The sequence below is a fragment of the Streptomyces sp. NPDC054794 genome (assembly GCF_053611585.1).
Window position 1 is genome coordinate 132435 of sequence record NZ_JBSHAQ010000002.1, and the last position, 55216, is coordinate 187650.

The following is a 55216-nucleotide window of genomic DNA, read 5'->3' on the forward strand; positions in this document are numbered from 1 at the left end:
CACGCCGCCGGAGGCGGCCGATGAACACAGCCCGGACGGCTGGGAGGCCAACCACGCGGTCCTGGCCCACCTCGCGGAACACCGGGTGGTCTGGCAACCCTGACCGCAGCCGACGGGGCCGTCCTGACACGCTCGGCGAAACACCGGCTGGTGGCGGCGCACGCCAACCGCCGCGCCGCCCACACACCGGACGGAGTCCGGCACGCCGCCGGAGGCGGCCGATGAACACAGCCCGGACGGCTGGGAGGCCAACCACGCGGTCCTGGCCCACCTCGCGAAACACCGGGTGGTCTGGCGACCCTGACCGCGGCCGGCAAAGCCGTCGCAAGGCCGTCCGGTGGTGTGGTCGGTGTGCGGGGCGGGCAGGTCTGGACGGGTCGGGTTGGGGGCCACCGGAGGTTCAGTGGACCGAGGTGGGGTTGTGCGGGCGCGGGACAATGGACCGTGGCCCGGCCTGACGGCGGTGCCCAACGCAGCTATGAGGAGGAGCAGACATGGCGGAGCCCACGCCGCGTCGGAACGAACCGCGGCTACGCCCCGCGCCCCTGATCTTCGAGCCCGTGGAAGCGGCCTCCGACCCTGAGCACTTCTTCGATCTGGAGTCCATCGACGATCCGCGCGCGCTCCTGACCCGGGCCACGGAGCTGACGCAGGCGTTCCGGGCGGCCGCCGACCGGGCGATGGAGTTCCAGGCGATCGCGGCGGCCCAGCTGGCCGACCCGCGGCGGTTCGACCGGCTGACGCCCGCCGACATCGGCGAGCGGGCGGAGTGGACCGAGGACTACGCCAAGAAGATGATCGAGTTCGGGCGGGACCTGATGCGCGGGTCCGGCCCCGAGGGACGGGGACCCGAGGAGTCGCTCTGAGCGACCCACCCGCGGGGCATATGCCAGGCGGGCAAGATACTCCCTCCCACCCCCTCCCGTCCCCGATTTGCACAACCCTCCGGGACGGCCCGCTCACCGGCGGTAGATGTATGCGCCATGAGCAACACACAGAATGTCACCACCGACGGCGCCGCCTGGCTCTCCTCCGCAGGAACGTATCCCCGTAGCACGCTCGCGTTCTGGTGCGAGCGGCCCGACGCCCCGGTGGTCCTGCCCTGCGGCACCGCCTTCGACGTGGTGAACGCACCGGCGCTCTTCGGCCGCCGCATGCTGGACCGGTTATGGGAGGAGGGCCCCGGCTCCGGTCCGGTCGCGGTGTTCCGGGGCCGCATGCTCCTGTTCGCCGCCCCCGGCACGGCCCAGCGGCTCCCCTCGCTGCTGACCTGGGAGGAGTGGGGCCGTACGGGAGGTGTTCCGCCGCTCCTGTGCCACGGCACCGGCGACGCCGTGACCGTCCCCGCCCTCACCGGCGACGACTCCCCCGCCCCCGGCGGCTCCCGCTGGCTGGTCGCCCCCGACACCCGACACCCCTGGCTGCCCGGCCCCGAGATCCTGCTCTGGGCGGCGGTGCGGGCGGCCCGCGCGGGCGTGCGGATATCGATTTTTCCTCCCACCGATCAGGATGCTAAGGTCTACGACGTCAGCAGGCGCCGCTAGCTCAGTTGGTTAGAGCAGCTGACTCTTAATCAGCGGGTCCGGGGTTCGAGTCCCTGGCGGCGCACGCGCATACGAGGGCGGGTCACGTTCGAGAGAACATGGCCCGCCTTCGTCGTTGTGTTCCCGGAGCAGCAAGAAACCGGGCGCTCAGCCCAGTGCCCCCGGCGTGATCTTCACCGTCCAGGCGCCCGACATCGTGCGCCCCTCCACCTCCACCTTCACGCCCTCGCCCGGCACCGTGAAGCTCTCCCCGAGGGCGACCGGCGCGTCGGCCAGCGGCGGGTACACCGAGTTCTCCCAGCAGGCCTCGGTGTCCGGATGGGCGTCCACGACCTCGATCCCCCCGTTCCCGGAGGCCACCTCGCTGCGCACCCGGTACACGAGCACGCCCTGCCGGCAGCCCGCGACGTCGTTCCCCGTCGAGCCGCGCGCCTCGAAGGCCAGCACGCTGTCCGGCCCGGTCCGCACGACGGCCAGCTTCGTGCCCGAGCCCAGGCCGAACGCGACATTGCCGGAGATGCCCGGGACGGAGGTGGCGGGCCCGGCGGAGAGAGGCTCCAGGGTCAGCCGCGTGGGACCGGTCCCCCGTACGCAGGCCACCTGACGGGGGTCGAGCCAGCCCAGCTTCCACTTGTGCCAGGCGAACAGATCCGGGGACAGTCCGAACTGGCTGCCCATCAGGTCCCAGTCGCCGACGTACGTGTCCCAGTCCCCCTTGCCGTCCTCCGGGCGGTGGTAGAGGTCCGGCAGGTCGAAGACGTGCCCCGTCTCGTGCGCGAGGACCAGCCGATCCGGCGGATGTCGCTCGAAGACCGTCACGACCCGCTTCACCTCCGTGCCGTCGACCTCCTGCGGTGTGTCCAGATTGACGACCTTCGTCGCGTCGGAGTCCACACCGGGCGCGTCCGGGTCGGCGACGAAGTAGACGACGTCGTAGCGCGAGAAGTCGACCTCCGGATCGGCCACGGCGAAGGCGTCGCGCAGATAGGCGGCCCGGAGCGCGGGGTTCCAGTCCCGCCGTATGGCGTATGCCGTCGAGGGCCGCGGCATGCTCACCCAGTGGGCCAGGGTGTGCGGGCGCAGCGTGAACCTGCCGTAGGAGGCCTGTTCGAAGAAGCGGCTGGTGGCCGGGAAGTGATCGGCGGCCAGTTCGTCGGGGGTGAGGTGCGGGGTTGCGTCCGGGAAGGAGAGGAACACCATCACCGCGTTGAGCGGGCCGGTCGGCCGGGTGTACGCCGGGTTCCACACGTCCACGCCCTCGGAGTGGTGCGCCTCGGTCCGGTGCAGGGCGCACGGTGCCGTGTCGAACGGCTCGGCGGCCGAGGGGCCCGTCAGGATCGTGGTCGTGGCGAGCGCCGACATCGTGGTGAACACGGCGGCGGCGCTGCGCAGATGGGGCGGCAAGGGAACCTCCGGGTGCGGAACTCGGGACACCGCTCCCAGACTGTGCGACTTTGCCGTACTACGCCCTGTTTGTCTGCACCGGAAGGGTGAGGAGTACCGGATGAGCCCAAGTGGGCGACACCCCGAAACACTCACGGAACGTCACAACCGGTCGGAGGCCCCAAGAACCCGTCCAGGTGCGGGCAGAAACGATCTGTCAGAACTGCCGCCCGGTCGTGGACACTGGACAGTGGCTGGAAGGCCCCAGAGCCAGCCTCTATGATCGGCACACTTTCCTGCACGGACCGAGATCGAGTGCACTGCGGGAGCGAGCGGTGAGCGGAACGTCCGAAGGGCCGACGCCCGCGGCAGACCTCGACCGGTCAGCCGTTACAGAGAGTGACCTCGGTGCGCCTCCTCGTGCCGAGTCGCTTCCCGATCCCTCCAACCCCCTGCCCCGGCCCTCGCCCCCGCCCGGGGCCGCGCCCGCGTCGACGGCCGCGTACCACTCCGCCTTCGCGGCCGCCCCGCTCGCGATGGCCGTGGTCGACCGCGAGGGCCTGGTCGCGGACGCCAACGACGCGTTCGGCGCGCTGCTCGGCACCGAACCGGCCGCGCTGACCGGACGCCTCGCCGCCGATCTGGTGGATCTGGCCTCCGACGCCCGCAGTTGGCACGCCTACCGCGAGGTGCTGCGCGGCCGGCAGGCGAGACTGCGCTGCACGCGCCGTCTGAAGCACCCCGACGGCCGATCGGTGTGGGTCCAGGTCACGGTGGCGCCGCTGGACGGGGCCGAGCCCGGCATCCTGCTCTCGGTCGCCGACATCAGCGCCCGCCGCGAACTCCAGGCCCGTTTGCGGCACTTGCAGATGCACGACCCGGTGACCCGGCTGCCCAACCGCACCCTGTTCTTCGAGCGCCTGTCGGCCGCGCTGGAGGCGGAGTCCTACGAGCAGAGCGGCACCGGCCGGATCGGCCTGTGCTATCTGGACCTGGACGGCTTCAAGGCGGTCAACGACACCCTCGGCCACCGCGTCGGCGACCGCCTGCTGGCGGCCGTGGCCGAGCGGCTGACCCAGGTCGCCGACGAGGCCGGGTACACCAGAACCGGCGTCCCCCTGGTCGCCCGGCTCGGCGGCGACGAATTCGCCCTGCTCGTCGAGGACTCGACCGGCACCGACCAGCTCGCCGACCTCGCGGAGTCCGCCCTCGGCGCCCTGCAGGCCCCCTTCGACCTGGCCGGCCAGCGGCTGTCCCTGACGGCCTCGATCGGCGTGGTCGAGCGCCATGCGGCCGGGACGACCGCGACCGGTCTGATGCAGGCCGCCGACACCACGCTCTACTGGGCGAAGGCCGACGGAAAGGCCCGCTGGACCCTGTTCGACCCGGAGCGCAACGCGCACCGCATGACCCGCCAGGCCCTGTCCTCCACACTCCGGCCCGCCATCGACCGCGGCGAATTCGCCCTCGAATACCAGCCGTTGGTCGGCATGGAGGACGGCAGGCTGCGCGGTGTCGAGGCGTTGGTGCGCTGGCACCACCCGCAGTTCGGCACGCTGACGCCGAATCGGTTCATCGGACTGGCCGAGGAGGACGGCTCGATCGTGCCGCTCGGCCGCTGGGCCCTGGGCACCGCCTGCCGCCAGGCCCGCCGCTGGCAGCTGGACCACCCCGACGAGCCGCCGATCTTCGTGAGCGTCAACGTGGCGGTCCGCCAGGTGTGGGACTCCGACCTGGTGGCGGACGTGGCCGAGACCCTCGCGGAGACGGGCCTGGCCCCGCACCTGCTCCAGCTGGAGCTCACGGAGTCCGCGGTGATGGGCTCGGCGGGCCGCCCGCTGCAGGCCCTGCAGGCCCTCAGCGACATGGGGGTGCGCATCGCCATCGACGACTTCGGCACCGGCTACTCGAACCTGGCCTATCTGAGCCGCCTGCCCGTCTCCGTCCTCAAGCTGGACGGCTCCTTCGTCCGCGGTTTCCAGTACGACGACCCGGGCGACCGGCCCAACCCGGCCGACGAGGTGGTCGTCGAGGCGATGATCCAACTCGCCCACCGGCTGGGCCTGACCGTCACCGCGGAGTGCGTGGAGACCTCCGCCCAGGCGACCCGGCTGCGGCACATCGGCTGCGACACCGGCCAGGGGTGGCTGTACTCCCGCCCGGTGCCGCCGGACCGTATCTCCGAGCTGCTGGAGACCCCGGCCTACGCGGTCGGCAACCCGTAGGCGTCCGCGATCAGTTCGTACGAGCGCAGCCGCAGCTCGCCGCGGTGGGCGTGCGAGGTGAGCATCAACTCGTCGGCGCCTGTGCGCTTGTGCAGGTCGTCGAGGCCCGCGCGCACCTCGTCCGCGGTGCCGTGCACGATGTTGCCGGCCCAGGACCGCGCGAACTCCTCCTCGTACGGGCTGAATTCGTGCTTCGCCGCCTCGCCCGGGTCGGGGAAGAGGCCGGGGCGGCCGGTGCGCAGCCGGACCATGTTCAGGGCGGCGGCCCGCACCTGCCGCCGGGCCTGGGGCTCCTCGTCCGTGGCGAGGGCGGAGACGCCGATGAGGGCGTAGGGCTCGTCGAGGACGGCGGAGGGGCGGAAGGACTCCCGGTACAGGTCGAGCGCCGGGATGGTGTTCTGCGCGGAGAAGTGGTGCGCGAAGGCGAAGGGCAGGCCCAGCAGGGCGGCGAGCCGGGCGCTGAAGCCGGAGGAGCCGAGCAGCCAGATCGGCGGGCGGTGCGGGGACTGGACGCCACCGGGGGCGGTCCCCTGCACGGGTCCCGGGATCGCGTGGATGCGGCGGTAGGGGTGACCGTCCGGGAAGTCGTCGTCCAGGAAGCGGGTGAGCTCGGCGAGTTGCTCGGGGAAGTCGTCGGCGCCCTCGCTCAGCGTGTCGGTCCGCCGCAGCGCGGCCGCGGTGGCGCCGTCCGTGCCCGGCGCGCGGCCCAGGCCGAGGTCGATCCGCCCCGGGGCCATGGCCTCCAGCGTCCCGAACTGCTCGGCGATGACGAGGGGCGCGTGGTTGGGCAGCATGACGCCGCCCGAGCCGAGCCGGATCCGCTGGGTGTGGGCGGCCAGGTGCGCCAGGATCACGGCGGGCGAGGACGAGGCGACCCCCGGCATGGAGTGGTGCTCGGCGACCCAGTACCGGTGGAAGCCCCGCGACTCGGTGAACCGGGCCAGTTCCACGCCGGTGCGCAGCGCGTCGCTCGCGGTGCTTCCCGCGCCGACGGTCACCAGATCCAGTACGGAAAGGGGTACGGGGGCGCTGCCGTGCGCGGTGCCCCGGATCTCGTCTGCCGACACGGTCTGTGCCTCCTGTTTTCGGCCCTTGCGCTGTCCTCCCGGGACGTACGGGAGGCACTACGGATGAACAGGGGACGTAACAGGAGGCAGTCTCCGGTTTATTCCCGGGGACGGGGGCCGGCGCGGGGCCGGGCCCTGGGCCGCGGCCGGTCAGACCTGCACGATCGGCTCACGTGTGAACAGGGAGCCCAGGGTCGGAGCGTTCACTCGCCGGTCCGCCAGCCGCAGCGCCTCCCACACCGTGACCTGGTTCGCCGTGAGCACGGGCTTGGAGAGGGCCTTCTCCAGCAGGGGGATGTGGGCGACCGTGTGCAGGGCGGTGTCGGGGAGCAGGATCGCCTGCGCGTCCGGGCCGTCGGCGGCCCGGGCCAGCGTCAGCACCTCCTCCTCCCCCCACGTGGCGACCTCGGCCGCCGTCACGATTCCGGACGCCCGCACGCCGGTCACCTCGATGCCCCCGGCCCGCAGGAAGTCCGCGAACAGGGACGCCACGTCCTCGGGGTACGTCGCGCCGACGGCCACCCGCTCCGCCTTGATCTCCCGCACGGCGTGCACGAAGGCGAACGCCGTCGAGGAGGCGGGCATGCCCGCGGCCTGGGCCAGGGCGCGCACCTGGTCCTGGGCGCCCTCCCAGCCGTACACGAAGCTCCCGCTGGTGCACGCCCACACCACCGCCTCCGCGCCCGCGAGGCGCAGATCCGCCACTCCCTGCGCCAGCCGCCCGGGCGAGCCCATCTCGCGCAGCGCGTCGACCCGGTGCGCGTCCTCGCCGATGTCGGTGTGGACCACGTCCACCCGGATGTCGCTGCCCAGGAGCTGCTCGATGCGCGGATAGTCGTCCTCGGCGGAGTGGCCCGGGTAGAGGAATCCGAGTCCTGTCATGTCCAGCCTTCCTGCTGTTCTTCGGGCAGTACGGGCCACGCACGCGCCGACTCGTCCAACAGCGCCTGATACGGCCCCACCGCTCGGGTACCCAGCACACGCAGCGCCGCCCACATCGTGACCTGGTTGGCCGACAGGACGGGGATGCGCAGCTCCGCCTCCAGCTGGGGGATCACGTCGTAGGTGGGGAGGTTCGTGCACGAGATGAACAGGGCCTCGGCGCCGCCGTCCCGCACGGCCCGGCGGGCCATCCCGACCACGTCCCGGTACGGCACCTGCCAGATGTGCCGGGTCAGCCCCATGAACGCGCAGCCCGTCACCCGGACGCCCGCCTCGGCCACGTACCGCTGCAGGGCCCGGGTCACCGACACGGTGTACGGGGTCACCAGGGCCACCCGCCGCACCCGCAGCTCGTCCAGTGCCTGCAGCAGCGCCCCGGAGGTCGTCACGGAGGGCAGGGCGCCCGCCCGGGTCATCGCCTCGCACATGGCCCGCTCGCCGGCGATCCCGCCGACGAAGCTGCCGGAGGTGCAGGCGTAGGCGACGACCTGCGGCGCTATCGCGATGAGCGCGCGCACCGCCTCGCCCAGCGTCTCGTGCTCGCTCACCAGCCGGGCCAGGTCGAGGCTCACCTCCACCGGCACGAACGGCGTCCGGGTCAGATGCAGCGAGACGTCGTCGGGCACCCAGCGCCACAGCTCGCGGTCGAGCGCGAAGTCGAAGGGCGCGACCACCGCGACACCGCGCTGGGGACGGGGACCGCCGAGAAAGGAGACGTCCATGGCAGGCACCGGCCTCACACTGGGGGACGACGACGGGCGAGAGCGCGACGATCCGTGGATACGCCCGTGTTGACGAAGGTAGGTTCGGGTGCGAGCGTGGTCAATCCGCGCATGTCAGACACCCGGCCGCCCGTCTCCGCGCCGGCCGCGCCGAGCAGGTGCCCGGCGCGCCGCCCGCCGCGGGAACGCGCGGGAACCGCGCAGGAACTCGGAGGAACGGCTTGCCGATGCCCGTCCCGACCGGCCCCACCGTCCCCACGGTCCTCGTCCTGGACGCCGACCCGCTGCCCCGCCTCGGCCGCCTCACCGGCCGCGCCCGGATCGAGCACACGGACGCGGCCGGCCTCGCCGGGCACCTCCCGGCGGCCGACGTCCTGCTGGTGTGGGACTTCACCTCGCACGCGGTGCGCGAGGCCTGGCCGGGCGGGGGCCCGCGCCCGCGCTGGGTGCACACCGCGAGCGCGGGCGTCGACCACCTGATGTGTCCGGAACTCGCCGCGTCCGACACGGTGGTGACCAACGCGCGGGGAGTCTTCGACCGGCCCATCGCCGAGTACGTGGCCGCTCTGGTCCTCGCGTTCGCCAAGGACCTGCCCCGGACGCTGGACCTGCAGCGGGAGCGGACCTGGCGGCACCGCGAGTCCCGGCGGCTGGCCGGCACGCGCGCGTGCGTGGTGGGCTCAGGGCCCATCGGCCGGACGATCGCCCGCACCCTCAAGGCCCTCGACGTCACCACCGCCGTCGTCGGCCGGGTGCCGCGCACCGGCATCCACGGCCCCGGGGACCTGGACCGGCTGATCGCCCGGGCGGACTGGGTGATCGCGGCAGCGCCGCTGACCGAGGCCACGCACGGCTTGTTCGACGCCCGCCGCTTCGGGGTGATGCAGCCCTCGGCGTACTTCATCAACGTCGGGCGCGGGCAGCTGGTCGTCGAGGACGCGCTCGCCCACGCGCTGACCCGGCGGTGGATCGCGGGCGCGGCCCTGGACGTGTTCACCGACGAACCCCTCGCTCCCGACAGCCCGTTGTGGCGCCTGCCCGGTCTGGTCGTCTCCCCGCACATGAGCGGGGACACCGTCGGCTGGCGCGACGAACTCGGTGCCCAGTTCGTCGAGTTGTACGAGCGCTGGGCGGTGGGCAGACCCCTGGTGAACGTGGTCGACAAGCAGCGCGGATACGTGCCCGGTCACTGACCCCCGGGAGGGTGCATGGAGCTCACCGAACTGACCGCCGTCCAGCTCCTCGACGGCTACCGCAAGGGCGAGTTCGGTCCCGTGGAGGCGACCCGGGCGGCGCTGGAGCGGGCCGCCCGGATCCAGCCGGAGGTGAACGCGTTCGTGCGGCTCACCGAGCGGGACGCGCTCGCGCGGGCGCGGGAGTCCGAGGAGCGGTGGCGGCGCGGTGAGCCGGCCGGACTGCTGGACGGCGTGCCGGTGACGGTGAAGGACATCCTGCTGCTGCGCGGCCATCCGACCCTGCGCGGCTCGAAGACGGTTGATCCGGGCGGCCGTTGGGACGAGGACGCGCCGTCCGTCGCCCGGCTGCGCGAGCACGGCGCCGTGTTCCTCGGCAAGACGACGACACCGGAGTTCGGCTGGAAGGGCGTCACGGACTCACCCCTGTCCGGCATCACCCGCAACCCGCACGACCCCTCCCGCACGGCGGGCGGCTCCAGCGGGGGCGGCGCGGCCGCCGTGGCGCTGGGCGCGGGCCCGCTGTCGCTGGGCACGGACGGCGGCGGCAGTGTGCGCATCCCGGCGGCGTTCTGCGGGATCTTCGGGCTGAAGCCCACGTACGGCAGGGTGCCGCTGTATCCGCCGAGCGCGTTCGGCACGCTGTCGCACGTGGGCCCGATGACCCGGGACGCGGCGGACGCGGCGCTGCTGCTCGACGTCATCGGCGTGCCCGACTCCCGTGACTGGTCGGCGCTGGGCCCGGCGCCCGGCTCGTTCGTCGCGGCGCTGGGCGCGGGGGTGCGGGGGCTGCGGGTGGCGTACTCGCCGTCGCTGGGCGGGCAGGTGGCGGTGCGTCCGGCGGTCGCGGCGGCGGTGCGGCGGGCGGTGGAGGGCCTGGCGGGGCTCGGTGCGTTCGTCGAGGAGACCGACCCGGACCTCACCGACCCGGTGGAGGCGTTCCACACCCTGTGGTTCGGCGGGGCGGCCCGGCTCACCCAGCGGTTCGCGCCGCACCAGCGGGAACTGCTCGATCCCGGGCTGCGCGAGATCTGCGCGCAGGGGGCCCGGTACAGCGCGCTGGACTATCTGGCCGCGGTGGACGTGCGCATGGACCTCGGGCGGCGCATGGGGCTCTTCCACGACACGTACGACCTGTTGGTGACCCCGACCCTGCCGATCACGGCGTTCGAGGCGGGCGCCGAGGTGCCCCGGGGCTCGGGGCACCGGCGCTGGACGGGCTGGACGCCGTTCACCTATCCCTTCAACCTCACCCAGCAGCCCGCCGCGACGGTGCCCGTGGGCGCCGACGAGGACGGTCTGCCCGTCGGCCTGCAGCTCGTGGCGGCCCGGCACCGGGACGACCTGGTGCTGCGCGCCGCCCACGCGCTGTACGAGGCGGGCCTCACGCCCGCCGGAAGCTGAGCGTCTCCCCCGCCGCGCCGGTGCGCCACAGGTCGTTGCAGGCCTCGGCCATTCGGTCGAGGCCGTCGACGACCTGGCCCCAGACGATCCCGGGCACCCAGCCAACGTCCCCGTTCAGCAGCAGATTGTTGCGCTCGTAGAACAGGGCGAGGTCGACGAGGGTGGTCTCGGGGCGGACCTCGCGGTCGTAGCCGTAGGCCTTGGTGCCCAGTTCGGTGCCGGCGAAGGAGAAGTAGCAGAGGTCGCCGGGGATCGGGGTGACGGTCGGGTTTTCCAGTGGGGGTTCCGTGGAGGCGAAGGGTGGGAAGAGGGCGTAGATCTCGTTGCGCGCGTACTTGGCGTGGAAGACGTCTCCCGCGAGCGGCAGGGCCTCCCACACCGCCGTGCAGGTCAGGGGCGCGCGGTCGTCCAACAGTCGAGCCGTGCAGTGGGTGTCGCGCCGTTCCAGCGAGACGGTGACGAATCGATCGGCCATGAAACCCAGGGTGCATACGACGGGACCGTCTGGGTAGCCGCGCCGCCATGGCTCCACCACTTGGGAACGGACTGCACACGATCCGGTCGGAACACAGACACAGCCGGCGCTCGGTGCTCGCGGGTGTCGCGGCGTTGGGTGCGGTGGGCGCGCTGGGTGCCACCGGCTGCACGCGCGTGGCCGCGGCGTCGGGCGAGGACGGCGGCGATCTGCTCGACCGGCTGCGCGCACAGGGTGTCGTACGGCTCGGGATCGCCGGTGAGATCCCCTTCGGGTACATCGACACGGACGGGCATCTCACCGGTGAGGCGCCCGAACTGGCGAAGGTGGTGTTCAAGCGGCTCGGGGTGGACCGGGTGCAGCCGGTGCCGACCGAGTTCGGCTCGCTGATCCCCGGTCTGAACTCGCAGCAGTTCGACGTCGTGGCCGCCGGGATGTACGTGAATCCCGACCGTTGCGAGCAGGTGATATTCGCCGATCCCGACTATCAGATGCTGGACTCCTTCATCGTGCGCAAGGGCAATCCGAAGGGCCTGCACACCTACCAGGACGTCGTGGCGAAGAAGGCGAAGTTCGCCACCGGGACCGGATACGCCGAGATCCAGTACGCGGTCGGGGCGGGCTACAAGGAGAGCGACATCCTGATCGTGCCGGACCAGGTCGCCGGGCTGAACGCGGTGGAGGCCGGGCGCGCCGACGTGTTCGCCGGTACGGCCCTGACCACCCGTGAGGTGGTGAAGAAGTCCGCCAAGGCCGAGGCCACCCGGCCCTTCGCCCCGATCGTCGACGGCGCGCCGCACGTGGACGGCGGCGCGTTCGCGTTCCGGCCGACCGAGACGAAGCTGCGGGACGCCTTCAACTCCGAGCTGCGCAAGCTCAAGAGGAGCGGGGAGCTGTTCCGCATCCTGCGGCCGTTCGGCTTCACGAAGGCCGAGATGACCGACCTCACCGCGAAGGAGCTGTGCGGCGGATGACCCAGGGCCTGTGGGAACTCGTACTGAAAGGCGTCTGGACCACCCTCCAGCTGCTGGTGTTCAGCGCGCTGCTGGCGACGGCGGTGTCCTTCGTCGTGGGGATCGCGCGCACCCACCGGCGCTGGATCGTCCGTTTCCTCGCCGGCTTCTACACCGAGGTGTTCCGCGGCACCTCCGCGCTGGTGATGATCTTCTGGGTGTTCTTCGTGCTGCCGGTCGCCTTCGGCTGGCAGCTGGTGCCGATGTGGGCGGGCACGCTGGCGCTCGGACTGACGTACGGCGCGTACGGCGCGGAGATCGTGCGCGGCGCGCTGAACGCGGTCGACCCGGCGCAGCAGGAGGGCGGCATCGCCCTCAGCTTCACGCCCTGGCAGCGGCTGCGGCTGGTCCTGCTGCCGCAGGCGGTGCCGGAGATGATCCCGTCCTTCTGCAACCTGCTGATCGAGCTGCTCAAGGGCACCGCGCTGGTGTCCATCACGGGCATGGGCGATCTGACCTTCACCGCCAACCTGGTGCGGCTGGCGTTGCAGCAGAGCGCGGAGATCTACGCCTACGTCCTGCTGATCTACTTCGTGATCGCCTTCGCGCTCACACGGCTGATGCGCTCGCTGGAGAAGCGGCTGAAGACAGGGGTCGGCAAGGAGGCCGGCACGGAATCGGCGGCGCGTGAGCTGAAGCGGGCGCAGACGACCGGAGTCGGGGGGCGGGTCGCATGAAGTGGGACTGGAGTGCCGTACGCGAGTTCATGCCGCACTTCTGGGACGGGCTGCTGGTCACCCTGCAGGCCCTGGCCCTGGGGTCGCTGCTCTCCTTCGGACTGGGTCTGGTGTGGGCGCTGCTGATGCGGACGCCGAGCCGGCTGGTGCGCTGGCCGGTCGGGGTGGTCACGGAGTTCGTGCGCAACACCCCGCTGCTGGTGCAGCTGTTCTTCCTGTTCTACGTGCTGCCCGAGTGGGGCCTGACCTTCTCGGCGCTGGCCACCGGCGTCTTCGCGATCGGGCTGCACTACTCGACGTACACGATGCAGGTCTACCGGGCCGGTATCGAGGCGGTGCCCGTCGGCCAGTGGGAGGCCGCCACGGCGCTGAACCTGCCGTGGCGGCGGACCTGGACCGCGGTGATCCTGCCGCAGGCGATCCGCCGGGTGATCCCCGCTCTCGGCAACTACGTGATCGCGATGCTCAAGGACACGCCGATGCTGATGGTGATCACCGTGCTGGAGATGCTCGGGCAGGCGCGGCTGTTCTCGCAGCAGCGCTTCCAGTTCACCGAGCCCCTCACCGTGATCGGCGTGGCCTTCATCCTCATTTCCTATCTGGCCTCCCTTCTTCTGCGAGCCCTGGAGCGACGCCTTGTCCGCTGACACCCCTGCGACGAAACAGACCGACGCGCTCGCCGGCCCGCCCGCGGCCGACGGCGAGCTGATCCGCCTGGCGGGCGTCACCAAGCGCTTCGGGACCAACACCGTGCTGGACCGGCTGGACTTCTCCGTCGAGTCCGGCAAGCACGTGACGCTGATCGGCCCCTCCGGCTCCGGCAAGACCACGATCCTGCGGCTGCTGATGACCCTCACCACGCCGGACGAGGGCACGATCACCGTCGACGGGCAGCCGCTGTTCCCGGCGCCGGACAAGCAGGTCCGGGAGGTGCGCAAGAAGATCGGGATGGTGTTCCAGCAGTTCAACCTGTTCCCGAACATGACCGTGCTGCGGAACATCACCGAGGCGCCCGTCACCGTCCTCGGCCTCTCCCGGGACGAGGCCGAGGCGCGCGCCCGCGAGCTGCTCGACCTGGTGGGGCTCGCCGACAAGCGCGACATGCGCCCGACGCAGCTGTCCGGCGGCCAGCAGCAGCGGGTGGCGATCGCCCGGGCGCTGGCGATGCGGCCCCGGGTGCTGCTGCTGGACGAGGTGACCTCCGCGCTCGACCCCGAGCTGGTCGCGGGCGTCCTCGACCTGCTCCGGGACATCGCCCGCAGCACCGACATCACCATGCTCTGCGTGACCCACGAGATGAATTTCGCCCGGGACATCTCCGACCAGGTGCTGATGTTCGACTCGGGACGGATCATCGAGTCGGGCACGCCGGAGAAGATCTTCAGCGATCCGGAGCGGGAGCGGACCCGGGAATTTCTCAGCGCCGTGCTGTGACTACGGGGTGTGAACGCGCCAACACGGGAGGTCCCCGCATCGGGTCATGACTCGGACATATGCCGGAGTGCCTGAGCCGCAGCTGGGAGGGCCAAGATCTCGCCAACAACCTCTCCACACAGGGCTCTTGCCCGATATCGTGGTATGGATCGACTGACCGGATCGCGGCCCAGAGAGCGAGCGCAGGGGGACCACCGTGGCGCTGAAGCACGAGCCGACCGCCCCGTACCACTCCGCCCAGGACGCCCTGCGCGTGCTGGAGACGGTGGCAGGACACTCCACCGGCGTCACCGACACCGAGCTGGCCCGCGGGACCGGCCTGGACCCCGAGCGTCTGACCGCGCTGCTGCGCATGCTGCGCCGCGAGGGGTACGTCGAGCAGATCACCGACGGCGCCTACGTCACCGGGGAGACCCTCCGACGCCTCGGCTCCGCCCACGACCGCGAGCGGGCCCTGCGCGACAAGCTCCAGCTGACCCTCGACCGGCTGCGCGACTCGGTGGGCGCCGCCGTCTACATCAGCCGGTACGTGGACGGCGAGGTCAAGGTCACCCAGTACGCCGACAGCCCGACGACGCCGGCGGTGAACGAGTGGGTGGACTTCCGCTTCTCCGCCCACGCCACGGCGGTCGGCAAGAGCCTGCTGACCCAGCTCGACCACGACGCCCGCCGCGACCACCTCTCCCGGCACAAGATGGCCCGCCTCACCTCGCGCACCATCACCAGCGACAAGCTGCTGCTCTCCCGCCTGGAGTCGCAGCCGGCGACGGTGCCCGTCCTGGACCTCCAGGAGTACGCGATCGGCACGGTGTGCGCGGCGGTCCCGATCACCGCCGGCGCCGCCGTGGGCTGCCTGGCGCTCTCACTCCCGGTCGAGCACGCGCACCGGCTGCGCCAGGCCGCCGAGGCCCTCAACCGCGAGGTGGGCCCGGTGCTGCTCTCCCTGGCGATCTAGGGCCTGGTCTGCGGGGTGGTCACGAGCACTCCGCGGACCAGGTAGTATTTTCTTCGTCGCCGACCGCGGACAGCGGACGGCGGGAGTCATGCGCCGCTAGCTCAGTTGGTTAGAGCAGCTGACTCTTAATCAGCGGGTCCGGGGTTCGAGTCCCTGGCGGCGCACGATGACGATGGCGAGCCATGTCCGCAAAAAGCGCGGACTCGGCTCGCCATCTCTGTTATTGCGCGGCTGCGCCGCGCGCGGTGGGGGCTCCGCCACCCACACCCCCCACTGACAGGCCTCTCGTGGAAACGAGGGGCCCTTCGGCGTCCTCGGGGGTCAGTCTGCGGTACGCCCGCTCCCCCGGCGGCCGCCACCACACCGGGTCGGCGCACCGGACCCCTTCCTTCCTGAGCCCGGCCCGGTGGATCTTGTTCGTGGCCGTGACCGGCATCCGCTCCACCACCCGCACGAACCGGGGTGCCATCTTCGTCCCCAGGTCGGGCTGGGCGAGCAGGAACTCCGCGAAGGCCGAGGGGTCGAAGCTCCCGGCGATCGTGGCCATCACCTGGTCCCCGGTGACCGGGTCCGGCACCGCGTAGACCGCCACGGCGGCGGCCCCCTCGTACCGGGCGAGGATGTTCTCGATCATCGCGGCGGCCAGGTTCTCGCCGTCGACGCGGAGGCGGTCGTCGGTGCGGCCCGCGAAGTAGAGGTAGCCGTCGGTGTCGCGGTAGAAGAGGTCGCCGGTCCAGTACCAGCCGCCCCAGCGGCGTCGCTCGGCCTCCGCCCCGGGGTTGCGCCAGTACCCCTCGAAGGGGCTCGGCCCGCGGTTGACGAGCTCCCCTATGGCCTCGTCCCCGTTGAGCAGCCGTCCGGCGGGGTCGAAGCGGGCCGGCGGGCACTCCTCGCGGGTGCCGGGGTCGAGCACCACGAGCCCCGGGGTCGCCCGCCCCACCGCACCGGGCGGCGTCCCCGGCGACCACTGCACGGCCGCGCCGCCCTCCGAGGAGCCGTACCCCTCCACCAGCCGCACGCCGAAGCGCCGTTCGAAAGCCGCCGCGTCGACCGTCCCCGCCTCCGTGCCGAAGCCGAGCCGCAACGGGTTGTCCCGGTCGTCCGGCCGCGGCTCGGTGGCCAGGACGTACTGGACCGCCCGGCCGACATAGGTGAAGTACGTGGCCCCGTATCGGCGTACGTCCGTCAGGAACCCGGACGCCGAGAACCGTCGGCGCAGCGCCACCCCGGCCCCGGCCACCAGCGCGGGCGCCCAGTTGGCGATCACCGCGTTGCCGTGGAACATCGGCATGCAGACGTAGTGCACGTCGTCCTGGTGGACACCGAACTGGCCGACGAGGGAGAGTCCGGCGGCGGCCAGCCGGCCCTGGGAGCAGAGGGCGGCCTTGGGGGCGCCGGTGGAGCCGGAGGTGAAGTAGAGCAGGAAGCGGTCGGCCGGCGTGGCGCGGGAGGGGTCGGGCTCGGCGTCCGCGTACGGGGCGAGGAGGGCGTCGTACTCCGCGGTGCCCGTGACCAGGATCCGCACCCCGGGCAGGTCGAGCCCGTCGAGCAGCGGCAGGTGGGCGTGCTCCGTGATCAGGAGCGGGCACTCGGCGTGCAGGATGTCGCGGGCCAGCTCGGGGCCCCGGCGCGTGGGGTTGACCCCGGCGACCGCGGCCCCGGCGAGGGCGGCCGCGCCCAGCCAGAGCGGGAACTCCGGGGTGTTGTCGAGCAGCACCCCGACGTGCGGCTCGGCGCCGGGTGGCAGCAGGTCGACGAGCAGAGCGGCGCGGGCGGCCGCACCGGCGGCCACCTCGTGGTGGGTCAGCGCCCGGTCCTCGAACCACAGCCCCGGCCGGTGGTCGCCCCACCGCGCCGCCACCAGTTCGGCGACCGTGCGCCCCTTGGACTCCATGGGGGCGCACGATAGTTGACGGAGCGTCAGATGTGGAGTCCCGCGACCCGCTACGGCATCAGACCGTCCGACTCCGCGAAGATCACGTGGGCCATGACCATGAAGACGATGCAGAAGGAGATGAACACGCCGAAGAAGACCAGCATGCAGCCGGTGCCGGCGGCGAGCTTGCCGCGGGCCGGCGGGTGGGCGGTGGCCCGCTCGGGCTGTTCGGGCAGGTAGTGCACGGTGACGAAGTCACCCTCGATGACGGTCCCCGGTCCGTTGGACTCCTCGAACCGGACCGTGCGTCCCTCGCGGGTCGTGAACTCGTAGACGTGGTGCAGCGTGGTGCTCACGGACGAGTCGCCACCGCCGCCACTGGTCGTCGTGTACGACCGCAGACAGCGCGCCTCGGCCGTCAGGCCGTGGCTCCACGCCCGGCTGATCTGCCGGGAGCGGCGGATGATCCGGACGGCGGCGAAGGACACACCGGCGATCATGATGAGGGGTATGACGTAGAACAGCGCTTCCATGAGGTTCCCCCGAGGTCAGTGAGCCGACGCGAATGACCGGCGTGGCGGGAACCTACCCCGTCCGCGACGGGGCCTGACTCAAGGGAAGCTCAGAGTTGCGGAGTCGTCACCGCGGGACCCACGTGCGCCGGAACGGGAACAGGGCGCCCCGGCGCACGCGGACCTCGTCCGGTTCGGGGTCAGAACGTGACGTCGGAGCAGGCGTAGAACGCGTTGCCCGTGTCGGCGATCGTCCAGACCGCGAGGATGACGTGGTGACCGCTCAGGCCGGACGGCAGGGTGCCGCTGTGGCTGAGCGTGGCCGGCGGACGCTGGCCGTTGTAGGGGACGGTCAGGAACGGGGTCGTGTTGAGGTCCGAGCGGGCCAGGGCGTGGTTCTGGTTCCAACCCTGCTTGGTGACGTAGTACTTGAAGTCGGTCGTGGCGTGCATGGCGGTGAACTGCCAGCGGAAGGTGTAGCTCTGGCCGCCCGTCACCCTGGTCGTCGGCCAGGCCGCGCCGGACGGGGTCTTCGGCGAGCTGAGCTGGGCGAACCGGCTCAGGCCGCCGTTGCAGAGCTGGCCGTCGGCCGGACCGCCCGCCGGGAAGCCCTTCGGGCCCTCGACGCTCTGCGGCTCCCACTGGATGTCGCCGCAGTTGGTCACCGTGCCGTTCTGGCAGAGCTTCTGCCTGCTGATGGGGAGATCGGTGTAGCCGTGGCCGCTGGCGCCGCCCGTGGAGAGCACGAAGGCTCCGACGGTGGCCATGCCCACCACGGCGGCGGACACCTTGGTCTTTGTGCGCATGCTGCCGCTCCTGGAGAACGTGGGGGAAGTTCAGTGAGCCGTGCAGGTCTAGACCAAGTGTCAGATTATTGCCGTTAGTTGAACGTGTCCATACCAATCAGGGGGCCGTTCGAGGCGCGTTCAAGGCGTCGCCTCCGTGCGCCCGGCGCAGAAGGCCACCGTCAGGTCCCGGACCAGCACCTTGCGCTCGTAGTCGTCGAGTTCGACCAGCCCGCGCATGGTCAGCCGGGTCACCGTGTCCTCCACCGAGTCCACGACCGAGGTGAGCATGCTCGCCCGCTGCTGCGCGTCCAGCGCGGCGATCCGGCGGCGGTGCATGGCGGAGGCGACCTCGGGGGCGTACTCCGTCCGCAGCGGCTGCACCGAGAACACCTCCAGACCGACGGGCGCCGCATCGGCCGCCACCCGCCGGGCCAGCGCCTCCACCGCCGCCTCCATGACGCCGTTCGGCCTGCCCGGCATCTCCACCGGCACCCGGGCCAGCGCCGCCTCGACGCACTCGCGCAGATACCGCTCGTGGTCCTCGACCCCGAGCACGGCACGCGCCGTGTCCCGCACCCGCCACACCACCAGCACCACCACCCGCAGCGCGACCCCGTTGCCGTCGGCCGCGGGCATCGGCTCACTGCGCCAGTGCCGCAGCCGTACGTCGACCCGGCGGCGGCGCAGCAGCGGGTTGACCCACAGCAGGCCGGTGCGGCGCACCGTCCCCCGGTAGCGGCCGAAGGCGCCGAGCACCGCGGCCCGCCCGGTCGCACCCCGGGACAGCCCGCCGAAGCCGAGCAGGCCGAGCGCCCCGGCTCCCGCATAGGCCGCCCACTGGGCCGGGCCGAGACCCGCGCCGACCCATACCGGGAGCCGCAGCGCCTGCGCGGCGAGCGGCGGCAGCACACCCGCCCACCACGACGTGGCCAGGCAGCCGGCCACCCCGACGGTCCCGGCGAACAGCCCTGCCGCCCCCGGCAGCACCCGCGCCGGGGACTCCGCCAGGTCGGGGTCGACCGCCGGCACCGGCCGCGCCTTCACCAGGGCCGGGCGCCTGAGGCGCGGTTGCTCGCCGGTGCCCTGCCTGCGGCCCACCACGGCGGGCTTCAGCGGCACCGGCGACGGGTCGGGGTCGTCACGGAACAACAGATGGACGGGGATCTCGGTGGTCACCTCGTTCTGGATCAGCCGGGCGGGCCGGGGCGGCCCCTCGGCGGGTCCCTCCGACTCGGGCGTCTGGGAAGTGGTCGTGCTCACGCGTGCCTCCAGCCTCCGCGCCAGATGCGTCATGACTATTTGTGTGAGTGTGCGATGAGATGAGTGGAGGAATGGGCGAGCGACATGGCGAGTGCGGCCGGGTGAGTGAGTCGCGAGGGCGAGTCGGGCGGTCGGCGGCCGTCCGGGGGCCGCGCCCCTTCACGCCTGCGCGGCTGCGCGGCTACGCGAAGAGCCGGCGCCAGGTCTCCGGACCCGGGTAGCCGTCCGCCGCGCCGCCCCGCCAGCCCTGGTCGCGCTGGAACGCCTCCACCGCCCGGCGGTCCGAGTCGCCCCAGCTCGATCCGGGCCCGGTGGTGTAGTAGCGGCCGTAGCCCTTCTTGACGAGCTGCTTGCCCAGCTGGGTGACGTACGGGTTGTCCGCGCCCGGGCGGAAGAGGTTCCGGCCGGGATAGCCGGGCACACCGTGCGAGGCGGGTGCGGTGGGTGAGGCGGCCGTGCCGGTCTTCCCCGGCGCTGCGTCGGTCCCGGCCGCGGGTGCGGTGCCGGTGGTTCCGGACGCGCCCGCGCCAGGGATGTCCTTGCCCTTCCCGGTCGCCAGCAGTTCCCAGGTGCCCGGGCCGGGCAGGCCGTCCGCGTTGGCGCCGGTCCAGCCCTGGGCCCGCTGGAAGGCCTGGGTCGCCAGCCGGTCCGCGTCCGACCAGCGCGAGCCGGGGCCCCGGGTGTAGTAGCTCTGGGCACCCCGGCCGACCAGCATCCGGCCGAGCAGGGTGACGTACTTGTTGTCGGCTCCGGGACCGAAGTACGTCGCTCCCGGATACCCCTCCTTCGTGGTCACCTTGGCCGCTTCCGCGCCCGCCGCGTCGGGCGCCAGCCCCTTGTAGCGGTAGGGGACGTACTTGGCGGAGTTGCTCCAGTAGGCGTACGGCGTGGCCAGGCGGCGGGTGTGCGGGGGCGTCTGCTCGTAGGCCGTGTAGTAGGTGTGCGTGTAGTCCGTCCATCCGCCGAAGATCACCACGTGGGAGCCCTTCTCGGGGTTGTCGGGATTGTGGAAGAGCAGGATGTCGCCCGGCTGGAGGTCGTCCTTCTTGATCTTCACCCCGAACTGGTCGAGGCTCCCCGTCCATTCGTTGCTCTGCAGCGCCCAGGCCATCGAGACATAGCCCGAGCAGTCCTGCCGGTAACCGTCGCTCCAGTAGGAGTCCATGCTGTACGGCACCTGGGCGGCCACCCAGACCTTGGCCCGGTTGATGATCTCCGTCCGGGTGGTCGTGGGCGCCTTGCCCGGGGTGCCGGGCTCGACCGGCTTGCCGGCCGGACCGTGCAGCGGGGCCTTGGTGCCCTGCGGGGTGTCGGGCTCGCCGTCCGTGGGATCGCCGGGCCGGTGGGGGGCATGGGAAGCGGTGAGGGCGACGGCCGGGCCGCCCGCGCCGAGGGCGGCGGACGCGGCGGCGGCCACGACCAGGGCCCCGCGCGCGGCCGGATGACCGCCGAACCGGCCGGGCAGGGTCGGCGGGCCCACCCGCCGCCAGTGAACGCAACCCGGGCAGTCGCAGTCGCTCGCGGGATCGAATTCCTCGAATACCGGCGACGTCATGCGATTCCCCTCACATTCCGGGTGGAAATGTCCGCGATTGTGCACGTTGATCAGTTTCCCAACTGTGATCCCGGTGCGCATGCTGACGATCCGAATGATGTACGGACGTACCGCATACGGCCTCCGGCCATCCGGAGGTGGTCCGGAGCACTCCTGGGGGTCGGGTAGAGTTCTCGTTGTCAGCAGGCGCCGCTAGCTCAGTTGGTTAGAGCAGCTGACTCTTAATCAGCGGGTCCGGGGTTCGAGTCCCTGGCGGCGCACCGACCGGAAGGCCCCTCGCGAACAGCGGGGGGCCTTCCGCATGGGCGGGCATCTTTCGTATGACCGGAACGGGGACCTCCCCCCGATTGGCCGGTTACCCTCTGGCCATGGCAGCCCGAGACCTTCAAGAGCGGATCAAGAAGCTCATCGTCGACCGGCGGCTGCCCTCCGGGGCCCCGCTGCCGACCGAGCCCGAACTGATGGGGTTCCTCGGCGCCAGCCGGAACTCGGTACGGGAGGCGCTGAAGGCGCTCCAGGCGATGGGCATCGTGGAGATACGGCACGGCTTCGGCACCTATGTCGGCCCCATGTCCCTCGCACCCATGGTCGAGGGCCTGGCCTTCCGCACGGTGGCCGGGCACTACCGGGGCGAGGACTCCCTGCTCCAGCTGCTCGAACTGCGCGAGGCGGTGGAGAGCGGGCTGGTCTCGCGGCTGGCCGGGCGGCTCCCCGCGGCCGATCTGATTGAACTGGAAGCGCTCGTCGTCCGTATGGAACAGGAGGCCGCGCGCGGAGCCGGCCTCGCCGAGACCGACCGAGCGTTTCACGCCACCCTCTACCGAGGGCTGGACAACGTGTTGCTGAGTGAGGTGCTGGAGGCGTTCTGGGACGCCTTCCACCGGGTTCAGCGGGATCTGGTGGACGTACCGCAGGATCCGCGGGTCACCTGCCGCCAGCACCGGGAAATCCTGGACGCCGTCCGGTCCGGCGACTCCATACGTGCGGAGGAGGCCATAAGAGACCACTTCGGCAACATCCGTGCCCGCCTGTCAACGACCGACACGGCGGATCCACAGGACCCTCACACACGTCACAATGAACGCGTATGACCGGTAAACACCGCGTTTCGCATCTTGCGATCATGCTGAACACCGTAGAACCCTGGTTGTTCAAGCTGCGGCGTATACGCGGCACTTGGGGGGGCAAGTAAGCGGTTGCCGGATGTGCGGGGTGAGGGGCCCGCTCATGAATCGATGCCGAGGGGGGCATCATGCAACCGGAAGGTCGCGGTCCCATGTCTATAGGGTGTGGAGGACCTGTGGCCCACCATTGACGCCCTGCGCCGGTCGAGGGGGACCTGAGCAGGCGATGGAACCGACAGACACGCGGTGACCTGCGTGTGGGGGGATGACTCATGACGTCGACGCCGAAGGGCGCCCGGCGGGAATTCGACCCGTCACAGACGACCCAGCTACGGGTACCTTCGCACCGGACGGGCACGTTCCGCCGGATCAAGAAGACGCTGCCGAGATACGACTACGAGCACTACAGCAGATTGGCCGGCCCCCTCACCCAGCCCGACCCGCACCAGCCGTACAAGGTGCAGTACCGCTCGCTGCTCTCGCAGGAGCCGCACCGGATACGAGCCGCGCTCATGCTGGGCGCGGCCCCGCTGCTTTCCCTGGTCCTGCTGGCCTGGCTGCTGCAGCCCGAGCACTGGACCGAACGCGACTACCCGGCCTACGACTTCCTGCCGGCCCTCGACATCGTGATGCTGGTCTCGATCGGTCTGATCGAGTTCTTCCGCTGCATGAACGTGCTGTCGAACGCGCACGCCACCCTCGTCGCCCGCGACCCGGTCCCGGTCGTGCCCGAGACCGGCACCCGCGTCGCCTTCCTCACCTCCTTCGTGCCCGGCAAGGAGCCGCTGGAGATGGTGACGAAGACCCTGGAGGCGGCCGTGAAGCTGCGTCACCGGGGCCTGCTGCACGTCTGGTTGCTCGACGAGGGCGACGACCCGGCGGTCAAGGAGGTGTGCGCCCGCCTGGGCGTGCACCACTTCACCCGCAAGGGCATCGCCAAGTGGAACCAGCCCAAGGGCCCGCACCGCGCCAAGACCAAGCACGGCAACTACAACGCCTGGCTGGAGGCGCACGGCGACGAGTACGACTTCTTCGCCTCGGTCGACACCGACCACGTGCCGCTGCCCAACTACCTGGAGCGGATGCTCGGTTACTTCCGCGACCCGGACGTCGGCTTCGTCATCGGCCCGCAGGTGTACGGCAACTACGACACCTTCGTCACCAAGGCCGCCGAGTCGCAGCAGTTCCTCTTCCACGCGCTGATCCAGCGGGCCGGCAACCGCTACGGCGCCCCTATGTTCGTGGGCACCTCCAACGCCGTGCGCATCAGGGCGATCAAGCAGATCGGCGGACTGTACGACTCGATCACCGAGGACATGGCCACCGGCTTCGAGATGCACCGGGCCAAGAACCCGGCGACGGGCAGGAAGTGGCGGTCCGTGTACACGCCGGACGTGCTCGCCGTCGGTGAGGGCCCGAACGCCTGGACGGACTTCTTCACCCAGCAGATGCGCTGGTCGCGCGGAACGTACGAGACGATTCTCAAGCAGTACTGGAAGGGCTTCTTCTCGCTGCCGCCCGGCAAGCTCTTCAACTACACGATGATGATCATCTTCTATCCGATGTCCGCCCTCAACTGGATCCTGGCGGCGCTGAGTTGCGCGCTGTTCCTGGGCCTGGGCGCCTCGGGTGTGAACATCGACCCGACCGTGTGGCTGATGCTCTACGGCAACGCCTCCGCCCTCCAGATCGGCCTGTACATCTGGAACCGCCGCCACAACGTCTCGCCGCACGAGCCGGAGGGCTCCGGCGGCGTCGCGGGCATGGTGATGTCGGCGCTGTCCGCGCCGATCTACGCCCGCTCCCTGATGGACGCGGTGCTGCGCCGCAAGAGCAAGTTCGTGGTGACACCCAAGGGCGACTCGGCCAGCCCCGACACGCTGTTCGGAACCTTCCGGATCCACTGGTTCTTCATCGTGGTCTTCGGCGGCTCGCTCGTCGCCGGCTTCGTGTTCGGGCACTCCCACCCCGCGATGATCACCTGGGGCGTCTTCGCCATGCTGATCACCGCCACGCCGATCTTCGCGTGGCGGTACGCGCTGCGGCAGGAGAAGAAGAGGCCCGCCCCGGCTCCGGCGGTGGCCGAACCGCAGGACGCGGTGCCGCCACCGGCACCGGCGCCGTACGCGGGACACGCTCCGCAGCAGCGGCCCACCTGGGCCGCCTCGAACGGAGGCAACGACCAGACCATGCAGATCGCGCTCGGTGGACTTGGGGGACGTAAGGAATGAACGACAGTGCCGGTCGCCGCCGCGCCCGTCGACTCGCGATAGGCACGGCGGTGGTACTCGCGCTGGCCGGGATGAACGGGCCGTGGCTTTATCGCTTCGGGACCGAGAAATACCACGAGTACCAGATCAACAAGCCCGAGTACAAAGCCTCGAACGGCCACTTCGACATCGTCCAGTTCCCCGAGGAGTACCGCCAGGACACCATCCACGCGGCGCTCCTGCACACCGGCAAGGTGCTGCTGATCGCGGGTTCGGGCAACAACCAGGACAACTTCGACGCGAAGAAGTTCGACACCCGTATCTGGGACCCGGTCAAGGGCACCATCAAGAAGGTGCCGACGCCCGCCGACCTGTTCTGCACCGGCCACACCCAACTGGCCAACGGCAACCTGCTGATCGCGGGCGGGACCCGGCGGTACGAGAAGCTCAAGGGTGACGTCACCAAGGCCGGCGGCCTGATGGTCGTGCACAACGAGAACCCGGACAAGCCGATCACGCTGCCCGCGGGCACCAAGTTCACCGGCAAGGAGAACGGCAAGACCTTCGTGTCGAAGGACCCGGTCCTGGTGCCGCGCGCGAAGAAGGTCTTCGACCCGAAGACCGGCGCGTTCCTGCGCAACGACCCGGGTCTCGGCCGTGTCTACGTCGAGGCGAAGCAGAGCGGCTCCAAGTACGAGACCGGCACCCAGGACAACTACCGGGTGCAGGGCCTGACCGGAGCCGACGCGCGCAACACGTACGGCATCGCGCAGAAGCTCGCCCTCGACAAGAAGGACTTCCAAGGCATCCGGGACGCCTACGAGTTCGACCCGGTCGCCGAGAAGTACATCAAGGTCGACCCGATGAACGAGGCCCGCTGGTACCCGACGCTCACCACCCTGAGCGACGGCAAGATCCTCAGCGTCTCCGGCCTCGACGACATCGGCCAGCTGGTCCCGGGCAAGAACGAGATCTTCGACCCGAAGACCAAGAAGTGGACGTACACGCGGAAGATCCGGCAGTTCCCGACCTACCCGGCGCTGTTCCTGATGCAGAACGGGAAGATCTTCTACTCCGGGTCCAACGCGGGCTACGGTCCCGACAACGTGGGCCGCGTCCCCGGCGTCTGGGACGTGGCCACCAACAAGTTCACCAAGCTGCCGGGGCTGAGCGACTCCAACGAGATGGAGACGTCCGGCACGGTGCTGCTGCCCCCGGCGCAGGACGAGAAGTACATGGTGATCGGCGGTGGCGGGGTCGGCGAGTCCAAACTGTCCAGCAACAAGACCCGGCTGATCGACCTGAAGGCGTCGAACCCGACGTTCAAGGACGGGCCGACGCTGGAGAAGGGCACCCGCTATCCGCAGTCCTCGATCCTGCCGGACGACACCGTGCTGGTGTCGGGCGGCTCGGAGGACTACCGCGGGCGCGGCGACTCCAACATCCTGCAGGCGCGGCTCTACCACCCGGACAGCAACAGCTTCACGCGGGTGGCCGATCCGCTGGTGGGCCGGAACTACCACTCCGGATCGATCCTGCTGCCCGACGGGCGGATCATGTTCTTCGGCTCCGACTCGCTGTACGCGGACAAGGCCAACACCAAGCCGGGCAAGTTCGAGCAGCGGATCGAGATCTACACGCCGCCGTATCTGTACCGGGACTCACGGCCGTCGCTGTCGGGGGGTCCGCAGACGATCGCCCGCGGCGCTTCGGGGACGTTCACCTCGCGGCACGCCTCGACGATCAAGAAGGTGCGGCTGATCCGGCCGAGCGCGTCCACGCATGTGACGGACGTCGATCAGCGGTCGATCGCGCTGGACTTCAAGACGTCCGGGGACAAGATCACGGTGACCGTGCCCAAGGGGCGGAACCTGGTGCAGTCCGGGTGGTACATGCTGTTCGTGGACGACGACCAGGGGACGCCGTCGAAGGCGCAGTGGGTCAAGGTTCCCTAGTCGCGGTGCACTTGGGGGCGCCCTCCGGCCGGGAGGACGCCCCCTTGGGTCAACTGACCGCTACTTGCTGGCTTTCGCGAGCTTGAGTGCGTACGACGGCCACCAGACTCCCGCCCTCGGACCTCCCTTGCACTGGCCGTCGGACTCCCCCGGCCGCTTGACCCACAGATACGCGTCCACCAGCGGGTCCGCCGTCTTCGTCGTCGGATCCTCGCCCAGTGCCCGGCCCGGCGGGTTGCACCAGCGCTCGTTCGGGTTGCCCTCCGTGTAGGGGCCGTTGCCGTTGCGGCTGGAGTCGATGACGAAGTGCTTGTTGCCGACCTTCGCCGAGAGCTGCTTGCCGTAGGCCAGTGAGTCCTGGGTGGAGTAGAAGTTGGACACGTTGACGGCGAAGCCGTCCGCCTGGTCGATGCCGGCCCGCTGCAGGGGCTGGAAGATCTGGTCGGGGTGGCCCCAGCCGGCGTTGCCGGCGTCCAGGTACACCTTCGTGTTCTTCAGGGACTTCAGCTTGGCGACGGCGCCCTTGAGGAGGTCGTAGCGCTCCTCGTGGAACTCGGCCGGGGTGCAGCCGTCCACCAGGTGCAGCAGGGCGTCGGGTTCGAGGACGACCGTGGCCGCTCGGTCGCCGATGCCCTGGGCCACGCCGTCGATCCAGGCACGGTAGGCGTTGCCGTCGGCCGCGCCGCCCTGCGAGTACTGGCCGCAGTCGCGGTGCGGGATGTTGTAGAGGACGAGCAGCGCCGTGCGGTCGGCCTTCTCGGCGGCCTCGGTGAAGCCCTGGGCCTCCTGCTCGGGGTTCTCCGGGCCGATCCACTCCCCGGTCGGCTGCTCGGCGATCTTTCTGATCTGCTCGGAGTCGTCCTTCTTGCCGTCCTTGGCGTAGGTGGCGACCTGCTGGGCCGCGTTCCCGTCCGGGTTCACCCAGAACGGGTCGGCCCCCTTGGGCTGTTGGGCGATCTTCGCGCCCTGGCCGGCGTCGTCCCCTCCGTCACCGGAGGAACATCCCGCGATCAGCAGTACCGCCCCCAGCACCACTGCGGCCCCCCTGCTGCCGTACATCCAACTCCCCCTTGGGTGCACCGTTCCAAGGGTCAATCGTGACATACCCGCCGCGCCGGTCACGAGAGCGCCCGTGCCTTGTCGGAGAGCTGTTACAGCCCGGCACGCCGGGGTAGGTGCGCGCCTGGACAGGGGGTCCGGCTCAGGGGAAGGGGCGGGGGCATGCAGCACAGCACCCGGGAGGTCCGGCTGGCGGCGGCACTGGTGGAGGCGGCCGACACCCTCACCGACGGCTTCGACACCGCGCACTACTTACAACGCCTGTGCGACCACTGCGTGGAGCTGTTACCCGCACGGGCGGCCGGGGTGATGCTGATCGACGGCGGCCGGGCGGTGTCGCTGGCCGGCAGCAGCCGACGGCAGGACGTCGCCCTCGACCTGCTGGCGGCCCAGCACGACGGCGGGCCCTGCCCGGACAGCTACGGCTCCGGCAGACCGGTGCCGCCGGTGTCGATCCGGGCGGCCCACGAGGACGCCCGCTGGCCGCGGTTCACCGAGCGGGCGCTGGCCCATGACATCGCGACGACGTTCGCGGTGCCGCTGCGCCGCCGCGAGACACTGCTCGGTGCGCTCAACGTGTTCGTGCCCGCCGGCGCCGGCCCGGACGACGCCGGGCTGCGGCTGGCCCGGGCGCTGGCCGACGCCGCCGCACTCGGCCTGCACAACCAGCGGGCGTACGCGCAGTACCGCACCCTGGCCGGGCAGTTGCAGGAGGCACTGACCAGCAGGGTGCGCGTCGAACAGGCCAAGGGCATGCTCGCCGAGCGCTGGCAGGTGCCCGCCGACGAGGCCTTCGTCGCCCTGCGCCGGTTCGCGCGACGGCGCCGGCTGCCGCTGGACCGGGTCGCGCGGGACGTCCTGGCGGGCACGCCGGAGACCCGGGAGTTGCGCGGGCCGTCCGGCGAATCCGCGTAGCGTCACGGGTCACCTGCGGGGATGACGCAGAGCCACCGGGAGGGGACTTCACGTCGTCTTCCCCTAGGCCGCGGGCGCCCATCCGTTCTACAGTCGTTGCCACGGCCCCAGCCCCCGGCCGGATGTGCACCCACCGAGGTTTCCGAGCCTCCCGCGTCGGTCGCCGGGTTACTCCCGCAGCCCGAGCGTGCGCGGTCGAGGACCGGCCCGGTCGGCGGCCGCGGGGGGAGCCGGTCGTCGGCCGGGCCAGGTGGTGCCCCCAAGGGCCCGGCTACAGGCCCGTACCCGTGAGATACGCCGAGACGACCACATTGGCGGTGTAGCTGTGGCTGGTTCGGTCGAAGGTGCCGCCGCAGGTGATCAGGCGGAGTTCGGCGCGGCCCGACTGGCGGGAACCGTAGGCCTGTTGGGCGTCGAAGCCGGCGCGAGGCAGGACCCGCACGTCGTCCACGGTGAACTCGGCGACCTTGCCGTCGTCACGGATCACCCGGACCGTCTCGCCGGGCCGCATCGTACTGATCTTGTAGAAGACGGCGGGCCGGGTCTCGGTGTCCACGTGCCCCACCATCACGGCGGTGCCCACCGCGCCGGGCTTCACGCCGCCCGCGTACCAGCCCACCGTGCCCGCCTGGTCGAAGGGCGGCGGATCGACCGCGCCCCGCGCGTCGAGGCCGCGGCCGACGACGGGCGCCTGCACGCCCAGTTCGGGTATGTCGATGCGCTGCGGCAGCGCGTCCGTCAGCGGCTTCACCGCGGGTGGCAGGTCCGCCTCGGCGGGCCGCCCCACCGCCGCCACATCGCCGGTGGTGGGGCCGCCGGATATGCCCATCGGCACGTCTGTCACCTCGCGGCCCCACAGCCACAGCCCGAACAGCAGCGCCACCCAGGCCACCACGGTCATCAGCCGGCCGGTGCCGGCGGGACGATCGGGGTCGGACATCGCGGGCGCGCCTCAGTCCGCGCCGCGGCTCCGGCGGGCGCTGCGCAGCCCGACCGTGACCGCGGCGAGACCCGCGAGGACGAGACCGATGACCGCGTGGGCGGTCCCGGGCAGGGGCACCTGGGCGTCCGCGGAGGCGAAGTGCGCGGTGCCGCCGCCGCCCGCCGGGACCGGGGCGACGGGCGAGGCGGGAGAGTCGGGCGAGGTGGCCGACTGCCCGGCCGTGGACACCGTGATCGTGCCGGTCAGCCGCGTGGCACCACAGGTGATCGTCACGTCGTGCGGGCCCGCCGCGGCCGAGGTGCGGACCCGGCTCTCGCCGGTGAGCGTGCCGCCCGAGCCGGAGAGGGTGAGGTCGCCCGCGAAGGCGTCGGAGACCGCGGTGGCCGTCCGCGCGTCGCAGCCGCCGACCCGCAGCGCGACGGTACCGCCGGGGGCGGGGGACGACGGGGTCACCGAGACATCGGCACCGTCCGCCGCGTGGGCCGCGGGGGTGAACGCGACGGCGGCCAGGAGTCCTGTACAGAGAGTGAGGCGAACTGAGCCCATCGTGAAACCTCCAGACAACAGGAGGCTCCCCCGCGAGCCGGGGCCCCGCATCCTCGACGGGGCCCCTACTGCTCCATCCGGGTCAGAAACGGTTTCAGACGCGGTCGACGAGGTCCGCGATCGAGTCCACGACGTGGGAGGGCCGGAACGGGTAGCGGTCGATGTCGTCGGGCTGGGTGACCCCGGTCAGCACCAGGAAGGTCCGCATCCCGGCCTCCAGGCCCGCGAGGACGTCGGTGTCCATCCGGTCGCCGATCATCGCGGAGGTCTCCGAGTGGGCGCCGATCGCGTTGAGCCCGGCCCGCATCATCAGCGGGTTGGGCTTGCCGACGAAGTACGGCTTCTTGCCGGTCGCGGCGGTGATGAGGGCGGCGACCGAGCCGGTGGCGGGCAGGTCGCCCTCGGTGGAGGGGCCGACGTTGTCGGGGTTGGTGGCGATGAACCGGGCGCCGTCGTTGATCAGACGCACGGCCTTGGTCAGGGCCTCGAAGGAGTAGGTGCGGGTCTCGCCGAGGACCACGAAGTCCGGCTCGTGGTCGGTGAGGATGTAGCCGACGTCGTGCAGGGCGGTGGTCAGGCCCGCCTCGCCGATGACGTACGCGGAGCCGCCGGGCCGCTGGTCGTCCAGGAACTCTGCGGTGGCGAGCGCGGAGGTCCAGATGTTCTCCTCCGGCACGTCCAGGCCCATGCGGCGCAGGCGGGCCTGGAGGTCGCGCGGGGTGTAGATGGAGTTGTTGGTGAGCACCAGGAACGGCCGGCCGGACTCACGCAGCTTCTTCAGGAAGGCGTCGGCACCGGGGATCGGTACCCCCTCATGGATCAGGACACCGTCCATGTCGGTGAGCCACGACTCGATGGGCTTGCGGTCTGCCATGTGCTGCGTCTCCTGGCGTACGTACGGTCATGAGCTGGGGCGCCGGAACCACGCCGTGCCGACGCCCCAGCCTAATCACGACTGCGCGATACGAACCCCGTCGATCACCCAGTACCAGTTGTTGCCGCCGGTGTAGCGGAAACGGACGCGGGCCGTGGTGGCTCCGGCGGGGATCCGGAGGGTGACGTTCGGGCGGTGTAGGTGCGCACGGAGACGGGGGCGGCGGAGACGAGGAACGTACGGCGGGACAGGCTGGGCACGGAGTCCTCCGAGGGAGAGGGGCGGACGTGCATGCGGGCGTGACACCGCCCCCGGTGGTTCCAGGGGCGGTTGGTGCGCTGTCGACGGCCGGACAGCGCCCCAGGGGCGCGGGGCTGTCCTTGATGTGGGGCTACCGCCGCGCGGGCGCGACCGGTCACGACGGCGCGGCACGTACGTACGGCGGGACGGGACCTTCGGGGCGGACGTGCATGCGGGCGTGACACCGCCCCCGGTGGTTCCAGGGGCGGTTGGTGCGCTGTCGACGGCCGGACAGCGTCCCAGGGGCGCGGGGCTGTCCTTGATGTGGGGCTACCGCCGCGCGGGCGCGACCGGTCACGACGGCGCGGCACGTACGTACGGCGGGGCGGAAGGTTGGGCGGCTGAACCCCCGGAGGGCTCAGCTGCCGGTGGCGGACTTCCAGTCCTCGACGTACGTCGTGAGGTTCTTGTCGATGTCGTTCCAGTCCGGCGCGAAGATGTCCACGCCGTCCATCAGCTTGGTCAGCGCGATGGCGTTGGCGTCGACGGCCTTGACGTCCGTACGGGCGCTGAAGCCGCCGCCGATCTCGCTGACCTGCTTCTGGGCCTTCTGGCTGAGCATGTAGTCGAGGAGCTTCTTGCCGTTCTCGCTGTGCGGGGCACCGGTGACCAGGCCACCCGCGTAGGGCAGCGCGAACGTGGTGGGCTTGCCGCCCTCCTTCGCCGGGAACCAGATGCCGAGGCCCGGCATGTCCTTGGACTGGGCGTAGTTCATCTGCACATCGCCGTTGGCGACGAGCAGTTCGCCCTTGTCGACCTTGGGGGCGAGCTTGCCGGTGGAGGCGGACGGGCCGACGTTGTTGGCCTGAAGCTTCTTCAGGTAGGCGAGGGCCGCGTCCTTGCCGCCGAAGTCGTTCATCGCCTTGATCAGGACGGCCGTGCCGTCACCGGCGACACCCGGGGTGGAGTACTGGAGCTTGTTCTTGTACTTGCCGTCCAGCAGCTCCTCCCAGGTCTTCGGCGCCTGCTTCAGCTCCTTCTTGTTGTAGACGAACCCGAAGTAGTTGTTGACGACCGAGGTCCAGGTGCCGTCGACGGCCTTGTCGGCGCCGCTGACCAGCTCGGCGTCCTTCGGCTCGTACTTCTGGAGCAGGCCCTTGCTGTCGGCCTGCTGGATGAACGGCGGGAGGGTGACCAGCACGTCTGCCTGCGGGTTGTTCTTCTCGCGGAGGGCGCGCTGCACCATCTCGCCGGAGCCGCCCTCGACGTACTTGACCTTGATCCCGGTGTCCTTCTGGAAGTCCTTGAAGACCTGGTCGTACCAGCCGTCGCCGTTCTCGCCCTTGAGGCCGTCGGCGCTGTAGACGGTGACGACCTTGTCGTCGGAGGCCGCCGAGGAACCGCCGCAGGCGGACAGCAGCGGGGTGGCCAGGAGGGAGACGGCGATGGCGAGCTTGAGGGTGTTTCTGGGCATGGCGGGATGAACTCCTTGCGGCGAAAGGGGTTTCGAGGCGGGGCGCTTACGGGGTCAGCGGTATGAGGCCTTGGTGCGGACGCGGGAGACAGCGAACAGGGCGATCAGGGTCGCCGCCATCAGGACCACGGCGACGGCGGAGCCGATGAACAGGGCGCCGCGGTCGGTGGCCGCGTAGATCAGGACCGGAAGCGGGGTCCAGTCGGGCGGATAGAGCATCATCGTGGCGCTCAGCTCGCCCATGGACAGGGCGAAGCAGAGGCCGGCGGCGGCGGTGAGCGAGGGCAGCAGGAGCGGCAGCCGCACCCGCCACAGGACGTACGCGGGCCGGGCGCCGAGGGAGGCGGCGGCCTGCTCGTAGGCCGGGTCGAGGCGGACGAGCGCCGCCGACACCGACTGGTGGGCGAAGGCGGTCACCAGGACCGTGTGGGCGAGGATCACGATCCAGCGGGTGCCGTTGAGCAGGATCGGCGGCTGGGAGAAGGCCACCAGCACCGACAGTCCGACCACCACCGAGGGGACGGCGACCGGCAGCACGAACAGGGCGTCGAGGATCCGGCGGTGGCGCTTCTTCAGGGCCGCCGCGGCGAGCGCGGCCCAGGTTCCGACGGCCAGCGCGAACAGGCTCGCGGTGACGGCGGTGACCAGGCTGGTGGTCAGGGCCTGGAGGGCCTCGCCGCGGGTGGCGGCACGGTAGTTGGCCGTCGTCAGGCCCGAGGGCAGGACGCCGGACCAGTGGGTGGCGAAGGAGGCGCCGAGGACGACGAGGAGGGGAAGGGCGAACAGGGGCAGGAACAGGAGGAGGAACACCGCCCAGACGGCCCACTTGGCCTTGCGGTCATGCACCAGCACGACGGCTCACCACCCGGTAGAGGCCGTACAGCCCCACGGAGATCAGGACGTTGACGACGGCGACCACGCAGGCGCCCGGGTAGTCGGACTCCAGGATCGCCTTGCTGTAGACGAGCATCGGCAGGGTCGTGACCCCTTTCGCGCCGGTGAAGAGCACGATCCCGAACTCGTTGAGGCACAGCACCAGGACGAGACTTCCGCCGGCCGCGAGCGCGGGCAGCGCCTCCGGCAGGATCACCTGCCGGATGATGCGGGGCGCGCGGGCGCCGAGCGAACTCGCCGCCTCCAACTGCGCGGTGTCCAGCTGCGAGAACGCGGCGAGCAGCGGCCGCATCACGAACGGCGTGAAGTAGGTGACCTCCGCCAGCAGCACTCCCCAGGGCGTGGTGAGGAACTGGAAGGAACCGATGATGCCGGTGGTGCCGTAGATGAACAGCAGCGCCAGCGTGATGAGGAAGGAGGGGAAGGACAGGTACACGTCGATGAACCGCGCCACCGCCTTCGCCCCGGGAAACGGCACGAACGCGATGACCAGGGCCAGCAGGAACCCGAGCACCAGACATCCGGCGGTGGAGGCCAGGGCCAGCCAGACGGTGGTCCACAGCGCGTGCCGGAACGCTTCGGAGGCGAAGACGTCGGCGTACGGCTGGAAGGCGGTACCGCCGGTGCCGGGCTGGAAGGACTGCTGGACGACCAGAGCGAGGGGGTAGAGGAAGAAGAGGGCGAGGGCGGCTATTGGAGGAAGGGCCCACAGCAGCGCCCCAAAGGGGCGCGGGGAACTGCGCGACCAGCCCCGGACGGCCCGCGCGTTCTGTACGGCCTCAGCCATGGCTCACTCCAGCGGGCAGCAACACCGCATCGTCGGGCGCGAAGTGCAACCTCACCGTGTCCCCGTGAGCAGGGGGGTGCTTGAGTTCACGCAGATCTGCCATGACGCTGTGCCCGTCGACCTCTACGTACAGCCGATGGGTGGCTCCCCGCCACTGGATCTCCCTTACCGTGCCTGCGAGTTGATTGGGACCATCCCCCAGCCCCACAAGATGCGGCCGTACACACAGCGTGGCCCGCGCCCCCGCGACCACCTCCGTCGTGTCGACCTTCAGCTCGGTCCCCGCGAAGGAGACGCCTCCGGCCCCGACGGTCACCGGCAACAGATTCGCCCCGCCCACAAAGGAAGCCGTGAACTCACTCTTCGGCGCCCGATACAGCTCGCGAGGAGTCCCGCACTGCTGAAGCCGCGCCGCGTCCATCACCGCGATCCGGTCGGCCAGCGTCAACGCCTCGACCTGGTCATGGGTGACGTACAGGATGGACACGTCGGGCAACTCCCGGTGCAGCCGCGCAAGTTCGGCCAGCATCCCCGACCGCAGCTGCGCGTCCAGCGCGGACAGCGGCTCGTCCAGCAGCAGCACGTCCGGCCGGATGGCCAGCGCGCGGGCGATCGCCACGCGCTGCTGCTGGCCGCCGGACAGCTCCCGCGGGAACCGGCGTGCGTAGGCCCCCATACCGGTCATCTCCAGCGCCTCGGCGACCCGCCGGCGGATCTCGGACTTGGCGGTCCTGCGGGCCTTGAGCCCGAAGGCCACGTTGTCCTCGACCCGCATGTGCGGGAAGAGCGCGTACTGCTGGACGACCATTCCGATGCCGCGCCGATGGGGCGGCAGGTCCGTCACGTCCCGGTCACCGAGGAACACCCGGCCCGAGGAGGGCCGGACGAACCCGGCGACCGCCCGCAGCGCGGTGGTCTTGCCGGAACCGGACGGTCCGAGCAGGGCCATCACCTCGCCTGGCTCGACGGTGAGGTCGAGGGAGTCGAGGACGACGTTGCCGTCGTAGGCGACCGTGACGGAGTCGAAGCGGATGCCCATCAGCCGCCTCCGTTGAGGAGGGCGGGCAGGTCGGCGACCGAGTCGAGCACGTGGGTGGCGCCGGCGGCACGGAACTCCGTGTCCCCGTGGGCTCCGGTGCGCACACCGGCGACGAGGCCCGCCCCGGCGCGTACGCCGGTCAGCACGTCGTACGACGTGTCGCCGACGACGGCGATCTGCCGTACGTCGTCCGCCGCCCGGGTCTGGAGGAACGCCTCCAGCACCATGTCGGGGAAGGGGCGGCCACGCCCGCCGGCGTCGGCCGGGCACAGGGTCAGCGGCACGAGGTCCCGCCAGCCGAGCGCGTCGAGGATCGCGTTCTGGGTGACGCGGGCGAATCCGGTGGTCAGGACGACGGTACGGCCGCCGGCGGCGAGTTCCTCGATGGCCTCGCGGGCACCCGGGATGGGGGCGACGAGGCCGCCCGCGACGAGGCCGCCGTACGCCTTCTCGAAGGCGGAGTTGGCGCGTCGGGCGAGGTCGTCGTCCCCGAACAGGTGCCGGAAGACGGAGATCTTGGACTCGCCCATGGTGGCGCGGACGTAGTCCAGCTTCTCGGCGTGGTCGGCCGATCCGGCCCGGACGCCGAGTTCGGCGGCGGCCGCCTCGAAGGCTCGCTCGACCAGGCCGCCGTCGGCGACGGTGGTGCCGGCCATGTCGAGGACGACGAGCCGGATGTCGCGGGGGTCGTGGATGTCGTGGGGGTCGCGGGTGTCGCGCATGTCCGTGGTCAACTTCCTCACCAGCCCAGTTCGTTCGCGGTGGTCTCGGCTATCGCGGGCGAGCAGGTCATGCCGCGCCCACCGGGCCCGGTGACCAGCCACACCCCGTCGCTCACCTGCTGGCGGTGCACCACCCGGCTGGTGTCGGTGCACTGTGCGTACACGCCGGCCCAGCGGCGGCGGATCTTCGGCAGCGGGCGGCCGAGGAGGGACTCGACGACCTCGGTGAGGTGGTCGTAGGGGTCCTCGACGGTGTCGAAGGCGAACGGGTGCTCGTACTCGTGGGTGTCGCCGATGGTCAGGCCGCCGTCGGCGCGCTGCACCATGAGCAGCTGCATCTTGTGCTCGGCGGCGGTCCGCGGCTGCGGCTGCCGTGCGTTGAGCTCGTCCAGGGCCGCGGAGCCGTACGCCGGGTAGTACCGGAAGCTGTCCGCGTCCGCGACGGAGGTGGTGAGCGGCTCGCCCAGCGGGGCCGTCTGCATCATCTGCAGCCGTACGCGGCGCACGGGCAGGTCGGGTCCGGCCAGTTCGCGCACCAGACCGCCGAGCCAGGCGCCGGTGCAGAGCACGACCGCGTCGGCGTGGTGCACGTCGCCGTGGTCGTCGCGGACGGCCCCGGCGCCGACCACCTCGCGCACCTCACGGCCGGGCAGGAAGGTGTAGTTCGGGGACTTCAGCAGCTCTTCGCGCAGGGCGAGCTGCGCGGTGCGCGGCTCGACGGCGGCGTCGCGCTCGCAGTACAGGGCGGCGGTGAAGTCGCCGCGCAGCGCGGGGTTGAGGGCGCGCGCCTCGCCGGGGGTCAGCAGCTTGTAACCACGGGCGGCGGCATCCGCACGTGCCACGGCGGCCTCGGCGACGGCGAGTTCGAGGGGGCCGCGCACGGGGGTCAGGGATCCGTTGGCGCGGAACCCGAGGCCGGGCACGCGCCCGCCGATCCCCTCCCAGAGCTCCCGGGCCCGAAGCGCGGTGCCGAGCTCTTCCCCGCCCGCGCGTCCACTGACCCAGATCTGCCCGAAGTTGCGCAGCGAGGCGCCGCGCGCCTCCGCTTCCCGCTCGATCTGCACGACCTGATGGCCGCGTTCCACTGCTTGCCAGGCGTGCATGGTGCCCACCACGCCTGCTCCCACGACTGTCACTCTCACGACGGCAACGCTCCTCGGGATCGGGGAACCGGAAAGGTCCGGATGCCAACGAGAGCGTGAACGAGCCGTCACGTTTGGGCTAGACCCGTTATCTCTTCGTGATATTCGGAGGAGGTGTCGTGCGGGTCGTTCTCAGCCGGTGAGGTGGGCGGGGTCAGCCCGTGAGGTGCACGGTGAAGGAGAAGCGGTCGCCCCGGTACAGGCTTCGCACCCGCTCCAGCGGCTGTCCCTCGGTGTCCCGGGAGACGCGGTGGATCAGCAGCATCGGCAGGGCGGGCGGGGTGCCGATCAGGAGGGCCTCGCGCGGGGTGGCGAGCACGGTCTCGATGCGCTCGTCGGCGTCGCCGAAGGTGATGCCCTGGTCCCGGAGGTAGGCGTAGAAGGAGGAGTCGGGCTCGAACTCGCTGTCGAGGCGCGGGACGCGGGAGGCGGCGACGTACGTGCTCTCCAGGCCGACCCGCTCCTCGTCGGCGAGCAGCACACGCTCCAGGTGCCAGACGGGCTCGCCGCGGGTCAGGCCGGTCTCGGCCGCGAGAGCCTCCGGGCAGGGGAAGCGGTCGAGGCTGACGAGCGTACGGCCGGGGGTGCGCCCCTGGCGCCGGACGCCTTCCGTGTAGCTGGCCAGCGAGAGCGGCTGCTCCAGCTTGGGCCCGGCGACCACGGTCCCCCGCCCCTGCCGCCTCAGCCGCCCCTCCAGCACCAGCTCGCGCACGGCCTGCCGCACGGTCTCGCGGGCGACGTCGTAACGCTCGGACAGATCGCGTTCCGTCGGGATGAAGCTGCCCTCCCCCAGTTCCTCCACCAGTGCGGCGATCCGCGCCTTCACCGCGTAGTACTTGGGGATGCGCCCGTGCTCGGGGATGCCGGAGCGGACGGGGGCGCCGGGGGCCTGGTCGTTCGGGTAGTCCACGCAGGGATCGTCCCAGACGGGGTGATCGTCGCCGCCGCGGACCCGTCCCGGTGATCCGCTCACCGGCGCCGGCGCACCGCCAGGGCGGCGCCGCCGAGGGCGAGCAGACCGCAGGTGAGGGCGAAGGCGCCGTGCCCCAGCCCGAGTCCGGTACGGGCGAGCTCCCAGGCACGGTGGGGCCCGTCGCCGTGCCCACGCCCGCCGCCGTCCTCACCGCCGTCCCCACCGTCCCGGCCACCGTCGCCCCAGCCGCCGTCGCCGTCGCCGTCCCCGTCGGCCTCTTCGACGGACGGGCCGGTGGGAGCGGCGGACGGGTCGGAGCTGTTGCCGTCGGTCGGGGTGGCGGTCGGGTTGCCGGTCGCGGCGCCGGTCGGGGCATCGCTGGGGGCGTCGCTCGGGGCGTCGCTCGTGTCCGAGCCCGTACCGGAGTCGGAGTCGGAGTCACCGGAGCCCGTGGAGTCGGGCACGGGCTCGGTGCCGATCGCGAACCGGTAGGCGTTCGACTCCCCGACCCAGTCCCCGTCCTCCTGATGACGCTGTACGACGGCGGCGTTGGCGGTGACCTGGTCGGGTACGGCGTCGGAGGTGACCGCGAGCCGGACCTTGACGGTGAGCGTCTTGCCGGGCGCCACGCTGAAGCCGCCGAAGCCGTTCCCGTCGAAGGCGCCGACCAGCTCGGCCTCGTCGGTGGTCTCGAAGGTGACGGGGCGGGCCCGCGAACCGTCGTAGAACTCCAGCTTGGCCTGCGCGGGTTTGAGGGACCGCTTGCCGTCGACCAGGACGACGACGGGGTGGACGTCGGCGCAGGTCCGGCCGGTGGTGTTGGTGAGGTCGAGGTACCAGGTGCCGTAGCCGCCGCCGGCCTCGTAGGCGGTCGGTCCGCCGTGGATCCGGGTGGTGAGCGGAAAGGACCGGCCGTCCGAACCGGCGCAGCTGGGATCACCGGCCGCCGCGTTCGCGGAGGACACGGGGACGAGCAGGGCGGCTGCGGTCAGGCAGGGGGATAAAAGCGTGCACAGTCGCATAAACACATGACCATCCCGGCCATGCGCACAGACCGAGCACCACCACTCCGCACACCCCCTCGAACGGAGCCCACGAATTACCTCCGGCGGCCCACGCACGAGGGGGCGGCGGCCGCATGACTGGGCCCGGGCCGCTCAGCCGGTACGGCTCGACCCACACCACTCGGGCCCGAGCACTCAGCCGGAGCCGGGCAGCCGGCGCGGCTCGGCCGTCAGCGCCCTGCCGAAGCCGCTCGGCCCGTTCCACCGAACTCGAACCGCTCGGCCCTCAGCGCTCAGCCAGTGCCGCCCAGCCGGACCCGCTCGACCGGTCCACCTCAGCCGGTGCCACTCGGCCCGAACCGCCCAGCCGGACCTGGCGGGGGCGAACGCGTATCGCTGGGACCGAACGGCTCAGCCGGACCCGCCCAACCGAACCCGCTCGACCCGCACCGTTCAGCCCCGCTCGACCGCCACCCCTCAGCCGAACCCCCTCCGCCCGCACCACCCAGCGGTCCCCACTCGCCCGCCCCCGTCACCCATCCGCCCGCCCAAAGACCGGCCCCAACATCAACTGGGCTGCCCCCTCCGCAACATCCCAGCCCCCGCCGGAGGCGACCCGTACCGGAACCAGGCCGCCCAGGACACCCTCCCGGCGGGCCCGTTCCGTCAGGACCTCGACGACGCCGTGGACGAAGACCTCCGGTGCGGCAGCCACCGTGCGGCCGCCGAGCAGGATCAGGTCGATGTCGAGCAGCCCGACGAGGTTCGCCGCCGCCGCGCCCAGCACCCGCGCGGCCTCGGCCGGCTCGCCACGCCCCACGGCCGCCAGGCACAGCGCCTCGACGCAGCCCCGTCCGCCGCATGCGCAGACCGGTCCGTCCAGCTGAATCACCTGGTGGCCGAACTCCCCGGCCCCGGTCCGCGCCCCCCGGTGCACGCTCCCCCCGATCACCAGACCGGCCCCGAGCCCGGTACCGAGATGCAGATATGCGAACGACCCGCCCTCGCCCCCGACGGCCAGCCCGAGCGCCGCCGCGTTCGTGTCCTTGTCGACCACGACGGGCAGCCCGAGCCGCCGGGCGAGCGCGTCCCGGAGGGGAAAGCCGTCCCACTCGGGGAAGCCGGTGACCCGATGCAGGACGCCGTTCGTGTGGTCGAGCGGGCCGGGCGAGGCGACGCCCACGCCGAGCAGGGTCTCCGGCGGCGCCGGCGCCTCGGACACCAGGGTCTCCACCGCCCGCCCCGCGCCCTCGACCACCGCTTCCGCCCCGGCCCCGAAGTCCAGCGCGACCCGGCGCTCCCGTACGACCGCCCCGGTCAGATCGCAGAGCACCGCCCGCAGTTCGTCCCGGTCCAGATGCACCCCCACCGCGTGCCCCGCCTCCGGCACCAGCCGCAGCACGGTCCGCGGCTTGCCCCCGGTGGACGCTCGCCGCCCGGCCTCGGCCGCGAACCCCTCCTCCCGCAGCCGCGCGGTGATCTTGCTGACCGCCTGCGGGGTGAGCCCGGTGCGCTCGGCCAGTTCGAGCCGGCTGATGCCCTCGGTCCCGGCCGCACGCAGCAGATCGAGCACCAGCGCCGTGTTGTGACTGCGCACGGCGAGCAGATTCGCTCCCGTCGGCCCGCTTCCGCTCCTCGTCCTGTTCACGCCATCCATTCTCCCCGGCGCTTGCACTTTAGCAACAGCGTTGCGAAAGTGGGACGCATGACTGCTGCTACTCCCCTCCGCGTGGGCCTGATCGGCTACGGCCTCGCGGGCTCCGTCTTCCACGCCCCGCTGATCGCCGCCACCGAGGGTCTCGCGCTCGACACGGTGGTCACCTCGAACCCCGAGCGGCAGGAGCAGGCCCGGGCCGAGTTCCCGGACGTGCGGATCGCGGCCACGCCCGACGAGCTGTTCGACCGCGCCGACGAGCTCGACCTGATCGTCATCGCCTCCCCGAACCGGACGCACGTCCCGCTCGCCACCACCGCCCTCAAGGCGGGCCTGCCGGTCGTCGTCGACAAGCCGATCGCGGGCACGGCCGCCGAGGCGCGCGATCTCGCCGCCCTCGCCGAGGAGCGCGGCCTGCTGCTGTCGGTGTTCCAGAACCGCCGCTGGGACAACGACTTCCTGACCCTGCGCCGGCTGATCGCCGAGGGCGAGCTGGGCGAGGTGTGGCGGTTCGAGTCGCGGTTCGAGCGCTGGCGGCCGCAGCCCAAGGGCGGCTGGCGGGAGTCCGGCGACCCGGCAGAGATCGGAGGTCTGCTGTACGACCTCGGCAGCCATGTCGTCGACCAGGCCCTGGTCCTGTTCGGCCCGGTCACCGAGGTGTACGCCGAGACGGTCCTGCGCCGCCCCGGCGCGGAGACCGACGACGACACCTTCATCGCCCTCACGCACGCCGGCGGCGTCCGCTCGCACCTGTACGCCTCCGCGACGACGGCCCAACTCGGCCCGCGTTTTAGGGTCCTGGGCTCGGAGGCGGGCTATGTGAAGTACGGCCTGGACCCGCAGGAGGCGGCGCTGCGGGAGGGTCTGCGCCCCGGCCCGGCCTGGGGAGGGGAACCCGAGGCCCTGTGGGGCCGGCTCGGCGCGGGCGAGTCCCCGCTGACCGACGGCGGTCGTCCCGTACCGACCGTGCCCGGCGACTACCCCGCGTACTACGCGGCCGTGGCCCGGGCCCTCGCCGGCGCCGGCCCCAACCCGGTGACCGCGTTGGAGGCGGCCGCCGCCCTCGACGTACTCGAAGCCGCCCGGCGCTCCGCCCACGACAAGGTGACGGTGACCCTCTGATGCACCACCCGCAGATCACCCCGAAGTACGCCCCCGAGCTCACCCCGTCCGTCGAGGAGCTGGAGAAGCAGGAACGCCGCCTGGTGCTCACGCAGTTCACGTACGACGACGCCTGGGCCCTCGGCTCGCTCCTCGTCGAACTGGCCCGGGAGCGGCAGGCCCCCGTCGCGATCGACATCCACCGCGCCGGGCAGCAGCTCTTCCACGCCGCCCTGCCCGGCTCCACCCCCGACAACGACGCCTGGATCGCCCGCAAGCGCCGCGTCGTGGAGCGCTACAACGCCTCGTCCTACCTGGTCGGCGCCCGCTTCCGGGCCAAGGGCACGACGTTCGAGGAGTCTTCCCGCCTCGACCCCGACGTGTACGCGGCACACGGCGGCTCGTTCCCGATCGCCGTACTCGGCGTGGGCGTGATCGGCGCGGTCACCGTCTCCGGGTTGCCGCAGCTGCAGGACCATCGTTTGGTGGTGGAGGCGCTGGAGCAGTTCCTGGACCGGTAGCCGGGCCGGGGATCCGGACCGGGGACCCAGACCGGGGATCCTGACCGGGGATCCTGACCGGGGATTATCCTGAGGCACCCTCCGGTTGTGACTGCTGTCACGCCGTCACGGCACAGCACCCGACCGGAGGGATCACCACCGATGAGCGACAGTGCAGGGCGCCTGAAGGACACCATCGGCCGCTACGGCATCTGGAGCGTCGGACTGCGCTCGGAGGACCCGGACCAGCGTGCCGAGATCGCCGAGGCGGCCGCCGAGCTCGAACAACTCGGCTACGGCGCCGCCTGGCTGGGCGGCAGCAGCGCCGTGCGCCACGCCGTGCCGCTCATCGAGGCGACGTCGACGCTCACCGTCGGCACCAGCATCCAGAGCATCTGGGACTACGAGGCCGCCGAGAGCGCGGCGGGCTTCGCCGCGGTCGAGGCCGCCCACCCCGGCCGCTTCGTCCTGGGGCTCGGCATCAGCCACGCCCGGCTCGCTTCCCAGTACCGCCGCCCGTACTCGGCCCTGGTCGCCTACCTCGACGCCCTGGACGCGGCCGGGGTGCCCGCGGACCGCCGGGTACTGGCCGCCCTCGGCCCGAAGACCCTGGAGCTGGCCGGCACCCGCGCGGCCGGCGCGATCCCCTACCTGGTCACCCCCGAGCACACGGCCGAGGCCCGTGAGATCCTCGGCGCCGATTCGCTGCTGGCCCCGGAGTTCAAGGTCGTCCTGGAGACGGACCCGGACAAGGCGCGCGCCCTGGCCCGCGACACCCTCGCCCTGTACCTGGCCCTCCCCAACTACACCGACACCTGGCTCCGCCTCGGCTTCACCGAGGACGACCTCTTGGACGGCGGCAGCGACCGCCTGGTCGACACCTTCTTCGCCTGGGGCGACGAGACGAGGATCCGCTCCCGCGTCGAGGCCTTCCACGAGGCGGGCGCGGACCACGTGGCCCTCCAGGTGGTAACCGACGGCACCCGCAACGCCCTGCCCCGCGAGGCCTGGAGGAGGCTGGCTTCTCTGCTGGCGTGAGCGAACCCCCCAAGGGGCGCGGGGCCGTATCATCATGCGGCTCCGCCGCGTGGGCGCGACGAACCACGACGAACCCGCAGCCGCCGTCGACGCGCAGCCCCCACCCCTTTGGGCGCCGACCGCCAAAAAACCTACGCGTCCTTGAGTTCCTGCCGCTGCCGACCGAGCCCCTCCACCTCCAGCTCGACCACGTCCCCGGCCCGAAGGAACGGCTTCGGCTCGGGCTGCCCCAGCGCGACCCCGGCCGGCGTACCGGTGTTGATGACGTCGCCGGGGTACAGCGTCATGAACTGACTGACGTACCGCACGACTTCCGCGACCGGGAAGATCTGCTGGGCCGTCGTCCCGTCCTGCTTCAGCTCGCCGTTGACCCAGAGCCGCAGCGACAGGCTCTGCGGGTCCGGCACCTCGTCCGCGGTCACCAGCCACGGCCCCAGCGGGTTGAACGTCTCGCAGTTCTTCCCCTTGTCCCAGGTGCCGCCCCGCTCGATCTGGAACTCCCGCTCGGACACGTCGTGCGCGACCGCGTACCCGGCCACGTGCGCGAGCGCCTCGTCCGCCGACTCCAGATAGCGGGCCGTACGTCCGATGACGACGGCCAGTTCCACCTCCCAGTCAGTCTTGCTCGAACCGCGCGGCACGAGCACGGTGTCGTGCGGCCCGACGACCGTGTCCGCCGCCTTGAAGAAGATCACCGGCTCGGTGGGCGGCTCGGCCCCCGTCTCCCGCGCGTGGTCGTGGTAGTTCAGCCCGATGCACACGATCTTGCCGATCCGCCCCAGCGGCGGCCCGACCCGCAGCCCGGCCGGGTCCAGCGCGGGCAGCTCCCCGGCCTCGGCGGCGGCCCGGACCCGGCCGAACGCGGCGTCGTCGGCGAGCAGTGCCCCGTCGATGTCGTCCACGACCCCCGACAGGTCCCGCAGGATCCCCTCGGCGTCCAGCAACGCGGGTCGCTCCGCTCCCGCCGTACCGACTCGCAGCAGCTTCATGGTCACCATCTCCCTTGATAGCGGGCGCCCGACCGATGGGTGCAGCCATCGGAGGACTGGTCGATCCTCCAAGGTCGCTGTGCAGTCCGCAATACCGCGTTCACGTACTGGACCGTAGGTTCAGGAGGCCGCGGCCGGGCGGTACAGCACCGCCCGCTCGACGGCGCTCCAGGTCGTGCTGGTCACGACGTACAGCGCGGCGGCCAGCGGCACCAGGGCCACGGTCAGGAGCGTGGCATACGACAGGAAGGGCATGACCTTGCCGACGGCGGCGAGGCCGGGCACCTGCTCGTCGGTGGCGGAAACCGGCATCGAGCCGCCCGCGGCCGCCATCCGCTTCGTACGGACGTAGTTGAAGGTGGCGACGGCGGCGACCACGGCGAAGAGCCCGAGGTACACGAGCCCGGCCGCCCCGAAGACCCCGCCGTCGCCGAGGGCGTCGGCCCAGCGCCCGCCGAGGGGCGCGGCGAACAGCTCGTGCGTCAGCAGGCCGTTGCTCTCGCCGCCGACCTCCCGGCTGGAGAACAGGTGGTAGAGGAGGAAGAAGGCGGGCAGTTGGAGCAGGCTCGGCAGCAGCCCGCTCAGTGGGGACACCTTCTCCTCGGCGTGCAGCTCCAGCACCGCCTTCTGAAGCCTCTCCGGGTCCTTCTTGTGCTTCTTCCGCAGCTCGGCGATCTTCGGCTGGAGCGCGGCCCGGGCGCGCCGGCCGCGGGCGGCGGCCCGGGAGAGCGGCAGCACGAGGAGCCGTACGAGCGCGGTGAACAGGACGATCGCGGCGGCGGCCGCAAAGGCGTGGAAGAGCGGGTGGAGCAGGTCGGCGAGGTGCTCGACAAGCGTGGCGAAAACGGACATGGGTGAGCCCTCCGTGGGTCTCGTCGTGCCGGAGTGGGTGCACCTGGGTGCGGGAATGTCGGCATGACGACCCGCGCGGGGTCACGGTCGGCTGATCGGGTGCCCTACGCGCTGGTCGCCGGGAGGGCGTGTCCGGGTGCTCGGGGTCGCTGCCGCCCCGAGGCGTCGGGATCGCGTTGCGGCAGGAAGGCCGTACGACGGTCCCGGTCGCGGATGGCCGTACGCACCCGGGTGGGTGGCACGGCGGGCGCGCAGCGCGCGGTGACGAGGGAGCAGGCGGCGAGCGCGGAGGCGGCGGCCGCGGTTGCCGTCGCCGCGAGCGCGACGGCGGTGAAGAGGGTACCGGTGTCGAGCAGCGCGACCTGAAGGAGCAGGAGCAGCAGGACGGCGGCGGGGCGCAGGACGCCCCGGCTGCGGATCATCGCCCGCCCCTCCCCTCTCACCCTCGGTCGACCCGCTGGTCGATCAGGACCGACCTACCGGTCGATCACGCATGCTCGATCTCGATGGGCTCCAGCAGCCGCTTGGGCTTGAGGAGCGCCCGGCTGACCGGGTCGGCCGGGTCCGGGTCGAGTCCCTCCCCCGGCACAGAGAGGACGTCCGCGGCGGGCACAAAAGTTCCGCAGGCGGGGCATTCGCCGTACGAACCGAGTTCGGTACCGCAGTTCACGTGCAGGAAGTGGCGCAGCCGGCGCTCCGTGAAGTGCTCGCGCCCCCAGACGCCGAGGGCCCGCAGCGCCGGCCACAGCTCGATCCCGCGCTCGGTCAGGACGTACTCGTCCCGTGGCGGCGACTCCTGGTACCGGCGCTTTTCGAGGATCCCCTCCTCGGTGAGCGTCTTCAGGCGGGCCGACAGGACGGCGCGCGGGATGCCGAGGTGGACGAGGAAGTCGTTGTAGCGCCGGACGCCGTAGAGGGCGTCGCGGACGACGAGGAGCGTCCAGCGCTCGCCGACGATCTCCAGCGCCCGAGCGATCGAGCACTCCTGCGTCGCGTAGTCCTTGCCCAGTGCCATGCGGCCCACTGTAACGCTTTTGAGCTTCTTGGTTCAATCACTGAACCTATGGTGCTACGGTACGAGGGCAAGGTAGGTTCAATGACTGAACCCAGCCTCGTCGACGAATGACTCGAAGCCCTTGAGGCTGCGAACGTCCCGGAAGGACAGCCATGCCCCAGCTGGACACCGCCACGACCGCGGACGTGCGGCACGGGCACGCCGAAGCGCCCGCGAACGCCCGGGCCACCCTGGCCCTGACCAGCGCCGCGACGGCGGTCGCCCTCATGACGTACACCGCCCCGGTGGTCACCCTCCCCGGCACGGTGGCCGCCCTGCACACCCCACTCTCCGCCCAGGCCTGGCTGTTGAACGGCACCCCGCTGGGCCTCGCCGCGCTCCTCCTGGTGGCCGGCAGCCTGGCCGACGACTACGGGCGCCGCCGGATCTTCCTGCTCGGCACCCTCGCCCTCGGCGTCACGACGGCGCTCGGCGGCCTCGCCTCGACCACCTGGCTGTTCACCCTGGCCCGGATCGCCCAGGGCGCGGCGAGCGCGGCGATCCTGGCGAGCAGCCTGGGCCTGCTGGTGACGGCCTTCCCGAGCCCGCGGGGCCGCCTGCACGCGACCGGCGTGTGGGGAGCCTTCGTGAGCGGCGGCATCGCGGTCGGCCCGCTGGTCGCCGGCGCGATGCCCGACTGGCGGGTGGCGTACGCCGTCCTCGGCGCGGTGGCGCTGGTGGTGGCCGGGCTCGGTGTCCGCCCCCTGGCGGAGTCCCGCTCCCCCCGGGGCGGCCGCCCCGACCTGCTGGGCGCGCTGACCTTCGGCCCGGCGCTGGTGGCGCTGGTCGCGGCGCTGACGCTGGGCCGCGACGGCTGGCTGCGGGCGCCGGTGGGGCTGCTGCTGGCGGCGGCCGTGGTGCTGCTCGGCCTGTTCGTACTGCGGGAGCGGCGGGCCCGTACCCCCATGATCGACCTGGGCCTGCTGCGCCACCGCCGCTTCCTGGCCTCCTCGGCGGCCGGCCTGTTCACGGGCCTGGCGGTGCTCGGCCTGTTCAGCTTCCTCCCCGCGGTGCTGCAGCAGGCGCTGCACCTGTCCGCGATCCAGACGGCCTGGCTGTTCCTGCTGTGGTCCGGCCTGTCCTTCGGGGTGGCCCTGCAGGCCAAGCGCCTGGCGGGCCGCGTGACCCCGCGCCGGCAACTTGCCATCGGCTTCCTGCTGCACGCCGGCGGCGCGCTGACGATGCTCGGCGCGATCGACGCGGGTTCCTGGCCCCGCCTGCTGCCCGGCCTCGTCCTCGGCGGCATCGGCAGCGGCCTGCTGAACGCCGCGCTGCCCCTGCTGGCGGTGGAGTCGGTCCCGGTCGCACGCGCGGCGATGGGCTCCGGCGCCCAGCAGACGTTCCGCTACATCGGCTCCTGCGCGGGCGTGGCCCTCACGATCGCCCTCGTCACGTCCTCCTCCGGCGGCCTCGGCCAGGGCACGAACGTGGCGATCGTGGTGTCGGCGGCGCTGGCGGTGGTGGGGGCGGGGACTGTGCTGGCGTTGCGGGACCGGAACTGAACGACGACCGACGGCCGCTACGCGCCCCCAGCCGCAGAGGACCGGCTCTTGCCGAGCCGAGCGGCAGGAGCCCGGAACACGATTCCCGACCCCCGGGACCCCAGCAGCACGTCGAAGACCCCACCGTCCAGGACGGAGACCTGAACCTCCTTGGCCTCGGCCGCTCCCCATCCCGTGACCCGGAGCCCGTCCACACCCGTGAAGACGACGAAGAACTCGAAGCCGTCGCCACCCTCTCCGCGTTCGAAGCCCAGGGTCACCGAGTCTCCGCGCTCATCGATGTGAACGTAGAACAGTCCCCAGTCATGGGATTCGAGCAGCCGCATCCAGTCAGCGCTCATAGAAGACCTTCGAGTCGGTGCCGGGAACGGACGAATACAGCCGGGCATCCACCTTGCTCACGAAGAGATGCGGCCCGCTGTCCGCCCCATCACTCCCGGCCTTGAACGCGCTCACATGCCTGACCACCACGGACTCGTTGCACACCAACTCCAAGACCGTCCCCCGCCCGCGCACCGTCACCCGCATCCGCCGCTCGGCCCCCAGCGGAACCATCTCCACATCACCGACGACGGGCGGATCCCACTCCACCAGGGAGACCCCCTCCACCGCCACGAACTCGAACTGGCACTGCACGGCGTCCATCCCCGCGTCGGCCCACTCGGACGGAGCCGACGCGGGAAAGTACGGAAGATCGACCCGCAACGTCACGGTCGGGCCACGCCAGTTGAGATTGACGGACCGAATCCTGACGCCGTTCAAGTCGGGAACATCACCGTAGAGGTTCCACAGAACCCCAGGATTCACGAGAAACCGGGCGATCCTAGTGCGATTCATGATCGCCCCTGGGCATCAGCTTCATCGCGTCCTCCTGAGAAATCTCCAGGAGAGCCTCGTGCGCGAAGGACTCGATGTCGTCGACATACGGCAGGACCCCCTCACGCTTCGTGCAGAACGTCACGTTGGCCGTGAGGAAGTCGTCCTCCAACCCGCCCCGGGAGAGGGAGACATACCCGAACACGGGCCAGACGAAGGACTCCGGAACCGCCCGCAGCGCGGCACAGGCGTACGACAGCGACCGCCGCAGGAGCCGCACCCCACGCTCGCGGCCGTCCCGGGGAAGGTCCCCATCCGTCATTCCGCGCCCGTTCACGGCGGACTCGAACTGCACCACATCCGTACAACCGTCCGGATCATCCGGACGGTACCCAGAGCGCAGCGCCCCAAGCAGTTGCGCGTCGCGATACCCGAGCATCCATCCCTCGGCCAGCACCGACAGAAGGGGCTCCGGGACTTCCCGCCTCCGAAGCGCGAGAGGAGCGTCAACTGCCCAGCGCAAAGCCATTTCCGAGTTCATCCTCACGCTTTCCCCTCCCCGGTCACTCCGTAGTGATCACAACCCACTCCTCCGGACAGGAAGCACCTTCCCCGCGACGCCTCACTCACCACAGGCTCCCGCGGTCCGGCGAGTCACGCCCGCAGGTAGAGCTGCTCGGCTTCCAGGACCGCGGCGCCCAGCGGGTTGTCGTAGGGCCAGGAGTCGGCGACGACGTGAGCCGCGCCTCGCAGGCGCTGTTCCTCGGGCGGCAGCTCCGGGGAGGACAGCTGTTGCGCATGTGTCCAGTTGCCTGCGGATCGAGGAAAGTTGCTCGGCATTGCACACGGCTTGTTCGGTTGCAGCGAAGGGCCTTTGTGCGGCCTTTCGGGACACTATGGCTCCGGTAGGTCCGTGTCGGGGTCTCATACGTATGTCTGTTTCCGCCGCCAGGACGCCCATCCGCTGCTCCACCCCCGGCCTTCGATGAGGGTCATCCCTGACCATTTCTGCTTCAGAGTTGGTAGGGATAAAGTTCAATCTCTGGAGTATCGAACTTGATCTTCGCCCCAGGCTGCGGGGGCACGGCCCCATCCGCCATCTCGACGAGCACGATGTCGCGCCCGATGCGAACACTCATCACGGAGTCCTCGTCGACAGTCTGAACCGTTCCGCGTACTGTCACCGCCTGCCGCCGCAAGCCGTCACCGGTGAGTGTGTCGGATTCCCCGACACCCGGGAGCCAGGCCGCGACCTCCTCGGAGATCTCGACCTCCACGTCGAACTGCCCCTCGGTCGGCACGGCGCCACCCTGCCACACCCCCCAGGCCTCTCCCAGTTCACTCCTGAACCGCACAACCCGACCTTCGGCGTCGAGAATTTCCAGCACTTCGATTCGCATTACTTGAACCCCAATGGACGCCACATGCTCCCCCAGCGGCCTCGGCCAGGGCACGGACGTGGCGGTGGTGGGAGTGGGGAGTGTAGTGGCGTTGCGGGAGCGGACGTGGTCGACCGTCGTCGCGTTCCTCACCCCTGAAAGCTGAGCTTGTGGTCATGGGTCGGGTCGGCGGAGCACACGAAGACATCGAGGTGACCGCCTCGACCGATCCGCACCTGGGTGGGGGAGTTCACGCCGTGCCGGCCGATCAGGGGGAGGTCCTCGATCGGAGTCCAGCTGCTGCGAAGGCCTCCCCACTCAGCCGAAGCGATGGTCAGCAGAAGACCCATGTAGCTCCCGCACGAGCAGAGGAACATATGGGGGCCGGTCACGCCCCACGCCGCGTAACCGCCGACTTTCCAGCCGGGAGCGATGGAGAGGTCACCGTCGTAGGACAGGGGCTCACCCTCGCCGTCGGCTTCTTCGTCGGCTTCCTCCCACAGCGCCTCCTCCCACTCCTCGATGCGCTGCCGAAGCCCCTCAGGGAGCAACTCACCCCACTCGTGCTCCGTGACCTGCTCCGGGGCGAGAACACAAGGTTCCGGTACGTAGTCCTCGTCACCGACGGCGGCAGGACACGGCGGTTCGGCCAGGATCTCGCCGACGTCGGCCGAACTGCGCCACACCAGGTGGACCCGCGGACAGGGAGGCGATCCATGCCCGTCGAACGGACACCACAACACCTGAAGGAGATCGCGCCCCTCGGGCATCACGAGCCCGGAAACTTCCCGCGCGAACAGTTGGGCCAGCGGCAGCAGGGGAACGGGGGCATTGTCGCCGAGTTCAGGCACCTGGTGCTCGCGGCCGAGTTCCGTCAGGATGCGCCGCTCCCCGTCCGTAGGGCCCGCACCGCCCCGACGCCGGGCTTCAGCGAACACCCGACGCTCCTCGCGGACGTCCTCGACGCGCCTCCCCCGATCCCGGCGGTGCCGCTCCCGGCAGACCGGCCACGTCTCGCCAGCGGGCCACAGGAGCGGCCCGCCCACAGAACTCTGATCGGGCTTCGGCGCCCCGGGACGCGGATGAAGCCGAGTACAGCCCTTCCCGAAGCCGGCCAGTTCGGGGAACTCCGCCTCGATGTCCAGGGGACGCGATGGAGTGGTACGGGTCATGGTCATCCGTGGTACCACCTTGACCTCAATCTCCTTCATCACCGGCGTATTCACCGGATTCTGGGTGAGTGTGACCAGGTTCTGCCGGGCAAGTGGTCCCCTCCGCTGGGCGACCTGCCGGTCAGTACAAGGGTTCACGCCCCGTGATCCGGCGATAGGCATCGTCGAGAAGGTCGTCGTCGACCTCCAACTCCCCTTCCTCGACGAAGTACGCACCGCTTGTGTATGCGGCCAGTTGTACGCGGAGCATCTCCTCGATTGTGAGGAACTCCACCTCCGTGTCCGCACCTTCGAGCACCCCGGCGACGCCGATGAACTCGTCACCCTTCCAGACGGCGGCATAAAGGTCTGCGGATGCCGACAGAAGGATCGGCAACCACTGCCCCATTTCGTCCAGATCGGAATTTCCGAGGCTGTGCACATCCCGGGCCTCCTCCACAGAGGGGAAGATGTATCCGGGAACAAACGCCGCGTCACCGACGGTCTGACCGGCGCGGCGACGGGTTCCGTTGCACCAGGCGAACCAGTCCGACACCGCAGGCGGGACGGTGCCGACCAGTTGACGCACTCGGTCCTCCGGGTGGCCCGGCCTTTCCAAGTCGTCCACCACGGGGCGCCCCAGGCGCGCCAACTGTTCCTGGACTTCTTCCAGCAATTCGGTTACAGCAGTCATGAATTGGCCCTCCTCCCGAGAACTCTACAGGTCACCGCCCGAGCCACCCTTCCGGGTCGACATAGAAGGGGTCACCGTTCTGGATCCCGTGCTTCTGGTAGAAGCTGCTCAAATATCCTCCCTGCCGGTTGTTTTCGGCTCTTTCAATGAGTGTGGTGATGGCGCCACTGCCACCTTGACGTGTGGAAGCGAAGGGAAATTCCTCCCAGGTCATCCCCTCACCGGGCCGGTGCAGTTCTCGCTGTGCCGCCCGCCGGTTCCGCCGGATGTTGCGCCGGCCTGTCTGCCGTTCGACGATGGGGCTCTCACCCCTGGCCAGGGCTTCCGAGAGGTTCTCGTTCACGCCCGGGAACATGTGGTCGTCAAAGTGCGCTACCGGAAGCTCACGGGCGACTCCGTTGCTGTCCACCGCGAAGACCCGACACGGGGCCAGTCCGAGCGGGTCGCTCCAGACATGAGGGTTGAAGACGTACGCGACCGGGTTCGGCGCCGGACCGAGACCAAGCGGGTCGGGGCTGGCATAGCGCGCGGTTACGGGGTCGTAGTGCCGGAAGTAGTTGTAGTGCAGGCCAGTCTCCGGGTCGAAGTACTGGCCTGGGAAGCGGAGCGGAGTGTAGGCGCTGCTATCGGCTGCCCATGCACCAGCGCCCCACACGGTGCAACGCATCCGCCAGGCGATGTTGCCTTCCTCGTCGACCAGTTCCGTCGGAGTGCCTACGAGGTCCGTGACGATCGCGTAGAAGCGGGAATCGACCTCTTCCTGAGGAACGTCATCGAAGGAGATACGTTCCGTCTGGGCGAGCGGACGCTGTGCATCATGGTCCCATGTCACGGTGACCGGGGCCGGAAGTACACCACGTGTGGTCTGTTCGCAGAGCGTGGTGCCGTCCCAGGTGAAGTCGACCCGCTCGGCGAGCGTCGTCCCGTCGTGGGCAAACCGTTCTTTGGCCACACGTCGTCCCAACGGGTCGTACGTGTAGCGCCATCGTGTGCCATCCGGCGTGACAACCGCGGTAAGGCGGTCCTCCGCGTCCCACGTGTACCGCCATGTATCGGGCTTGCTTGACAGGCGGGTCTTCTGACGCAGAACCATGCGGCCCGCGGAGTCGTGTTCGTACCGGATGCCACCGGCTCGCATGACCTGGGTACCCGTGTACTCGCGTGGCCCTGAAGGCTCCGGCCCAAGATGCTCTGCCGGCCACGAGGCACTGACCTGGTTGCCCATCGCATCGTATGCGTACGTCTCTTGCCACGTGCCAGCCCGCACATCCGTGACCCGTCCGATCGCGTCGAGGCCGAACTCCATCTCGCCGTCGTAACGTTCCGCAACTACGGCCAGGTGGCCGTCTACTCGGTACCGGTAAGTGCGCTCCTGGATGAGGCGTCCCTCCGGACCGGCGGCGAGCAGCCGTGTGAGCCGGTCCAACTCGTCAAAGTCGTATTGGAAAGTCAGGCCGCCGCTGATCCGACGGGCGATCTCACGACCGGCCTCATCGCGTTCGAAGAAGATGCGCCGTCCGGAGGTCATCAGTGCGGTGCGGTTGCCGACCGCGTCGTGCTCCCAGGTGCTCAACGCACCCGAGGGCGTCGTACGACTTGTGCGGCGGCCGAGTTCGTCGTAGGTGTAGGCCACTGTCCGAGCAGTCGAGCCCGCGACGGTGACCGTCTCGGCAAGCAGCTCACCGGTGCCCGTCCAGAGGCGTTCGAGTGTCACGTCCGGTGCAGCCGCTCTCAGCATTCGGCCCATCGCGTCGTATGAGTACTCCGTGACGTGGCCGGCCGCGTCCTTCCGCGTCACGTTCCCCAACTGGTCATGCCAGTAGCGAATCGCGACGCCGAGCGGGGTCGTGCGCTGCGTCAGCCGACCCGCCGGGTCGTAAAGGTAGCGCTGCACCCGGCCGTCGAAATCCGATTCCGTGGTCAGGCGCCCCGCTGCGTCGTACTCGTATTCCCATGTCATGCCGAGCGGGTTGCGCACCCTGTTGCGCCGTAGCTCGGTGTCATAGGTGAATTCATGACGCGCGCCGTCCGGTGTTGTTCGGGCCGACAGCAAGTCGAAGTGCGTGTACTCGAAGCGGGAGACCGAGCCCGTCCTATCGGTGTACTGCGTACAGTTGCCCTCGCCGTCGTAGAGCCAACTCTCCTGCGTGTCGTCGGGTGCCGTACGACGACTCGGACGCCCCTCAACTGTCCATTCCAGCTGCGTTCGCGCGCCGAGAGGGTTTGTCAGAGTCACGGGCCGCCCGAACGCGTCGCGCTCACAGACACTCACCGCGCCCAGTGCGTCGGTCACCTCCGTGGGGAGGCCCGTTCCGCTGTTGCGGATCACAGTGCAGTGGCCAAGAGCGTCAACGATGCGCTTCGGGCTGCCGGTTCTGTCGTAGGCGATGGTTGTAGCGCTGCCGGTGGGGTCCGTAACGGCAGCGACGTTGCCGCGTTCGTCGTACTCTCGCCGCCACTGAGTCCCATCGGGTTCGCTGATCGTCGTCGGCAACCCGAGATCGTTGTACGTGAAACGAATCGATCGTTCGTCAGGTCGGGTGACCGACGCGACCCGTCCTTGATGGTCGTAGTCGTAGCGGGTCGTGCAGCCAAGTGGATCGGTGACTGAAAGAAGCCGCAGGTCGTCGTTCCATTCCTGCGCGGTGACGTTGCCGAGCGGGTCGGTCTCCCGGATCAGGCGCAGGTTCTCGTTGTGTTCGTAGAGGCGGGTATGGCCGAGCGAGTCGGTGACCCGGGTGGTGCGGGTCGCATCGTCGTAGGTGAGGGTGGAGGCGAGGGCGTTGCCCGTGCCCCCGGTGGCGATGACGCGGCCCCGGTCGTCGTACTCGTACCAGTAAGTGGTGCCGTTCCGGTCGGTCCACGACGTGATGCGGCCCTCGGCGTCGTAGGTGTAACGCATCGGCAGGCCGGAGGAGTTGATCTCCTCGATCAGGTGGCCCCGCTCGTCGTACGCGAAGGTGAGCAGCGTGGTGCCGGGCCGGTCCGGGTGGGTGGGGTCGATCAGGCGCAGGCCCGTGACGCGGGAGCGCGCGTGGTCGTGGTCGAGGGCGATGCGGTAGCCGCCGGAGTGGACCACCGCTCCGGGGACGTCGCCCTCGTCGTACTCGACGGTGATCCGGTTGCCGTTGCGGTCCTGGATGTACTGCAGGGGCAGGTCGACGGCGGTGTCGGCGGCGGCCGCGACGGGGCTGTGGAAGACGTGGATGAGGCCGGTGTCGGGGTCGGTTACGCGTATGCCGCCGTCGGTCTCCGTGTCCCAGCAGAGGGTCAGACCGGAACCGGGCGTGTCCGGACGGACGGGCTCGCCGGTCTCGGCGTCCGGGTGCGGGAAGCACAGGCGGGCACCATCGGCGGTCGCGTAGACCAAACCGTGGTCGTCGGCCTGGACGCGCTGGTCAAGGGTTGAGGCCCAGGACGGACCGAACCAGCCGCCCCACCGGTACGACGACAGATGCGTACGTTCCAGGACCAGCGGGAGGACGCCGGGCAGGGTCACGTCGGTGCGGGGCAGCGACATGTCCCCGGTGGCCACGTCGATCGGGTCCCGTACGAACTTCTTGACCATGTTGCGGACCGAGGCCGGCAACTTGTCGAAGGCCGGGTTCAGCTTGAGGCGC

Annotated in this window: 53 protein-coding genes and 3 tRNA genes (1 of these 56 running past the window's edge); 21 read left to right on the forward strand and 35 right to left on the reverse strand. The window is 70.9% G+C overall.

Annotated elements, in window-relative coordinates:
* The first annotated feature begins 494 nt into the window (after window positions 1-494).
* The 3 genes from ACWGKT_RS02670 to ACWGKT_RS02680 all read left to right on the forward strand — a co-directional run bounded on the left by ACWGKT_RS02670 (window position 495) and on the right by ACWGKT_RS02680 (window position 1608).
* Window positions 495-866 carry a hypothetical protein gene (locus tag ACWGKT_RS02670; protein ID WP_235460378.1) on the forward strand — a complete coding sequence of 124 codons (372 nt, stop codon included), beginning with the start codon at window positions 495-497 and terminating at the stop codon, window positions 864-866.
* A gap of 117 nt (window positions 867-983) precedes the next feature.
* Window positions 984-1544: a bifunctional DNA primase/polymerase gene (locus ACWGKT_RS02675; protein ID WP_453272176.1), complete on the forward strand. Its 561-nt coding sequence runs from the start codon at window positions 984-986 to the stop codon at window positions 1542-1544.
* A tRNA-Lys gene (locus tag ACWGKT_RS02680) sits at window positions 1535-1608 on the forward strand. The genes ACWGKT_RS02675 and ACWGKT_RS02680 overlap by 10 nt, the downstream gene beginning before the upstream one ends.
* Before the next feature lie 83 nt (window positions 1609-1691).
* Here ACWGKT_RS02680 and ACWGKT_RS02685 read toward each other — a convergent pair.
* A complete protein-coding gene (locus ACWGKT_RS02685) occupies window positions 1692-2906 on the reverse strand; it encodes a M6 family metalloprotease domain-containing protein (protein WP_453272314.1) in 1215 nt (404 codons plus the stop codon).
* A 356-nt stretch (window positions 2907-3262) separates the two neighbouring features.
* Between ACWGKT_RS02685 and ACWGKT_RS02690 the strand changes: the two genes are divergently transcribed.
* A complete protein-coding gene (locus ACWGKT_RS02690) occupies window positions 3263-5152 on the forward strand; it encodes a putative bifunctional diguanylate cyclase/phosphodiesterase (RefSeq protein ID WP_356153156.1) in 1890 nt (629 codons plus the stop codon).
* On the opposite strand, the gene ACWGKT_RS02695 is transcribed toward ACWGKT_RS02690, so the two are convergent.
* The 3 genes from ACWGKT_RS02695 to ACWGKT_RS02705 all read right to left on the reverse strand — a co-directional run bounded on the left by ACWGKT_RS02695 (window position 5131) and on the right by ACWGKT_RS02705 (window position 7883).
* The gene (locus ACWGKT_RS02695; RefSeq protein WP_453272177.1) at window positions 5131-6219 is read right to left on the reverse strand and encodes an LLM class flavin-dependent oxidoreductase; all 1089 of its coding nucleotides are present in this window, start codon (window positions 6217-6219) and stop codon (window positions 5131-5133) included. The genes ACWGKT_RS02690 and ACWGKT_RS02695 overlap by 22 nt on opposite strands.
* Window positions 6220-6369: 150 nt before the next feature.
* Window positions 6370-7101, reverse strand: coding sequence for a maleate cis-trans isomerase family protein (locus tag ACWGKT_RS02700; protein WP_356153151.1), 732 nt, complete (start codon window positions 7099-7101; stop codon window positions 6370-6372).
* Complete coding sequence (locus ACWGKT_RS02705) at window positions 7098-7883, reverse strand: maleate cis-trans isomerase family protein (protein WP_356153148.1); 786 nt, start codon at window positions 7881-7883, stop codon at window positions 7098-7100. Before ACWGKT_RS02705 ends, ACWGKT_RS02700 begins: the two co-directional genes overlap by 4 nt.
* Window positions 7884-8110: 227 nt before the next feature.
* Here ACWGKT_RS02705 and ACWGKT_RS02710 point away from each other — a divergent pair, with 227 nt between their 5' ends.
* Together ACWGKT_RS02710 and ACWGKT_RS02715 are read left to right on the forward strand one after the other, a co-directional pair.
* Window positions 8111-9076: a D-2-hydroxyacid dehydrogenase gene (locus ACWGKT_RS02710; protein ID WP_453272178.1), complete on the forward strand. Its 966-nt coding sequence runs from the start codon at window positions 8111-8113 to the stop codon at window positions 9074-9076.
* A 15-nt stretch (window positions 9077-9091) separates the two neighbouring features.
* Entirely contained in the window at window positions 9092-10480 is a 1389-nt protein-coding gene (locus tag ACWGKT_RS02715) for an amidase (protein WP_453272179.1), read from the forward strand.
* On the opposite strand, the gene ACWGKT_RS02720 is transcribed toward ACWGKT_RS02715, so the two are convergent.
* The gene (locus ACWGKT_RS02720; RefSeq protein ID WP_356153139.1) at window positions 10461-10955 is read right to left on the reverse strand and encodes a DUF3830 family protein; all 495 of its coding nucleotides are present in this window, start codon (window positions 10953-10955) and stop codon (window positions 10461-10463) included. The two genes, ACWGKT_RS02715 and ACWGKT_RS02720, sit on opposite strands and share 20 nt — an antisense overlap.
* Before the next feature lie 47 nt (window positions 10956-11002).
* On the opposite strand from ACWGKT_RS02720, the gene ehuB reads away from it, so the two are divergent.
* The 6 genes from ehuB (at window position 11003) to ACWGKT_RS02750 (ending at window position 15198) form a co-directional block, all read left to right on the forward strand.
* On the forward strand, window positions 11003-11929 hold the full coding sequence (gene ehuB / locus ACWGKT_RS02725) for an ectoine/hydroxyectoine ABC transporter substrate-binding protein EhuB (RefSeq protein ID WP_453272180.1): 927 nt from the start codon (window positions 11003-11005) through the stop codon (window positions 11927-11929).
* Window positions 11926-12645, forward strand: coding sequence for an ectoine/hydroxyectoine ABC transporter permease subunit EhuC (gene ehuC, locus ACWGKT_RS02730; protein WP_453272181.1), 720 nt, complete (start codon window positions 11926-11928; stop codon window positions 12643-12645). Before ehuB ends, ehuC begins: the two co-directional genes overlap by 4 nt.
* A complete protein-coding gene (gene ehuD / locus ACWGKT_RS02735) occupies window positions 12642-13292 on the forward strand; it encodes an ectoine/hydroxyectoine ABC transporter permease subunit EhuD (protein ID WP_235459107.1) in 651 nt (216 codons plus the stop codon). The genes ehuC and ehuD overlap by 4 nt, the downstream gene beginning before the upstream one ends.
* On the forward strand, window positions 13282-14079 hold the full coding sequence (ehuA, locus tag ACWGKT_RS02740) for an ectoine/hydroxyectoine ABC transporter ATP-binding protein EhuA (RefSeq protein ID WP_453272182.1): 798 nt from the start codon (window positions 13282-13284) through the stop codon (window positions 14077-14079). The genes ehuD and ehuA overlap by 11 nt, the downstream gene beginning before the upstream one ends.
* Window positions 14080-14275: 196 nt before the next feature.
* Window positions 14276-15034 carry an IclR family transcriptional regulator gene (locus tag ACWGKT_RS02745; RefSeq protein WP_453272183.1) on the forward strand — a complete coding sequence of 253 codons (759 nt, stop codon included), beginning with the start codon at window positions 14276-14278 and terminating at the stop codon, window positions 15032-15034.
* A 90-nt stretch (window positions 15035-15124) separates the two neighbouring features.
* Window positions 15125-15198 (forward strand) — tRNA-Lys (locus tag ACWGKT_RS02750).
* A 56-nt stretch (window positions 15199-15254) separates the two neighbouring features.
* On the opposite strand, the gene ACWGKT_RS02755 is transcribed toward ACWGKT_RS02750, so the two are convergent.
* From ACWGKT_RS02755 to ACWGKT_RS02775, 5 genes are all read right to left on the reverse strand, one after another.
* Window positions 15255-16928, reverse strand: coding sequence for a long-chain-fatty-acid--CoA ligase (locus ACWGKT_RS02755; RefSeq protein WP_453272184.1), 1674 nt, complete (start codon window positions 16926-16928; stop codon window positions 15255-15257).
* 50 nt (window positions 16929-16978) lie between these two features.
* On the reverse strand, window positions 16979-17443 hold the full coding sequence (locus tag ACWGKT_RS02760) for a DUF3592 domain-containing protein (RefSeq protein WP_356153125.1): 465 nt from the start codon (window positions 17441-17443) through the stop codon (window positions 16979-16981).
* A gap of 179 nt (window positions 17444-17622) precedes the next feature.
* The gene (locus ACWGKT_RS02765) at window positions 17623-18228 is read right to left on the reverse strand and encodes a lytic polysaccharide monooxygenase auxiliary activity family 9 protein (protein ID WP_235459102.1); all 606 of its coding nucleotides are present in this window, start codon (window positions 18226-18228) and stop codon (window positions 17623-17625) included.
* A gap of 120 nt (window positions 18229-18348) precedes the next feature.
* Window positions 18349-19470 carry an SPFH domain-containing protein gene (locus tag ACWGKT_RS02770; protein WP_453272185.1) on the reverse strand — a complete coding sequence of 374 codons (1122 nt, stop codon included), beginning with the start codon at window positions 19468-19470 and terminating at the stop codon, window positions 18349-18351.
* A 181-nt stretch (window positions 19471-19651) separates the two neighbouring features.
* Window positions 19652-21025: a peptidoglycan-binding protein gene (locus ACWGKT_RS02775; protein WP_453272186.1), complete on the reverse strand. Its 1374-nt coding sequence runs from the start codon at window positions 21023-21025 to the stop codon at window positions 19652-19654.
* 186 nt (window positions 21026-21211) lie between these two features.
* Between ACWGKT_RS02775 and ACWGKT_RS02780 the strand changes: the two genes are divergently transcribed.
* The 4 genes from ACWGKT_RS02780 (at window position 21212) to ACWGKT_RS02795 (ending at window position 26314) form a co-directional block, all read left to right on the forward strand.
* Window positions 21212-21285 (forward strand) — tRNA-Lys (locus ACWGKT_RS02780).
* Window positions 21286-21393: 108 nt separating this feature from the next.
* On the forward strand, window positions 21394-22116 hold the full coding sequence (locus tag ACWGKT_RS02785) for a FadR/GntR family transcriptional regulator (RefSeq protein WP_453272187.1): 723 nt from the start codon (window positions 21394-21396) through the stop codon (window positions 22114-22116).
* Between the two features lie 305 nt (window positions 22117-22421).
* Window positions 22422-24380: a glycosyltransferase family 2 protein gene (locus tag ACWGKT_RS02790; protein WP_453272188.1), complete on the forward strand. Its 1959-nt coding sequence runs from the start codon at window positions 22422-22424 to the stop codon at window positions 24378-24380.
* Window positions 24377-26314, forward strand: coding sequence for a galactose oxidase-like domain-containing protein (locus ACWGKT_RS02795; RefSeq protein WP_453272189.1), 1938 nt, complete (start codon window positions 24377-24379; stop codon window positions 26312-26314). Before ACWGKT_RS02790 ends, ACWGKT_RS02795 begins: the two co-directional genes overlap by 4 nt.
* A gap of 60 nt (window positions 26315-26374) precedes the next feature.
* Here the strand turns inward: ACWGKT_RS02795 and ACWGKT_RS02800 are convergent, their stop codons facing one another.
* Window positions 26375-27373 carry a glycoside hydrolase family 6 protein gene (locus tag ACWGKT_RS02800; protein ID WP_453272190.1) on the reverse strand — a complete coding sequence of 333 codons (999 nt, stop codon included), beginning with the start codon at window positions 27371-27373 and terminating at the stop codon, window positions 26375-26377.
* A 162-nt stretch (window positions 27374-27535) separates the two neighbouring features.
* Here ACWGKT_RS02800 and ACWGKT_RS02805 point away from each other — a divergent pair, with 162 nt between their 5' ends.
* Window positions 27536-28288: a GAF and ANTAR domain-containing protein gene (locus ACWGKT_RS02805; protein WP_453272191.1), complete on the forward strand. Its 753-nt coding sequence runs from the start codon at window positions 27536-27538 to the stop codon at window positions 28286-28288.
* Window positions 28289-28559: 271 nt separating this feature from the next.
* On the opposite strand, the gene ACWGKT_RS02810 is transcribed toward ACWGKT_RS02805, so the two are convergent.
* The 12 genes from ACWGKT_RS02810 to ACWGKT_RS02865 all read right to left on the reverse strand — a co-directional run bounded on the left by ACWGKT_RS02810 (window position 28560) and on the right by ACWGKT_RS02865 (window position 40523).
* A complete protein-coding gene (locus ACWGKT_RS02810) occupies window positions 28560-29228 on the reverse strand; it encodes a class F sortase (RefSeq protein ID WP_453272192.1) in 669 nt (222 codons plus the stop codon).
* Window positions 29229-29240: 12 nt separating this feature from the next.
* A complete protein-coding gene (locus tag ACWGKT_RS02815; RefSeq protein WP_356153098.1) occupies window positions 29241-29777 on the reverse strand; it encodes a hypothetical protein in 537 nt (178 codons plus the stop codon).
* A gap of 94 nt (window positions 29778-29871) precedes the next feature.
* Window positions 29872-30651 (reverse strand): HAD-IIA family hydrolase, encoded by a 780-nt coding sequence (locus ACWGKT_RS02820; protein WP_453272193.1) that lies wholly within the window; start codon window positions 30649-30651, stop codon window positions 29872-29874.
* A gap of 658 nt (window positions 30652-31309) precedes the next feature.
* Window positions 31310-32365 (reverse strand): 2-aminoethylphosphonate ABC transporter substrate-binding protein, encoded by a 1056-nt coding sequence (locus tag ACWGKT_RS02825; protein ID WP_453272194.1) that lies wholly within the window; start codon window positions 32363-32365, stop codon window positions 31310-31312.
* A 54-nt stretch (window positions 32366-32419) separates the two neighbouring features.
* Window positions 32420-33217: an ABC transporter permease gene (locus tag ACWGKT_RS02830; protein WP_453272195.1), complete on the reverse strand. Its 798-nt coding sequence runs from the start codon at window positions 33215-33217 to the stop codon at window positions 32420-32422.
* A complete protein-coding gene (locus tag ACWGKT_RS02835) occupies window positions 33204-34046 on the reverse strand; it encodes a 2-aminoethylphosphonate ABC transporter permease subunit (RefSeq protein ID WP_453272196.1) in 843 nt (280 codons plus the stop codon). Before ACWGKT_RS02835 ends, ACWGKT_RS02830 begins: the two co-directional genes overlap by 14 nt.
* Entirely contained in the window at window positions 34039-35085 is a 1047-nt protein-coding gene (locus ACWGKT_RS02840) for an ABC transporter ATP-binding protein (protein ID WP_453272197.1), read from the reverse strand. The genes ACWGKT_RS02835 and ACWGKT_RS02840 overlap by 8 nt, the downstream gene beginning before the upstream one ends.
* Complete coding sequence (locus tag ACWGKT_RS02845; RefSeq protein ID WP_453272315.1) at window positions 35085-35807, reverse strand: HAD family hydrolase; 723 nt, start codon at window positions 35805-35807, stop codon at window positions 35085-35087. The genes ACWGKT_RS02840 and ACWGKT_RS02845 overlap by 1 nt, the downstream gene beginning before the upstream one ends.
* Window positions 35808-35824: 17 nt before the next feature.
* Window positions 35825-36949 carry a TIGR03364 family FAD-dependent oxidoreductase gene (locus tag ACWGKT_RS02850; RefSeq protein WP_453272198.1) on the reverse strand — a complete coding sequence of 375 codons (1125 nt, stop codon included), beginning with the start codon at window positions 36947-36949 and terminating at the stop codon, window positions 35825-35827.
* A 154-nt stretch (window positions 36950-37103) separates the two neighbouring features.
* Window positions 37104-37859 carry a GntR family transcriptional regulator gene (locus tag ACWGKT_RS02855; protein WP_453272199.1) on the reverse strand — a complete coding sequence of 252 codons (756 nt, stop codon included), beginning with the start codon at window positions 37857-37859 and terminating at the stop codon, window positions 37104-37106.
* 59 nt (window positions 37860-37918) lie between these two features.
* A complete protein-coding gene (locus ACWGKT_RS02860; protein WP_453272200.1) occupies window positions 37919-38884 on the reverse strand; it encodes a PT domain-containing protein in 966 nt (321 codons plus the stop codon).
* Between the two features lie 514 nt (window positions 38885-39398).
* Entirely contained in the window at window positions 39399-40523 is a 1125-nt protein-coding gene (locus ACWGKT_RS02865) for an ROK family transcriptional regulator (protein ID WP_453272201.1), read from the reverse strand.
* Window positions 40524-40571: 48 nt separating this feature from the next.
* Here ACWGKT_RS02865 and ACWGKT_RS02870 point away from each other — a divergent pair, with 48 nt between their 5' ends.
* From ACWGKT_RS02870 to ACWGKT_RS02880, 3 genes are all read left to right on the forward strand, one after another.
* A complete protein-coding gene (locus ACWGKT_RS02870; RefSeq protein WP_453272202.1) occupies window positions 40572-41642 on the forward strand; it encodes a Gfo/Idh/MocA family protein in 1071 nt (356 codons plus the stop codon).
* Window positions 41642-42142: a heme-degrading domain-containing protein gene (locus tag ACWGKT_RS02875; protein WP_356153068.1), complete on the forward strand. Its 501-nt coding sequence runs from the start codon at window positions 41642-41644 to the stop codon at window positions 42140-42142. The genes ACWGKT_RS02870 and ACWGKT_RS02875 overlap by 1 nt, the downstream gene beginning before the upstream one ends.
* 141 nt (window positions 42143-42283) lie before the next feature.
* The gene (locus tag ACWGKT_RS02880) at window positions 42284-43159 is read left to right on the forward strand and encodes an LLM class F420-dependent oxidoreductase (RefSeq protein ID WP_453272203.1); all 876 of its coding nucleotides are present in this window, start codon (window positions 42284-42286) and stop codon (window positions 43157-43159) included.
* A gap of 131 nt (window positions 43160-43290) precedes the next feature.
* Here the strand turns inward: ACWGKT_RS02880 and ACWGKT_RS02885 are convergent, their stop codons facing one another.
* From ACWGKT_RS02885 to ACWGKT_RS02900, 4 genes are all read right to left on the reverse strand, one after another.
* Window positions 43291-44148 (reverse strand): fumarylacetoacetate hydrolase family protein, encoded by an 858-nt coding sequence (locus ACWGKT_RS02885; RefSeq protein WP_356153062.1) that lies wholly within the window; start codon window positions 44146-44148, stop codon window positions 43291-43293.
* Between the two features lie 120 nt (window positions 44149-44268).
* Complete coding sequence (gene yidC / locus ACWGKT_RS02890) at window positions 44269-45000, reverse strand: membrane protein insertase YidC (RefSeq protein WP_453272204.1); 732 nt, start codon at window positions 44998-45000, stop codon at window positions 44269-44271.
* Window positions 45001-45104: 104 nt separating this feature from the next.
* On the reverse strand, window positions 45105-45422 hold the full coding sequence (locus ACWGKT_RS02895) for a DUF6412 domain-containing protein (protein WP_356153056.1): 318 nt from the start codon (window positions 45420-45422) through the stop codon (window positions 45105-45107).
* Between the two features lie 65 nt (window positions 45423-45487).
* On the reverse strand, window positions 45488-46015 hold the full coding sequence (locus ACWGKT_RS02900) for a winged helix-turn-helix transcriptional regulator (RefSeq protein WP_453272205.1): 528 nt from the start codon (window positions 46013-46015) through the stop codon (window positions 45488-45490).
* 152 nt (window positions 46016-46167) lie between these two features.
* Between ACWGKT_RS02900 and ACWGKT_RS02905 the strand changes: the two genes are divergently transcribed.
* Window positions 46168-47556, forward strand: a complete 1389-nt coding sequence (locus tag ACWGKT_RS02905) for an MFS transporter (protein ID WP_453272206.1) — start codon at window positions 46168-46170, stop codon at window positions 47554-47556.
* A 17-nt stretch (window positions 47557-47573) separates the two neighbouring features.
* Here ACWGKT_RS02905 and ACWGKT_RS02910 read toward each other — a convergent pair whose 3' ends face one another.
* From ACWGKT_RS02910 to ACWGKT_RS02945, 8 genes are all read right to left on the reverse strand, one after another.
* Window positions 47574-47897 carry an Imm50 family immunity protein gene (locus ACWGKT_RS02910; RefSeq protein ID WP_453272207.1) on the reverse strand — a complete coding sequence of 108 codons (324 nt, stop codon included), beginning with the start codon at window positions 47895-47897 and terminating at the stop codon, window positions 47574-47576.
* Window positions 47887-48363, reverse strand: a complete 477-nt coding sequence (locus ACWGKT_RS02915) for an Imm50 family immunity protein (RefSeq protein WP_453272208.1) — start codon at window positions 48361-48363, stop codon at window positions 47887-47889. The genes ACWGKT_RS02910 and ACWGKT_RS02915 overlap by 11 nt, the downstream gene beginning before the upstream one ends.
* Window positions 48364-48379: 16 nt before the next feature.
* Complete coding sequence (locus ACWGKT_RS02920) at window positions 48380-48694, reverse strand: hypothetical protein (protein ID WP_453272209.1); 315 nt, start codon at window positions 48692-48694, stop codon at window positions 48380-48382.
* A gap of 332 nt (window positions 48695-49026) precedes the next feature.
* Complete coding sequence (locus tag ACWGKT_RS02925) at window positions 49027-49212, reverse strand: hypothetical protein (RefSeq protein WP_453272210.1); 186 nt, start codon at window positions 49210-49212, stop codon at window positions 49027-49029.
* 173 nt (window positions 49213-49385) lie between these two features.
* The gene (locus ACWGKT_RS02930) at window positions 49386-49772 is read right to left on the reverse strand and encodes a hypothetical protein (RefSeq protein WP_453272211.1); all 387 of its coding nucleotides are present in this window, start codon (window positions 49770-49772) and stop codon (window positions 49386-49388) included.
* 128 nt (window positions 49773-49900) lie between these two features.
* On the reverse strand, window positions 49901-51085 hold the full coding sequence (locus ACWGKT_RS02935; RefSeq protein WP_453272212.1) for a hypothetical protein: 1185 nt from the start codon (window positions 51083-51085) through the stop codon (window positions 49901-49903).
* On the reverse strand, window positions 51045-51596 hold the full coding sequence (locus ACWGKT_RS02940; RefSeq protein ID WP_453272213.1) for a hypothetical protein: 552 nt from the start codon (window positions 51594-51596) through the stop codon (window positions 51045-51047). The genes ACWGKT_RS02935 and ACWGKT_RS02940 overlap by 41 nt, the downstream gene beginning before the upstream one ends.
* Window positions 51597-51627: 31 nt before the next feature.
* Window positions 51628-55216, reverse strand: the 3' portion of a protein-coding gene (locus tag ACWGKT_RS02945) for a DUF6531 domain-containing protein (protein ID WP_453272214.1). Its footprint extends 788 nt past the window's final position; 3589 of the gene's 4377 nt are visible here — the last part of the coding sequence; its start codon lies beyond the right edge, outside the window; it ends in the stop codon at window positions 51628-51630.

What these genes read in the sequence shown, in the direction of transcription:
- ACWGKT_RS02800 (WP_453272190.1), bottom strand. Translation starts at nt 27,373, where the DNA reads ATGTACGGCAGCAGGGGGGCCGCAGTGGTGCTGGGGGCGGTACTGCTG.
- ACWGKT_RS02710 (WP_453272178.1), top strand. Translation starts at nt 8,111, where the DNA reads ATGCCCGTCCCGACCGGCCCCACCGTCCCCACGGTCCTCGTCCTGGAC.
- ACWGKT_RS02685 (WP_453272314.1), bottom strand. Translation starts at nt 2,906, where the DNA reads ATGTCGGCGCTCGCCACGACCACGATCCTGACGGGCCCCTCGGCCGCC.
- ACWGKT_RS02935 (WP_453272212.1), bottom strand. Translation starts at nt 51,085, where the DNA reads ATGCCTATCGCCGGATCACGGGGCGTGAACCCTTGTACTGACCGGCAG.
- ehuB (WP_453272180.1), top strand. Translation starts at nt 11,003, where the DNA reads ATGGCTCCACCACTTGGGAACGGACTGCACACGATCCGGTCGGAACAC.
- ACWGKT_RS02940 (WP_453272213.1), bottom strand. Translation starts at nt 51,596, where the DNA reads ATGACTGCTGTAACCGAATTGCTGGAAGAAGTCCAGGAACAGTTGGCG.
- ACWGKT_RS02870 (WP_453272202.1), top strand. Translation starts at nt 40,572, where the DNA reads ATGACTGCTGCTACTCCCCTCCGCGTGGGCCTGATCGGCTACGGCCTC.
- ACWGKT_RS02755 (WP_453272184.1), bottom strand. Translation starts at nt 16,928, where the DNA reads ATGGAGTCCAAGGGGCGCACGGTCGCCGAACTGGTGGCGGCGCGGTGG.
- ACWGKT_RS02700 (WP_356153151.1), bottom strand. Translation starts at nt 7,101, where the DNA reads ATGACAGGACTCGGATTCCTCTACCCGGGCCACTCCGCCGAGGACGAC.
- yidC (WP_453272204.1), bottom strand. Translation starts at nt 45,000, where the DNA reads ATGTCCGTTTTCGCCACGCTTGTCGAGCACCTCGCCGACCTGCTCCAC.
- ACWGKT_RS02675 (WP_453272176.1), top strand. Translation starts at nt 984, where the DNA reads ATGAGCAACACACAGAATGTCACCACCGACGGCGCCGCCTGGCTCTCC.
- ACWGKT_RS02825 (WP_453272194.1), bottom strand. Translation starts at nt 32,365, where the DNA reads ATGCCCAGAAACACCCTCAAGCTCGCCATCGCCGTCTCCCTCCTGGCC.
- ACWGKT_RS02760 (WP_356153125.1), bottom strand. Translation starts at nt 17,443, where the DNA reads ATGGAAGCGCTGTTCTACGTCATACCCCTCATCATGATCGCCGGTGTG.
- ACWGKT_RS02865 (WP_453272201.1), bottom strand. Translation starts at nt 40,523, where the DNA reads ATGGATGGCGTGAACAGGACGAGGAGCGGAAGCGGGCCGACGGGAGCG.
- ACWGKT_RS02705 (WP_356153148.1), bottom strand. Translation starts at nt 7,883, where the DNA reads ATGGACGTCTCCTTTCTCGGCGGTCCCCGTCCCCAGCGCGGTGTCGCG.
- ACWGKT_RS02805 (WP_453272191.1), top strand. Translation starts at nt 27,536, where the DNA reads ATGCAGCACAGCACCCGGGAGGTCCGGCTGGCGGCGGCACTGGTGGAG.
- ACWGKT_RS02840 (WP_453272197.1), bottom strand. Translation starts at nt 35,085, where the DNA reads ATGGGCATCCGCTTCGACTCCGTCACGGTCGCCTACGACGGCAACGTC.
- ACWGKT_RS02900 (WP_453272205.1), bottom strand. Translation starts at nt 46,015, where the DNA reads ATGGCACTGGGCAAGGACTACGCGACGCAGGAGTGCTCGATCGCTCGG.
- ACWGKT_RS02910 (WP_453272207.1), bottom strand. Translation starts at nt 47,897, where the DNA reads ATGAGCGCTGACTGGATGCGGCTGCTCGAATCCCATGACTGGGGACTG.
- ACWGKT_RS02715 (WP_453272179.1), top strand. Translation starts at nt 9,092, where the DNA reads ATGGAGCTCACCGAACTGACCGCCGTCCAGCTCCTCGACGGCTACCGC.
- ACWGKT_RS02885 (WP_356153062.1), bottom strand. Translation starts at nt 44,148, where the DNA reads ATGAAGCTGCTGCGAGTCGGTACGGCGGGAGCGGAGCGACCCGCGTTG.
- ACWGKT_RS02765 (WP_235459102.1), bottom strand. Translation starts at nt 18,228, where the DNA reads ATGCGCACAAAGACCAAGGTGTCCGCCGCCGTGGTGGGCATGGCCACC.
- ACWGKT_RS02775 (WP_453272186.1), bottom strand. Translation starts at nt 21,025, where the DNA reads ATGACGTCGCCGGTATTCGAGGAATTCGATCCCGCGAGCGACTGCGAC.
- ACWGKT_RS02795 (WP_453272189.1), top strand. Translation starts at nt 24,377, where the DNA reads ATGAACGACAGTGCCGGTCGCCGCCGCGCCCGTCGACTCGCGATAGGC.
- ACWGKT_RS02845 (WP_453272315.1), bottom strand. Translation starts at nt 35,807, where the DNA reads ATGCGCGACACCCGCGACCCCCACGACATCCACGACCCCCGCGACATC.
- ACWGKT_RS02905 (WP_453272206.1), top strand. Translation starts at nt 46,168, where the DNA reads ATGCCCCAGCTGGACACCGCCACGACCGCGGACGTGCGGCACGGGCAC.
- ACWGKT_RS02875 (WP_356153068.1), top strand. Translation starts at nt 41,642, where the DNA reads ATGCACCACCCGCAGATCACCCCGAAGTACGCCCCCGAGCTCACCCCG.
- ACWGKT_RS02820 (WP_453272193.1), bottom strand. Translation starts at nt 30,651, where the DNA reads ATGGCAGACCGCAAGCCCATCGAGTCGTGGCTCACCGACATGGACGGT.
- ACWGKT_RS02835 (WP_453272196.1), bottom strand. Translation starts at nt 34,046, where the DNA reads ATGGCTGAGGCCGTACAGAACGCGCGGGCCGTCCGGGGCTGGTCGCGC.
- ACWGKT_RS02895 (WP_356153056.1), bottom strand. Translation starts at nt 45,422, where the DNA reads ATGATCCGCAGCCGGGGCGTCCTGCGCCCCGCCGCCGTCCTGCTGCTC.
- ACWGKT_RS02880 (WP_453272203.1), top strand. Translation starts at nt 42,284, where the DNA reads ATGAGCGACAGTGCAGGGCGCCTGAAGGACACCATCGGCCGCTACGGC.
- ACWGKT_RS02785 (WP_453272187.1), top strand. Translation starts at nt 21,394, where the DNA reads ATGGCAGCCCGAGACCTTCAAGAGCGGATCAAGAAGCTCATCGTCGAC.
- ACWGKT_RS02815 (WP_356153098.1), bottom strand. Translation starts at nt 29,777, where the DNA reads ATGGGCTCAGTTCGCCTCACTCTCTGTACAGGACTCCTGGCCGCCGTC.
- ACWGKT_RS02790 (WP_453272188.1), top strand. Translation starts at nt 22,422, where the DNA reads ATGACGTCGACGCCGAAGGGCGCCCGGCGGGAATTCGACCCGTCACAG.
- ehuC (WP_453272181.1), top strand. Translation starts at nt 11,926, where the DNA reads ATGACCCAGGGCCTGTGGGAACTCGTACTGAAAGGCGTCTGGACCACC.
- ACWGKT_RS02860 (WP_453272200.1), bottom strand. Translation starts at nt 38,884, where the DNA reads ATGCGACTGTGCACGCTTTTATCCCCCTGCCTGACCGCAGCCGCCCTG.
- ACWGKT_RS02925 (WP_453272210.1), bottom strand. Translation starts at nt 49,212, where the DNA reads ATGCCGAGCAACTTTCCTCGATCCGCAGGCAACTGGACACATGCGCAA.
- ehuD (WP_235459107.1), top strand. Translation starts at nt 12,642, where the DNA reads ATGAAGTGGGACTGGAGTGCCGTACGCGAGTTCATGCCGCACTTCTGG.
- ACWGKT_RS02920 (WP_453272209.1), bottom strand. Translation starts at nt 48,694, where the DNA reads ATGACGGATGGGGACCTTCCCCGGGACGGCCGCGAGCGTGGGGTGCGG.
- ACWGKT_RS02930 (WP_453272211.1), bottom strand. Translation starts at nt 49,772, where the DNA reads ATGCGAATCGAAGTGCTGGAAATTCTCGACGCCGAAGGTCGGGTTGTG.
- ACWGKT_RS02670 (WP_235460378.1), top strand. Translation starts at nt 495, where the DNA reads ATGGCGGAGCCCACGCCGCGTCGGAACGAACCGCGGCTACGCCCCGCG.
- ACWGKT_RS02810 (WP_453272192.1), bottom strand. Translation starts at nt 29,228, where the DNA reads ATGTCCGACCCCGATCGTCCCGCCGGCACCGGCCGGCTGATGACCGTG.
- ACWGKT_RS02720 (WP_356153139.1), bottom strand. Translation starts at nt 10,955, where the DNA reads ATGGCCGATCGATTCGTCACCGTCTCGCTGGAACGGCGCGACACCCAC.